The organism is Actinoplanes sp. NPDC051861 (assembly GCF_040681145.1).
In the GTDB taxonomy this organism is placed as follows: domain Bacteria; phylum Actinomycetota; class Actinomycetes; order Mycobacteriales; family Micromonosporaceae; genus Actinoplanes.
In genome coordinates, this window is record NZ_JBFAYE010000022.1 from 115344 (window position 1) to 171808 (window position 56465).

Sequence of the window (56465 nt, forward strand, 5' to 3'; positions counted from 1 at the left end):
AGCACGAGGTCCCCGCCGAACGGGCCAGCTTCCGGTTCTTCGTGCGGCGCTGCTACGCCGAGGGCCGCGGCAAGGTCCAGATGGCCGGCCTGCACGAGAACGACGCGCTCGGCGCCGAGCGCAGCTACCTGTGGTCGCTGCCGAAGGCGGTGGTCCGCCACGTCGGCGCGGCCGCCTCCGGCAAGGGCACCGACCACCTGCTCCGCGCCGGCGGCGTGATCGCCGGTGTCACCGCCGCGGGTGTGGGCGGCGTCGTCGAAACCGTCAGTTCCAAGCGGGGTGCGAAGCGATGACAACAACAGTCCGGCCCGCCGCGGTCCTCGACATCGAGCTCACCGAGCCGCTTCGCCGCGTCGAGGCCTACTCGGCCGACGGCCGCCGGGTGCTGCAGGCCTGGGCCCTGGTCCGCGTCTTCACCGAGCCGCTCGGCACCGTCCTGGTCGACGTGCCGGAGCGCGGCCTGGCTCCGGAGCAGCTCGCCGCCGCGATCGACGCCGAACTGGGCCCGGCCGTACGGTCCCGGCTCGGCAGCGTCCCGGTGCACGGCTACCTGCCGGCCACCGAGCCGGAGTTCCTGGCGTCGCGGCGCGCCGTGCTGGCCGCCGCACCCGAGATCACCGTCGTCATCTGCACGCGGGAGCGGCCGGGCGCGCTCGCCCGCTGCCTGGACAGCCTCCTCGCCCAGCAGTACCCGAACTTCCGTGTCCTGGTCGTCGACAACGCCCCGGCCACCGAGGCCACCGCCGAGGTGGTGCGCTCGGCCGCGCGCCGCGCCCCGGTCGAGTACCTGCGCGAGCCGAGGGCCGGCCTGTCGTTCGCCCGCAACGCGGCCGTCGCCGCAGCGCCGGGCGAGATCCTCGCCTGGATCGACGACGACGAGACGGCCGACCCGCACTGGCTGGCCGAGGTGGCCCGCGCGCTGGTGGACAACCCCGGCGCGGACGTGGTCTCCGGTGTGATCGTCCCGGCCGAGCTGGAGACTCGGGCGCAGCTGTGGTTCGAGCAGTTCGGCGGGCACAGCAAGGGCCGGGGGTTCACACCGGCCTCGTTCGGGCCGCACACCGCGCACCTGCAGAGCCCGCTCTACCCGCTGCCGCCGTTCGGCACGGGCGCGAACATGACGTTCCGGCCCGGCGTGATCGAGCGGATCGGCGGCTGGGACACGGCGCTGGGCGCGGGTACGCCGGCGATGGGCTCCGAGGACACGCTCGCCTTCACCCAGGTGCTGCTCAGCGGCGGGACGATCGTCTACCAGCCGACCGCGGTGACCCATCACTACCACCGGCCGGACTTCGAGGGCCTGCACAAGCAGATGGTCGGGTACGGAACCGGGCTGACCGCCGCGTACACAAGTCTTTTGATCCAACAGCCGGGACTGCTCTGGCGGTTGATGAAGCTGGCGCCGACCGCGCTGCGCGACCTGACCGGCTCGGACAGCCTGCGGGTGTCGACGCTCCAGGACGACTTCCCGCGCGAGCTGCTCTCGGCGAACCGGCGCGGCATGATCGCCGGTCCGCGCGCGTATCTGCGGGGCCGGCGTGCCGCCCGGGCCAAGCTGCGGGCTGCCGTGGGCTGATCATCCCGGCTTAGCGATACCGGGAGCGATGCTCCGCCTACTGTGAGTAGTAGGCGGAGCTCGTGAACTTGTGGAGGCTGTTTCATGGGGCCGGAGGAAGCGACCGCAGAGGCCGCGGAATCGGATGAGAAGGACGAATCCCCAGAAGAAGCAGAAAAGCCGGAGGAGGGGGAGGAGGAACCAGAGGAGGAAACGGTCATCATCCGCCTGCCGGCGGAGAAGACCGTCATCGTCCGGCCCCCCGAGGCGCCGGAGAGCACAGCAGACGACGAGAAACCCGGCCTGGGGCACTCCCCCTGGATTCTCGCACTCTCCAGCCTCGGCGTAGCGCTGGTCGCCCTCGCGTACAGCGGCGGCCGTCACGAGTCCTCCTGGGCCATCACCGCGTACTGGGCCGGCCAGGTCATCGTCTTCTCACCGGTCGTGTTCCGGCTGCTCAGCCGCCCGGCCGGGGTCGCCGAGCCGGTCCTGCTGGTCATCGGCCTCGCCGTCAACCAGTACATGCTCAAGTGGATGTACAGCCCGGACCAGTTCCGCTTCCCCGACGAGTTGCAGCACTGGACGGCCACCACGCTGATCAACGAGTCCGGCGAGCTGTTCCGCCCCAATCAGGCGCTGCCCCCGGCCGTACACTTCCCCGGTCTCGCCGAGATGGGCGCCGCGCTGTCCCAGCTCACCGGACTGCCGGTGACCGCCGCCGGCATCCTCGTCGCCGGAGTCGCGCACCTGATCTTTGTCGGGCTCCTGTTCGCCGCGGTGCTGCGCGCGAGCGACTCACCCGCGATCGCCGGCGTCGCCTGCGTGACGTACGCGACCGCCATGCACTACCTCTTCTTCAACTCCATGTACCTGTACCAGACCGCCGCGCTCCCCTTCTTCATGCTCACCGTCTGGGCGTACCGGCGCTGGCGCGCCACCACCGCCCACGTGTTCGCCGCCCTGGCCGTCCTCGGCATCGCGATGACCACCATCAGCCACCACGTCACCGCGTTCGCCCTGGTCGCCACGCTGGCCCTGCTCGCCGCCGCGGAGCTCGTGCTGGAGCGGCCGCGCCAGTGGATCACGCTGGTCGTCCCGGCCACGGCCCTCGCGGTCGCCGCCGCCTGGATCGGGTTCGTCGCGCAGGACGTCGTCGCGTACCTGGAGTCGCCGCTCGAGGGACTCACCGCCTCGCTGAACCAGTTCTTCGGCGGCGGCGCCGGCGCGGAGGCCACCGCCGCCAAACCCGTGCCTCTGACACAGCTCGCGGTGCAGGGACTCGGCCTGCTCGGTCTCCTGGCCCTCTTCCTGGCCGTCGGCCGGCACATGGTGGTGAGCAAGGACCGCGACACGTGGCGCTGGGCGGCCCTGATCGGCGCCGCGGTCTTCTTCGCCGGCAACGGGGCCCGCTTCCTCGGCTCGGGCGGCCCGGAGATCGCCGGACGGCTGTCGACGTTCACCTACATCCCCATGTCGATCATCGCGGCGGTCGCGATCGTGGACGCCGTACCGCTCCCCCGGCCGGTCTACCTGGGCACCGCCCTGATCACCGTCCTGATGATCGGCGCACGCACCGGCGGCTGGCCCCCGGTCGACGCGCTGCTTCCCGGCCCCTACCTCCCGGCTGCCTACGAGCGCTCGGTCGACGCGTACGGGGTGAACGCCGCCGGCTGGCAGGCCGGCACCCTGCCGCACGGCTCCCGGGTCGGCGGCGACATCACCGCCGTGGCGCTCTCCTCGACGTACGGGCGGATGGACCCGGTCCGGGAGGTCGGCGAGCTGTACTACGCCGAGCGCTGGTCCGGCACCGAGGAGGGGATAGTCCGGGAGCGCGGCGTGCAGTACCTCGTGGTCGACGAGCGCCTGAGCGAGGCTCTGCCGCCGGACGCGTACTTCCAGGGCGACCCGATGGCCGGCCGCCTGACCTCGCCGATACCGGTCGCGAACCTGCGCAAGTTCGACGCCCTCCCGGCCGTGTCGAAGCTCTACGACAACGGTCACGTCCGGATCTATCAGATGGGAGCGTCGTGAACACGGTCCGCGCCGGGGTGATCGCGGGGGTGACGGTCGCGGCCGGCGCCGCAGCCGTGTTCGGCCCGCTCGTCCTGTCGGTGCCGGGCGGCCTGCTGCTGGCCGTCGTGCTGCCCGGCCTGGCGATCACCGAGGCGGTCTTCCCGCCCGGCCGGCGCCGCGTCGAGCTCGTGGAGCGCCTCGTGCTGATCCCGGCGCTGAGCCTCGCCGCGCTGGTGCTCGGCGGCCTCGGACTGTGGGCCATCGGCGGCACGCTGAACCAGGCCGGGTGGTCCGCGCTCGCGGTGGCGACAACGCTCGTGGCGGTCGCTGCGGCGGTGGCGCGGGCCCGCCTGCTGCCCGAGCCCGAGACCGAACCACTGCCACTGCCGCGGCCGAATCTGCGGGCCGCGATCCCGCTGACACTGGCGGTGGTGCTGCTCGCCGGGGCCGGGTGGTGGTCGTTCTCGGACTCGGAACGCGTCTACGACATCACGGTGGCGACCCTGTCGGCGGCGCCGCCGGGACCGGTCGACGAGGACGGCAACCGGCAGGTGCGGGTCAGCGCCACCGGGCTGGCGCCGGGAGACGGGCCGTATCGCCTGGTCATGACCGGCACCGAGGGCGAGGAGCTGAGCCGGCAGGCGCTGATACCGGACACCGGCGGCGACTGGACGGGCCGGCTCCGGCTGCCGGGCGAGGAGCGGGTCACCGTCAGCCTCTTTCGCGGACAGGAGAGCTCGGTCTTCCGTACCGTAGTCATCTCCGCGGCGCAGTGAGCCGGCGCCATGTCACCCAAGCCCTGGCTTGCCGTCGCCCTGATCCTGAGCATCGCCGGATGTGCCGATAATGCCGAGCAACCGGACGAGCCGGCGACCGACCGGCGCTCGGCCCGGGCCCAGTTCGCCCTCCCCCGCGAAGCCGGCGCCTGGCCCGGCCCCGACGGCCTCTCCGGCGTCAACGGATACCCCACCCTGAACACCGCCTCCGTGACCGAATTCTGCACCGCCCGCGGCCGCCCCTGCGGCGTGGCCCAGACCTACACCGACCGCACCGACTACGAAAGTATGACCCGCGGCACCGCCTGGACATTCCAGTACTTCGCGGACTTCGACGGCGTCCTGGTGATCTCGCAGGGCCTGGTGCCCAACGGCGGCGAGGAACTGCTCGACGACTGCGCGGCAGGCACTTACGACCAGCACTGGCGCGACTTCGGCACGCTGATGACCACCGAGGGCCGCGCCGATTCCGTGGTCCGCCTCGGCTGGGAGATGAACGAGTCGACAATGGGCTGGCGCGGACTCGACACCGACGACTACATCGCGTGTTACCGCCATGCCGCCGACGCGATGCGTTCCACGAACCCGCTGGTGGTCCTCGACTGGACCATCAACGCGCACAACACGCCGTCGAATCTCTGCGGCGGGGTGAGCACCAATTGCTATCCCGGCGACGCGTATGTCGACATCATCGGCATCGACAACTACGACCATCACCCCTGGTCGCCGACGGAGAATGATTTCGCCGCCACCGCCGCGCGCGCCGAGGGCCTGGACTGGCTGTTCGATTTCGCCCGCGCCCACGGCAAACTCTTCTCCGTTGGCGAATGGGGCATCATGCCGACCGCCGACGCCGGCAAGGACAACCCGTCCTTCATTCGCTGGATGCACGCCTGGTTCGCCGCCCACGCTCCGTACCTGGCCTACGAGGCGTACTTCCAGCGCTGCGACGGCACCGTCTCCCAGTCGAGCATCCTGCGCCCCGACGACCCGGCCTGCCTGGGCAACGCCGGCTCCTCGGAGGTTTACCGCTCCCTTTACCAGACCTAAGAGCTATCCATTTTTACGCGCTACGCGTCCTGTTTCGGAATGATTCGCGAGCACCTGCACCCTCACCCCCTCTGCCCGGGTGTCGGGCAGACCCGGCCCGTCCCGGGACACCAGCGCGGCGGTTCGTGTCAGGCTGCGGCGACAGCCTCGATCTCCACAAGCCACGCCGGGTCGAAGATCCCCGTGATGATCACCGTGAGCGCCGGCTGGTGATCTCCCAGCACCTCGCGCCGCACGGCGGTGTTGACCTCAGCGAATTGTCGATCGCTGAGAAACGTCGTCACCTTCACCAGGTTCTGAACAGTCAAGCCGGCGGCATGCAATGCCGCAGTCACGTTGGCCCACACGAGCCGGCATTGCTGCTCGATGTCCGCAGGCACCCAACCGTCACGATCCTCAGGGATCTGACCGCTGACGAACAGCAACCGTGATGCGCCAACGACCTCCAAGGCGTTGACGTAGCCACCTGAGGGCTCAGGTGCTGATGACGGGTTCACGCCGTTGATCTCCACGGGTCCACAGTACAATTTCCCGGTAGTCCACCGATGCTGGAGTACTACCCGCTGAATCGGGGACTTGTCGCCATCGCCTTGTAGGCCGCGAGGGAAGCCGCGTCCGTATCCACGCGCCATTTCTCCGGGTAGCTGTAGTGGGTGTCCGTGTCGAACCACGCCACCGCGCCGATCGCGGGCCGCTCATCGACATACTTCGCGAAGTCGGCTATCCAATCGGACTTCGTGGACCCGCCCTTGTCCGTCGCGCCGGTCTCCGTGATCATGATCGGTTTCCGGGGTGACCACTGGTGATAAATCCCGTCGAACAGTGTCGCCGGCGCCTCGTCGTGCAGGTTGTACCCGGACACGCCCACCCAGTCGACATAGTCGTCGCCCGGGTAGTACTTCTCAGCGCGATTCCACGCCTCCAACGGGCTGGAGTTCCAGTTCGGACTCCACACCCACGCGACGTTGTCCGCGCCCTCCTCGCCGAAGATCCGGTGCAGGCGGCGGAAGCACTCGACGTACCCGTCCGGGTCCCTGCCGTTCTTGGCGCCACCCCAGTCGTACCAGCTGCCGTTCATCTCCCAGCCCCAGCGCAGCAGCAGCGGCCGCCCGAGCTCCCGGAGACGCCGGGCGGCGCGGGCGATCAGCTCGTCCGACTTCCCGCCCACGATCTCCTTGTACTTCGGTCCCCGCCAGGAGATCAGCGGGTAAGCCTGCTTCGGCAGGTACGGGATCGAATCCGGCAGCTGATCGCCCCACCCGTAGAACACGTGCACGATCCGGTGCTTGCGCCCCAGTTGCGAGTTCCGCAGCTCGAGCGCCTCCTTGTAGGACATCCCGTCGAACCCCAGGTACGCGCCGAACAGCGCCTTGCCCGGCACGAACGGCACCGCCCCGCCCAGCGCCCCGGACGCCGACGCGAACGGCGCCGGGGTGGCACTGGGCGACGGCGAAGGCTGCACCGGCGCGACCGTGGCGTTGACCGGCGACGGCTGTGACGCCGACGCGGTGGCCCGGTGATATCCGAAAGCGCCGACCGGCACGGTGGCCAGCGCCGCAAGACTGAGAAACCCGCGCCGGCCGAGGCTGCCCGGCTGCGGCGGGCGACGATGCGAATGAGTCACGTCAGGTTCCGGCCTGCCTTGCGCGCCGCCCCGCGCACCATCCGCCACCCCGGCTGGGCAAGCTGCTTCAGCCGCGGCACCAGCGTGGATCCCGCCCCGCCGACCAGCGCGACCAGATCCGCACCGGACAGCGAGGGCGTCGGCTGGAAGCGCGGCACGGCGAGCCGTTTCTCCCCCGGCGTGTGCATCCGCCGGCCCACCTCGGTGGCGTTGTCGTGCCCCGCCGCGGCCACCACCTCGCGCACCCGACGGGAGTTGTATCCGTGCGGATAGGCGAACGACCGCACCTTCACCCGCAACCGCTGCTCCAGCTCGTCGTGGCTGCGCACCACCTGGTCGCGCAGCTCGGCGTGACCGAGAACGTCCAGCGGCTGGTGTATCAGGCTGTGATTGCCGATCTCCACCCCCGGCACGCTCGCCACCGAAGCCAGCTCGCTCCAGGTCAGCATCGGCCCGAACGCGGGCGCCCACTCGCCGAGCCACCGCGCGTGCCCGCCGCCGAGGTGACCGACCGAGGCGTACAGGGTGGCGCCGGCGCCCACCTCGCGCAGGACCGGAACGCCCGCCGTGAGGAAGTCCCGGTATCCGTCGTCGAAAGTGACCGCGACCATCCTCTCGGTACTCCCGGCGGCCAGCGCGTCGAGCGCCTCGCTCAGGCCGACCAGGCGGTACCCGGCGGTGGACAGCGCGGACAGCTGTTCCCGGAGGCGCTCGGGCGGTACGGCGAGATCGCGCAGCGGCCCACCCACGGCGGAGACCGAGTGATACATCAGCGCCGGCAGCGTGTAGGTCACAAATCCCCCCTTTTCACGACTAGTCAGCCTAGCCGCAAGGGAGATCACGACGGGTCGTCCGTCTGGCCAATTCAAACTACAACCAGTAACGTACGACCATCTCCAACTCTCCTAGCAGGGCTTTTGTAGTCACAAAGCAGTGACTCAGAGTTATGACTGAACCTTTGTCGCAACGGAGACGTACCGGAGGACGACACCGAAACCGCTCTACCCCGGGAGCGCGCACCATGTTCCGTCTCATCCAGCTGCACACCGACAGCGGTGTGCCTCGCATCGGCGTCGACCCAGACGGCTATGTCAGCGCCCGCGCTGCTCTGGCCCACTACCGCACCGCACCGGCGACCTATTTCGCGGTCGGCCGCTTCGACCACGAGGGCACCCTCACCGAGGTGATCCTCGACCCCATCTGCGGACTGGACGGCGCCTGCCAGCGGCCCGCCTCGGTCGTGCACGCGAAGACGTACGAACGGCTCTGCGAACGGTGCGCGTCCGGCCTCGACGTGCTGACCGTTCCCCAGCTCGCGCGCCGCCTCGGCATCGCCTGCCGCCTCGCGCCGACCGTCAGCCGGTTCCGCCAGTCCTCCCTGGGCGGCCTGCGCGCCCCGGCCGGCAACCGGATCGCCCGCGAGTTCGCCGACCACGTCCACGACCCGTACTGGCGGCGCGAGCTCTGCGCCGAGCTGGTGAAGAGCCCGACCGCGCTGAACGGCCTGCTGATCGGCACCGGGGCGCTCAGCCACCGGCAGGTGCTCGACCTCTATCCGGCGCTGTGCGCGCTGGGCGACGAACTCCCCGACGGGATCCGCTCCGACCTGGGGCGGGCCACGGCACGGCCACTGTCACCGGCCGGGGTGGCCGGGCTACGTCTCGGGCTGCGCCCGTAACGGGATCCGGACGACCGCGCCGGTGCCCTGGCAGACGCCGCAGACGGTGACGTAGGCGTACCGGCCGCGGATCGCCAGGCCGCCCGGGGCGGTCAGTCCGGTGGTGACCTGTAGGGAGCCGGTGCGGGTCAGTCGCCGGAGCGCACCACTGGACTGCACGACATGGAGGACACCCTCGCCGGACCAGGCGAGATCGACCACTCCGGGCAGGCCGGAGGCGTACACCTGCGGGGTCCGGCCCGGCTCGGCCCGCCAGATCCGGTCGCGGCCGGCGACGTAGTAGGCGCCGTCCGGGCCGAGGGCCACCGCCGTCGCGTCCGCGATCCTCGCGACGGTCCAGGTTCTGCCGCGCGGCCCGACCCGTCGCAGGCCGCGCTCATCCAGGATCAAAAGACCTCTTCGGTACGGGATGAGCACCCGCGCCTCCCCCATGACATGGGTGAGGGTCCCGTCCGGGCCCACCGCCACATCCGACGGCCCGACCGCCCCGCCGCCCTGCGGGAACGCCATCGACGGCAGGTTCCGCCTGATCCGCCGCTGCCCGCCCGCGCCGATCTCGGCGATCGCACCCGTCCGGCCGAAGCACCGCAGCCGGCCGTCGGGCCCCGGCCGGCACGGTCCCCGCCCGCCCCGGCCCGCCTCGGCGACGTACAACCGCCCGTCCGGCCCGAACGCCAGCCCGCGTGGATTGTCCAGACCGGACGCGAACGTGCGCCTCGATGGTCGCTCCGGATCGTCCGCCGCCTGCACGGGTGCCGCCGTCAGCAGGACCGCCACCGCGATCAGGGCAGCGAGCAGCGCACTGCGAGTGATCATCTACTTCCCCCGTGTAGTCGACACCTCCCGACCAGGCTCCCGGCAACAACCGCCCGGCGGCCCGGAACGTCCTTGATCCGACCGGTACGGTCACCCGCATGGCACGTACGCTCCCCGAACTGGTGATCCGCGCCCGCAGCCTGGTCACCGGCGGGCGCCGCGCGATTCTCGGCATCGCGGGCCCGCCCGGCGCCGGCAAGACGACCCTCGCGGAATACCTGGTCGCCACGCTCGGCTCGCACGGCGCGGGCTGGGTCGCGCACGTCCCGATGGACGGGTTCCACCTCGCCGACGTGGAGCTGGAACGGCTCGGCCTGCGCGACGTGAAGGGCGCACCGGACACGTTCGACGCGTACGGGTACGCCGCCCTGCTGCGCCGCTTGCACGAGGACCGGGACGAAATGGTCTACGCGCCGGGGTTCGAGCGTGTCCTGGAGCAGCCGATCGCGGGGACGATCGGGGTTCCGCGTACCGCCCGGCTGATCATCACCGAGGGCAACTACCTTCTCCTCGAAGAGCCCCGCTGGCGCGCGGTCCGCGGCCTGCTCACCGAGGTCTGGTACGCCGACCTCGACCGCCGCGAACGCCTGAGCCGCCTCATCGACCGGCACGTCCGCTTCGGCAAGACCCACGAGCAGGCGGTCGCCTGGTCCACCGGCACCGACGAGCGCAACGCCGAGCTCATCGAGACCACCCGTGACCACGCCGACTTGATCGTGGACACTTCCTCGCGTTAGCGCGGGTTTCTGTCGCACCCGAGTGGCATGCTTGCCGTCATGTCAGTGGGTGAGGCGGTCGAGGCGAAACCTCGGCGACGTGGGTCACGCGCGATCTTCGGCGGCGTGATCGCCGCGGTCGTGCTGCTGTTGTTCGGCGTGCCGTGGGCGACGCTGATCTGGTCCGGCAACGCCTGGCCGACACCGGTGTTCATCGCGGGCACCGCAGTGTTCGTGCTGGCCGCCGCCGGTTTCCCGGTCCTCATGCTGCGCGGGCACACCGGCCACAGCGACCGCGCCTCCGTCATCGCCGACACCACACTCGGCGTCGTCTGGGTGCTCTTCACCTGGTCCGTGCTCGGCCAGGCCCTCGGCCTGGCCCTCGCCCTCTCCGGCGTCGCCGATCCGTTGCGCTCCCGGGTGGTCACCGCGGTGGTCCTTCTGATCTCCCCGGTCCTGCTCCTTTGGGGGTACGTGGAAGCGATGCGCGTCTCCCGCGTCCGCGAGGTCGAGGTCACGCTGCCCCGGCTCGGCCCCGGCCTCGACGGGCTCCGAGTCGTGCTGATCACCGACACCCACTACGGCCCGATCGACCGCTCCCGCTGGTCCCGGGGCGTCGTCGACCGCATCAACTCGCTGGACGCCGACATCGTCGCCCACACCGGCGACATCGCCGACGGCCAGGTCGCCCAGCGCCTCTCCCAGTCCACCCCGCTCCGAGACGTCAAGGCGCGCTATGCACGGGTGTACGTGACCGGCAACCATGAGTACTTCTCCGGCGCCCTCGGCTGGGTCGAGCACATGACCGAGCTCGGCTGGGACGCCCTCCACAACCGCCACCTGCTCGTGACCCGCAACGGCGACTCCCTGGTCGTCGCCGGCGTCGACGACCGCACCGCCGCCGGCTCAGGCCTACCGGGCCACCACGCCGACCACGACGCGGCGCTCTCCGGCACCGACCCGTCCCTGCCGGTCCTCCTCCTGGCCCACCAGCCCCAGCAGATCACCGGCGCCGTCGCCCACGGCATCGACCTCCAACTCTCCGGCCACACCCACGGCGGCCAGATGTGGCCCTTCCACTACCTGGTCCGCATCGACCAGCCAGTCCTCCAGGGCCTCTCCCGCCACTCCACCCGCACCCAGCTCTACACAAGCCGCGGCACCGGCTTCTGGGGCCCCCCGTTCCGAATCTTCGCCCCCAGCGAAATCACCCTCTTGGTCCTACGCTCCTCGGGAACACAACGAGATCTTGGCGAGTTCGGCCCGAATTCGCACCCGAACTCTCCATGATCTGAGCCGGGCCAGGCGCAACCGATGAACGGAAACCGGTTGCAACGCGGCGGTCATGTCGCGACAGAATGTCGCGGTGATCGAAGCGCAACGTCTCCCCGGCGGAAACGACGGTGGCGCGGTAAGGATCGGTGACACTGTCCGCCGCGCTCCCGGGCCCTGGACACCGGCGGTGCACGACCTGCTACGCCATCTGCACGATGTCGGCTTCGGCCGGGTTCCCCGGGCGCTGGGTTTCGACGATCAGGGCCGTGAGGTGCTCTCCTTTCTGCCCGGCACCGTGGTCGGATCGGTCCGGCCGTGGCCCAACTGGGTCCACAGCGACGACGCGTTGCGGCAAGTCGCGCATTGGCTGCGTGACTTTCACACGGCTGTCGCCAGTTTCGTTCCGTCGGCCGGCGCGATCTGGCGGGAGGGGACGCGGTGGCGGCCCGGCCTGATCATCGGCCATAACGATGCGGCACCGTACAACGCGGTCTGGACCGGCGAGCGCCTGGTCGGGTTCTTCGACTGGGATTTCGCGGGACCCGTCACAGTCGAGTGGGATCTGGCGTTCACCGCCTTCGGATGGGTGCCTTTGCATGCGCGCCACGTTGTGGCCGCGGAGGGTTTCACTGCTTTCGCGGAGCGACCGCGTCGGCTTCGGTTGTTCCTGGAGTCCTATGGCTGGGGCGGTTCGACTACCGAGTTCATCGACATCGTCCGGCGGCGAGCGAGTGCCTCCGCCGAGGGCATCCGACGGGCAGCCGCAGCCGGCGACTCCACCTTCGCACGGATGATCGCGAATGGCGTCGACGCGAGTCTTGAGACCGCCGTGGCGGAGCTTGCTGACTTCCCCGAGGTCTGACGTCGGAGTCCTCCGCTGTCCGGCACCGTCGGAGAACTCCGCCAGATACGGAATGCAGTTGACGACGGCCTGGGAGTCGGCCATGCGAGGCGGTACCGAGAAATGCCCACGGTGCCGACAGTGCTTTGGTGCCAGATGGCACGCCTGCGTGCCCTGTCACGGCACGACCCCTGTCACAGCACGACGCGGGTGACTCCCTCGGCTGCGACGCGGGCGTCCAGGCGGGCGGGGTCCAGGTTCGCACAGAGGACGATGGAGGCGCCGGCGGTCAGCGGGGCCATCAGCCAGATCAGGGGTTCCTCCTGGCCGGCCACGTCGAACAGGACTCGGTCGCCGGCGCTGATGCCGCGGGAGCGGGCGATCTCCGCGGCCACCGCGCCGTACTCGCCGAAGGTGGTGCCGTCGGCGGTGGCGGTTTCGGCGAAGCCGACACCTCCGGACGGGGGTGGTGCGCCCAGGTGGGGGCGGGTGGCCTCGGCGAAGTCGCGGTAGCCGGGTGGTACGTCGGGGACCGGGGCGCCGGGGCCGAGCACGAACTGGTGGCGGGCCGGCGGCACGTCCTCGAGCCAGGAACCCACGCGCCGGCGTTCCACGAACGTGGCGTCCAGTGACGGGCCGGTGTCGGGTCCCAGGCCTGCTGTGGACCAGCCGCGGAACGACACCTCGATTCCCGCGGCCCAGGCGCCGAGCAGCACCGCGGCCGTCTGCCAGTGCGGGGGCAGCAGGACCCCGGCGCGGCTGCCCCGGGGCAGTTCGCACTCGGTGGTCAGGAGGTCGGCCGTCGCGGCTGCCCAGATGCCCAGGTCGGTGGGGCTGAGCCCGACTCTCTCACCGGTGGCGTCGTCGAAGTAGGTGATCAGATCGTTGCTCATCGCGGCCACCATAACGGGCGCCCGTGCGCCGCGTAATCACCCTCCGGGCGACGCTCAAGCCGCCTCGAACCAGGTTGATTCGCGCGCTTCGGACGCGTACCTCGAAAGAAGATGGACCGTCCGCGGCCCGGCCTCGCCGTCGGTGACCAGGCCGGTCCTGGCCTGGAAGTAGCGGACCGCCTGCTCGAGTTCCGCGTCGTCCGGGCCGATCCGCACGCCCAGGTCGGCGAAGAGGGCGCGCACCGTTGCCGGATCGGCCGGCGGCGACGGCTCGGACCAGCCGATCAGGCCGCCGACGGCGGTACCTACCACGCTGAGCATTCCTCGTGCGGACATCTGACCTCCCGGGCTGGACGCTGTACCTCCAGGGTCCCGGGAAGATCTGTGCCGGACATCTGCCTAACGTCTCCGGTTGCTGTGCCGACTGTGACTTTCGGCGGAGGGCCGAAAGTCAGGACGGGCAGAGGAACCGGCGGGCGAGACGGACCACTTCGCGGGCGTCGGGGCTGCTCACTCCGTACCCGATGACGGAATCGACGGCCGTGCCTCGCCGCTCCCCGCCGGTCATCTCCGCGCAGGCCGCGTCACCCAGCTCGGTGATCTCCTCGGGCCGCCGATCCAGCGCGACCATCGGCAGCCGCCCGCGCACCGCCGCGGCGAACGCGTCCGCCGCAGCCGGCGACGCGGCCTCACTGCCACGAGGGCTGGGTGCCACGCGCACAGCACGGCCTTCTTTCCATTGGGGTACGGGCGGAGCACCGCAACCCCCGAGCAGAGGCACCGCGACAGCCGCCGTGACCAGGAGACCGCACCGGATGCGGGCCGCGGAGTCGCGCAGCGCGGCCGCCGGCTCGGAGATCGTGGGGCCGAACGGCCGGCGCTCGACCGGCACCCGGTTGCGCGGTGTGATGTCGGTGGGTAGCACGCGGGGAACCCTAGACGCCGCCGCGCGCCGTTCGCGGTGCCGCGCCGCAGCCACCCGGACGGGGGACCGCCGCGCACAGCGAAGTCACAGTGGGCTCACCACTTCGAGACAACCTCCGGGGGCACTGTTGCCCTCATCCCGCGGACACCAGCCGGCGGGACCTTTCCGAGGAGGCTCTCGCATGACCGACCTGCTGACCCGACCGGAACCCGCCTACGACGTCCCGCCGGTGCCGCCGACCCACATCCCGCCGGTGATGACGCGGGAACCACGCGATCCGCGCTGGCGGCGGAGGGTGGCCGGCGGCGCCGCACTGCTCGTGCTGATCGCGGGTGGCGGCACCACCGGCGCGGTGCTCACCGAGCGCTACCTGGACAGCCGCCCCGCAGCCGCCGTTGCCGGCACCCCCACCACCGTCACCGAGGGCACCGACATGGCGCCGATCGTCAAGAAGGTGCAGCCCAGCGTCGTCACCGTGCTGGTCGACAGCGCCCGCTCGTCGTCGCTCGGCTCCGGTGTCGTGCTCTCCTCGGACGGCCTGATCCTGACCAACAACCACGTCATCTCCGGGAGCGGGAACGGGACGGTCAGCGTACGGCTGTCGACCGGCGAAACCGTCCCGGCGAAGGTGGTGGCCGCCGACGCCACCCACGACCTGGCGCTCGTGCAGGCGACCGGGCTCTCCGGCCTGACGCCGGTCACGTTCGCCACCGACGACAGCGTCGCGGTCGGCGACACGGTGCTGGCGTTCGGCGCCCCGCTCGGCCTGGAGGGCACCGTGACCTCGGGCATCGTCTCCGCGCTCGACCGCAGCCTGGACACCGGCGACGAGAAGCTGACCGGCCTGCTGCAGACCGACGCCGCGATCAACCAGGGCAACTCCGGCGGCGCGCTCGTCGACATGTCCGGCCGGGTGGTCGGCATCAACGTCGCCATCGCCACGGCCGGCGACAGCAGCGGCAGCGTCGGCCTCGGCTTCGCCATCCCGGCCGGGACCGTCACCACGGTCGTGAACCAGCTGAAGTCCCGGATCAACTGACCTTCGGCCCCTGTGCTCCGGTCCGCGCCGGAGCACTGTGGAGTCATGGAAGTGCTCAAGGGTGTCACCGGCGCCGCCCTGCTGGTCGCGGCGGCCTACTCGCCACCGGCGCGGCAGTGGTACCTGAACCACGGCGCGACGCCCGAGGAGGCGGCCGCCACGCTGCCCGGGGACGAGCTGCTGGCGGAGCCGTCGCTGCAGACGACGCGGGCGATCACCGTCGAGGCGGCGCCCGAGTCGGTCTGGCCGTGGCTGGTGCAGATGGGCAGCGGGCGTGGTGGGGCCTACACGTACGACTGGATCGAGAACCTGTTCGGGCTGAACATGCACAGCGCGAACGAGATCCTCCCGGAGTTCCAGGATCTGGCGGCCGGTGACCTGCTGCCGATGGGCGAGGGGGCGCCGCCGATGCGGGTGGAGATCTGCGACGCGGCCCGGACCCTCGCTTTCCGGTCCACCGACGGGAACTGGATGTGGTCGTTCAACCTGCGGCGGCACTACCTGTGCACGCGGCTGCTGAGCCGCAACCGGATCCTCCTGCGTGACGCGTCGCGGATCCAGCGACTCGGATTCCGCGCGGTGATGGAACCCGGCAGCCTGATCATGGAGCGCCGGATGCTCCTCGGGATCAAGCGCCGGGCGGAGTCGCCGGTGACCGTCCGCTGAATCCGGACAGTCACCGGCTTCGACCGGCGCTCAACCCGCCAGGTGGCCCCAGCGGTCGGCCAGTTCGTCCCAGGTGCCCTGGTCCTCGGCCCGGCCGCCGATCAGCACGACCACCTTGTCCGCCTGGGCCAGCGCGGCCCGTTTGGACGTCGAGCCGACCACGGTCACCCCGTGCGACCGCAGCGCCCGCCACAGCTCCAGCTCCGTCGTCACGTCCAGTGCGGACGAGACGTCGTCGGCGATCAGCAGCTCGGTCCGCGGGGCGAGCGCCCGGGCCAGAGCCAGCCGCTGCAGCTGACCGCCCGAGAGCCGTGTCCCCTTGTGCCCGATCAGCAGCTGCAGACCGCCACCGGCCGTGGACAGGTCGTGCTCCAGCTGGGCCACCGACACCGCGTCCGCCGCGTCCACCTCGTGGCCGAGCTGGATGTTGTCGGCGACCGTCCCGGACAGCACCCGGGGCAGCTGAGCCACGTACCCGACCTGGTTCGGCCGCAGGAACATCTCCGGTTCGCGTACCGGCTCGTCGTTCCAGCGCAGTTCGCCGGTGTGGTGCACGATCCCGGCCAGAGCGCGGAGCAGGGACGACTTGCCGGAGCCGACCGGGCCGACGACCAGGACCAGTTGTCCTCGGTCGACGGTGAGGTCGATGTCCCGTACGCCCAAAGCTCCGTTCTCGTGCACCGCGCTGAAACCGGCCAACTCAAGCGTGCGCAGCGACTGCCTCGGCGCCGTAGGCGGCGCCGGAGCCGTGCCCTCGGAGAGATCCACTCCCGGGACCTCCGACGAGTACTCGGCGACACCGGTCATCGCCACCGTCCGCTTCGTCCACACCTTCGCCGACGGGTAGTGCGACACCAGCGACGCCGTGCACCACGCGAACCAGCGGGCCGACCCGAGGGTCGCCACCGCGATCAGCGTGGCCGCGGCGCTGAGAGTGCCCGACAGGTACATCCCCCAGGCCGCGATCGGCAGCAGGCCGCTGGCGATCGACGGTGTGGACCGCGCCCACACCTGGATGGCGATCTCCCGCCGCTGCAACTCGCTGCGCGTGGTGTCGAGCGCCGCCAGGTGCGTCAGCACCGGCTCGGTCGCGCCGGCCAGTTTCACCGTGCGCGCCGCCGACAGCGACGACACCAGCGACGTGGCGAACGCCGCCCGCGCCGCGACGGTCCGCCGAGCCGCCCGCTCCAGCCGCGGCCCGAACAGGGTCGCCGCCAGCCCGGACGCCAGCATCGCGCCGACGAAGAACAGCGCCGGCACCACCGACTGCGAGGCCGCCGTCATCGCGATCACGGTGACGATGGCGACGCAGTTGTCGATCAGGTTGTCGGCGAGCATCACCACGCGTTCGGTGTCGCCGCCCTGCGCGACCACCTCGGCCGGGGTGTACTTGCTGACCCGCCGCGGGCCGATCTGGCCGTGCACCAGCCGCAGGCTGATCCGCAGCATCTGCCGCACCCACCACTCCGGGAACCAGGCGCCGGTGTAGTACAGCGTCGGGATCAGCAGCAGCAGTGCGGCGGCGATGCCGGCCGCCGGGTACATCGGGTTGCCTGCGCCGTCGACGACGTCCGCCCAGAGCAGCGGCAGGATCGCCCCGTCCAGGCCGAACAGCACCAGGAGCAGGAACAGGCTCACCGCGCCCAGACCGTACCGCTTGTCGTTGGTGGCAAGCCGGGCGATCTCCCGCATGGTGCGGGTCCTGGGTGGCGCCGGCAGCGGCGGCGGTTCCACTGTGGGCAGCGGGTTCGCCAGCGCGTCCGGGCCGAGCTCGACCTGGACGGCGGTGTCCCAGTCGTGCTCCTCGACCAGCACCCCGCCGGACGACGCCGAAGCGACCGGCAGGTTCAGTTTGCTGCTGGCCATCAGCTCGGCGAACCGCTGCGACTCGCGCAGCGGGCCCGACTCGAGCAGCACGCCGTCGGCGAGCACGACGACCTCGTCGCACCGCTGCACCGAGGAGAGCCGGTGCGCCACGATCACGCCGATCCGGCCCTGGAGCAGCCGGTCGGTGGCGCGCTGCACCCACGACTCGGTCACCGGGTCCATCCGGGCGGTGGCCTCGTCGAGGATCACCACTTGCGGATCGCGTACCAGGATGCGGGCGAACGCCACCAGCTGTTCCTGCCCCGCGGAGAGCTTGTAGCCGCCCTCGCCGAGCTTGGTGTCGATGCCGTCCGGCAGCCCGGCCACCCACGCCGAGAGCCCCAGCTCCTCGACCGCCGTGGCGGCCTTGTGGAGCAGGTTCCCGTCGAAGAGCGCGATGTTCTCCGCCAGGGTGCCGGCCAGGATCTCGGTGCGCTGCGGGACGATCGCGGTCCACCGGCGCAGACCCTCCACGCCGATGTCGTTGATGTCGATCCCGCCGAGGAAGACGGCGCCGCGCGGCACGTCGACGGCACGCGTGAGGATCTTGGCCAGGGTGGACTTGCCGGATCCGGTCCGCCCGATCAGCGCATAGGACCGGCCACGTGCGAACGTGACGCTGACATCCCTCAGCGCCGGCGGCCTCTTCGACTCGGACTCGCCGTACCGGAAGGTCAGGTTGCGGACCTCCAGGTCACCGTTGACCGGCGGCACACCCTCGATCGGTTCCTGCGGCACGCTGCTGAGCATCTGCACACGGCTCCAGGCACCGAGCGCGTTCTGCAACTCGGGCACCTGCCGCGTGACGTGCTCCAGCGTGCCGCCGAATCCGAGCGCCAGGAGCCAGACCGCGGTGAGCCGGGCGCCGTCGATCTGTCCGGCCACGAGGGCGGCAGCGCCCCCGACAACCAAAACCGCGATCAGCGTACGGGTGATCGCGCCGGCGTTCATCGTGATCCGTGACGACGCGCGCCAGACTCTCCGGCCCCGCGCCAGCACCTCGGCGGCGCGGATCGCGTAGAGCCGCCGCACATAGGGCGCGGCCAGACTGGTGCGCACGTCGTCCTGCCCGTGCACGGCCTCCTCCATCACCGCGGCCAGGTCCGACCAGGCCTCCTCCTCCGCGATCCGGATGGGGGAGATCCGCTGGACCGGCTTGTTCATGGTGACGAAGAGCAGCAGACAGACCACGACCATGGCGATCGCGGCCGGCCACCACACCGCGAACGTGGTGACGATCGACAGCGTGGCGACGGCCAGCGACTGCACGAGCCGCACTCCACCGTTCCGCAACTCGGCGCCCACCTGGTAGACATCCGAGTCGATCCGGTCCAGCAGCTCACCGACCGGCGTGTTCTCCAGCGTCGGAATGTCCTGCCCGAACGCCACCCGGTTGAGCCGCCGCCGCGCCCGCGCCGCCCAGTCGGCGGTCAGGCTGGCCGCGACCAGACCGAGCACGAGGTCACTGAAGACCGCCGCCACCAGCGCGACGGCCAGCAGCACGAACAGCGGAACCGACCGGTCGACCAGCACCGGCCCGGCCAGCGCGAGCGATATCGCCGAACCGGACGCGCCTATGACAATCAAGAAAGCGACGAGAGCGGTGCGACTGCGGCTTGTGGCCCATAGGTCGCGGAGCAGGCGCATTGAACAGTCCTCTGGCCGGTGGGGTAAGGGGCGGTGCACCCATCCTGCGCGGAATTCGCAGGCCCGCTCAACCGGTTTATTTCGGACACTCGCCCCTGAGAGCACCGGACCGGGGAAACCCCCTACACCCCGCTTCCGACACGGGTGGAATACCGGAGGCGATCAATGGCACCGGAGGTTCACGCTGAAGGCCACACAGAAACCACACAGGAGCTGATCCCGATGCGAAGCCAGTTGCTCACCGCCCGCGCCGCCGCCCTCTTCGCCGGCGACCTCCCCACCGACTCAAACCCCAGCGCCCTGGCCGTCGACAACGCCATCACCATCGCCGTCCGCCGCTACGGCGGAACCCGAGGCTGCGTAGCCCGAATGGCCGCCGCCTACGGCGACTACCCCGAAACCGCCTGCCACCGCATGCGCTGGGCCCGCCGAGTCGTCGAAGCCGCCTACCAGCCCCACCCCGCCACCCAGGAACTAATCGCAGCCTGACCCCTCACGTCACCTCGCCGAACCCAGCCGGCGCCGCCTCCCGAACCCGCCCACGCCTCCCGAACCCGGGTCGCGCCTCACAAACCCCGCCCACGCCTCACGAACCGCGCCCACGCCTCACGAACGCGGCGCCTCCCGGTCCCGGCCGCGGGTCCCGGTCGCGGCGCCTCCCGGTCCCGGCCGCGGGTCCCGGTCGCGGCGCCTCCCGGTCCCGGCCGCGGGTCCCGGTCGCAGCGCCTCACGAACCCCGGTCCCGCCTCGCGAACCCCGGTCCCGCCTCGCGAACCCCGGTCGCACCTCACGAACCCGGCGCCTCCCGGTCGCGGCGCCTCGCCGAGCTAGCAGCCCCGACGGACCCAGCGCTCTCACTGGTCGAAGTCGACCACCACCTTCTCCGACGTCGCCGTCGCCTGGCAGGTCAGGATGAAGCCGGCGGCCAACTCCCCCGGCTCCAGCGCGAAGTTGCGCCTCATGACCGCCTCCCCGTCCACCAACCGCGCCCGGCACGTCCCGCACACCCCGCCCTTGCACGCGAACGGCAGATCAGGCCGCGACTTCTGCACCCCGTCGAGCAGCGCCACACCCTCTCCCACGGTCACCGTCGTAGAGCGGCCGTCCAGGATCACCGTCACCTCGCTGCTCGGGCCGGCCGGTCCCGACTCGTCCGCGCGGACCGGGGCGGGTGGTGCCTCGTCCACCCAGAACAGCTCGCGGTGGATCTGCTCCGGGGCGACCCCGGACTCGCCGAGCACCTCGGTCGCCGCCGTGACCATGCCGAACGGCCCGCACAGCCACCAGTGGTCCACCGCCGGCACGTCGATCAGCAGCGGCAGCAGGGTGCGCAGCCGGGCGGCGTCGAGGCGGCCGCTGAAAAGCTCGGTCTCGCGGGGTTCGCGGGAGAGGACGTGGACGAGTTCGAGCCGGTCGGGGTACCGGTCCTTCAGGTCGGCCAGCTCCTCGGCGAACATGACCGTGTCCGCCCGCCGGTTGCCGTAGAGCAGGCTCACCTGCGCACCGGACTCCTCCAGCAGCGACGTCACGATCGACAGCACCGGCGTGATCCCGGAGCCGGCCGCGATCAGCACGTGCCGCCCACCGCCGGCGATGTCGGGCGTGAACGTGCCCGACGGCGGCGCCACCTCGACGACGTCGCCGGGTCGCAGGTCCCGCACGATCCAGCTGGAGATCTGCCCGCCCGGCACCTCACGCACCCCGATCCGCGGCGCGGCCCCGGCCGGCGCGCAGATCGAGTAGGTCCGTCGCTCGTCAGCGCGGCGCACCGTCACCGACTGCCCGGGCCGGAACGCAAACGGCGAGGTCAGCTCGTCAGGCACCGCGAACGTGACCGCAACCGCGTCGTCACAGAGCCGGTCGACCGCCGCAACCCGCAGACCGTGAAACCCCGAACGCGCCACTCAGCACCCCTCCACCCGCACTGCCGAAAACCGCACCGCCGAAAACCGAACCGCCGCCACCTCAGATCTCCTTGACCCGCTCGAACGGCTCCCTGCACGCCGGGCATCGCCGCAACTCCCGGCAGGCGGTGGCTCCGAACGCCGTCAGCACCTCGGTCTCCCCGTGCCCACACCGGGGACACGCGACCGCCGGCGGGCGAACGCCGAGCGACAGCGGCACCGGCCCGGCCACGCGGCGTAGTGCCGGACCGGGCGGCGCGATGCCCGCGTCGGCGAGCTTGCGGCGGCCCGACTCGCTGATCCAGTCGGTGGTCCAGGCGGGCGCCAGCACCGTCCGCACAACCACCCGCCCATAACCCGCACCCACCAGAGCCGAGCGGATGTCAGCCCGGATCGCGTCCATGGCCGGGCACCCCGAGTAGGTCGGCGTGATGGTCACCGTCACCTCCTCACCGTCCTGCCGCACGTCGCGCACCACCCCCAGCTCGGCGAGGGTGAGCATCGGGAGTTCCGGATCGACGACCGACTCGACGACCGTGGCCGCGCCGTTCACCACACACCGCCCGGGTTGGCGCGGGCCACGCCCTGCATCTCGCTGAGGATCTCCGCCAGCGCCGGGGTGTGCTCACCCTTGCGACCGGAGGGCACGACGTCACCCACCACGAACACGTCGAGAGTCGCCGCACGCAGAACCTGCCCGAGCACCGAGTCGAACTCCTCGCGCAGCGTCCCCGGCTCCACGGCCGCCCCCTGCTCGGACAGCCTGCTCTCCACCTCGTCGGCGTGGAACAGCTCCCCGGCCAGCGGCCCGATCGCCGCCACCGCCGCCGCCATCCGCTCGTGGGAGACCTCGGTGCCGTCGCCGAGCCGCACCACCCACTGGGCCGCGTAGTCCCGGTGATAGGTCATCTCCTTGACGCCCTTGCCCGCGATCGCCGCCAGCATCGGGTCACGGGAGGCGGTCAACCTGTCGAAGGCCGCCAGCCGCCACGTGGAGAAGACCAGCAGACGGGCCACGAGGTGCGCGAAGTCGGCGTCCGCCCGCTCCGCCAGGCACACGTTGCGGAACTCGGCCGCCTCCCGGTGGAACGCGAGGTCGTCCTCGTCGCAGGCCGCGCTCTCCGCCTGGCACGCCCGTGTCAGCAGCAGCCGCGCCTGACCCAGCAGGTCCAGCCCGATGTTCGCCAGCGCGAGCTCGTCCTCCAGCTCCGGCGCGCGGGTGACCCACTCCTGCAGCCGATGCGACATGATCAGTGCGTCGTCGCCGAGCATCAGGCAATACGCCATCAGGTCGGCCGGATCCACCCCCGGCGGCACGTCGGTCGGCACGCCCGCGAGCGGGTCCGCGAACCCCGTCCCGTACGCCCACCGGGCGTCGTCGTCATGATCAGTGAGCGCCGAGTAGGCGTCGTCGAATGCCATCGTGACCCTCAGATGTGCGGAACCGAGTCGGGGATCGCGTAGTGCGTCGGATGCCGATAGACCTTGTCACCGCTCGGCTCGAAGAACGCCGGCTTCTCCGACGGGTCGGTGGCCGCGATGTGGTCCGACCGCACCACCCAGATGCTCACCCCTTCGTTGCGCCGGGTGTAGAGGTCCCGCGCGTGATGGATCGCCATCTCGTGGTCCGCGGCACGCAGCGACCCGACGTGCACGTGGTTGAGCCCGCGCTTGGCCCGCACGAACACCTCGAACAGCGGCCACTCGTGCCGGATCTCCTCGCTCATGCCGCCGCCCCCGCCTGCTCCGCTCGTTTCGCCGCGTGTGCCGCGGCCGCCTCGCGCACCCAGGCGCCGTCCTCGTCGGCCTGGCGGCGCCGCGCCAGCCGCTGCCTGTTCATCACGCCGTCGCCCGAGATCACCCGGCGCAGCTCGTCCCAGTCGGGGCTGCCGAAGTCGTAGTGGTCCCGCTCCGCGTTCCACCGCAGCTCCGGATCGGGCAGCGTCACGCCGAGCGCCTCGGCCTGCGGCACGCTCATGTCGACGAAGCGCTGCCGCAGCTCGTCGTTGGTGTGCCGCTTGATCTTCCAGGCCATCGACTGTGCCGTGTTCGGCGACGCGGCGTCGGGCGGGCCGAACATCATGAGCGACGGCCACCACCACCGGTTGACCGCGTCCTGGACCATCTCCCGCTGCGCCGGGGTGCCGGACATCATGGTCATCAGCAACTCGTAACCCTGCCGCTGGTGGAACGACTCCTCCTTGCAGATCCGGATCATGGCCCGCGCGTAGGGCCCGAAGGAGCTGCGGCAGAGCGGGACCTGGTTGCAGATCGCGGCGCCGTCGACCAGCCAGCCGATCACCCCGACGTCGGCGAACGACATCGTCGGATAGTTGAAGATCGACGAATACTTCTGGCGGCCCTCGATGAGCCGCCGCGTCAGGTCACCCCGGTCGGCGCCGAGCGTCTCCGCCGCCGAGTAGAGGTAGAGCCCGTGACCCGCCTCGTCCTGCACCTTGGCGAGCAGGATCGCCTTGCGCCGCAGCGTCGGCGCCCGTGTGATCCACTCCCCCTCCGGCTGCATCCCGATGATCTCGGAGTGGGCGTGCTGCGCGATCTGCCGGATCATCGTGCGGCGGTAACCGTCCGGCATCCAGTCGGCCGGCTCGATCCGCTGATCCCGCTCGATCGCCTCCTCGAAGGCCTGCTCGGCCGGGCCGGTGCCCGGCGACGGCGTTGTCATGCCGGCTCCACGTGACGACGGGACTGAAGGGTGAAGAACCGGCCTGCCACAAACCAGTCGTCGGTCAGCGCCGCGGTCGCCGCCGGGTTGGCGCCGGTGCCGTGCAGGTCGCTGAAGGCCGCGGTCTGGTTGACGAAGACGCCGCCGGTCAGGTTCTCCGAGAGGTGCACGCCGGCGTCGAGCGCCGCCTCGCGAGCGGCCTGCAGGACCTCGGGCGACGTGGAGTGCACGAGGGCACTCAGGGCGCCGTGTGCCCGCACGGTCTCGGTGAAGATCTCCAAGCTGTGCGCGGTGGAGTCGGTCGTGATCACGAACGAGATGGGACCGAACCACTCCCGGGTGTAGGTCTTCTCGTCGGCGGCGTCCAGCGAGGCGACCAGCGGCGTGCGGATCACGGCCGACGGGAACTGCTCGTCGGCCACGGAGGTGGACGGATGAACCGCGCTCGTGGACGAGGCAGCCTCGTTGAGGCGACCCAGAACGCCGTCGTTGACGATCGCACCCAGCGTCCCGGCCGCGCGCCGAGGGTCGCCGAGGAGCTTGTCGAGCGCCCCCGCCAGATCGGCGCCGAACTCGGAGGGGCTGCGGTGACCGGCGTCGGTCGAGATGCCGTCGCGGGGCACCAGGATGTTCTGCGGGGTGGTGCACATCTGCCCGCTGTAGAGCGAAAGCGAGAACGAGAGGTTGCGCAGCAGTCCCTTGTAGTCGGCGGTGGAGTCGACGACCACGGTGTTGAGGCCGGACTTCTCCGTGTAGACGACGGCCTGCCGCGCGTTGGCCTCCAGCCAGTCGCCGAACTCGCTCGACCCGGTGAAGTCGACGATCCGCACGTCCGGGTGGGTGGCCAGGGTGGCCGCGATGCCCTCGCCCGGCTCCTCGACGGCGAGGGTCACGACGTCCGGGTTGAGACCGGCCTCGGCCAGCACCTCGCGGCAGATCCGGACCGTGATGGCGAGCGGCAGGACCGCGCCCGGGTGCGGCTTGACGATCACCGGGTTGCCGGTGACCAGGCTGGCGAAGATGCCGGGATAGCTGTTCCACGTGGGGAAGGTGGTGCAGCCGATGACAACGGAGACGCCCCGGCCGACGACCGTCGCGTTCTTCTCCAGGTGCAGCGGGTCGGCGCCGCGCTGCGGCTTGGCCCACGTCGCGCGCGACGGGGTCCGGGTGGTGGCGGCCAGCGCATAGGCCACCGCCTCGAGCCCTCGGTCCTGCGCGTGGGTGCCACCCGCCTGGAACGCCATGACGAACGCCTGCCCGGTGGTGTGCTGCACCGCGTGCGCGATCTCGAAGCTGCTCGCGTTGATCCGCTTCAGGATCTCGGCGGCGACACCGGCACGGCCCTCCGGACCGACGGCACGCCAGCCCGGCGTGGCGGCGCGCGCCGCGGCGATCAGCGCGAGCGGGTCGGCGTGGGGATAGCTGACGCCCAGCTCCAGCCCGAAGGGCGAGCGCTCGCCGGCGACGCTGCCGGAGGCGCCGGGCACCTCGATCGGGAACGGCTTGCCGAGCAGGGCGGTGAAGGCACGCTCGCCGGCGGGCGCCGCATCCTCGCCGTAGACGGATTTGCTGGGCGACTCGGGATAGGCCGACCAGTAGTCCCGGGCGGCCGTCGCCTCGATCGCGCGCGCCAGCAGGTCGCGGTGTGCCTGATACAGCTCAGCGGGGTTGGACATCCTTCGCTCCGTTGCGACTAGGGCCGGTCGACCTCTCTTATTTACCGTCCGAGCGGTCGGTAAATCAACCCCGGGCCGTCAGGATGGCACGAGGAAGTAGATTTCCGACCATGCAGCCACGCCGCCGTGGGCGCCCCGGCCATGACCAGGATGCCGTGCTCGCCGCCGCGGTGCGGCTGTTCAACGCGCACGGGTACGACGCGACCAGCATGTTCGACATCGCCGAGTCGCTCGGCATCACCAAGTCGACCCTCTATCACCACGTCAGCAGCAAGGAACAGCTCCTCGGCATGGCCGTCGACCGAGCCCTGGACGGACTTTTCGCAGCAGCCAACGACATTTCCGGAAATAATGCGACACAACGCCTCGAAACCCTCATCCGAGCCAGCGTCCTGGTACTCGCCGAACGCCTCGAATTCGTCACCCTGCTCCTCAGGGTCCACGGCAACAGCGAGGTCGAACAGCACGCCCTCACCCGCCGCCGCGAATTCGACAGGATCGTCACCGACCTGGTGAAACAGGCTCAGAAGGAGGGCGGCGTCCGCGACGACGTCGACCCCGCCACCGCCGCCCGCCTCATCTTCGGCATGGTCAACTCACTGATCGAGTGGTACCGCCCCGATCGGGGCAATCCGGAGACCATCGCCGATACGGTGACAGCCCTGTCATTCCACGGCTTGAAGACAGCCTAACTGTCCGTGATCCGGCACCTTCCGAAAGTAACCGAGGCCTAGGGTTCGGCAAAAGCGGAGGGAGCTCACCATGCCGCGACTCGGTCACGGACGCCCCATCACCGAACAAGACGTCACCGCCGCACGAGACGAAGTCGGCAGGGCCTCCACCCGGGCCCGCCTAGGGTTCGCCTACACCCCGCCGACCCGGTCGCACCACTACGACCTGCTCTTCCCGACCCTGCAGGAGGACGAGGTCAACCTGCTGCCGACCTCCCGGGACACCCTGGTCAAGCTGAAGGCGCTGGGCGCGAGCATGGAGGACGCCGACCGCCCCGGCGAGGACAGCCCGATCCCGGCCGCGTACACGTACCTCGGGCAGTTCATCGACCACGACGTGACCCTCGAGGAGGGCTCGGCGACCACGGCCGAGCTGCTGAACCCGAACATGACACCGCTGCCGTTGCCGGAGATCCGCGACGCGCTGCGCAACCTGCGCACCGCCACGCTGGACCTGGACAGCGTCTACGGCCTGCCTGCGCCGCGCAACGGCGAGCGCCTGAGAGTCGGCCGGGTCGCCGACCTCGGCAACGAGCCGCCGCCGCTGGCCCGCCCGCCCGGCAAGGCCGACGAGAACGACGTACCCCGGGAACCCCCGAGCAACGACGTCGACCACGACCGCGCCGCCCTGATCGGCGATCCCCGCAACGACGAGAACCTGATCGTCTCGCAGCTGCACGTCGCCTTCCTGAAGGCGCACAACGAGCTGATCGACCGCGGCCTGTCGTTCGCGGCCGCCCGTCGCGCGCTGCGCCGCCACTACCAGCACATCGTGGTCTTCGACTTCCTCAAGCGCATCGCCGAGCCGGCCGTGGTCGACGACATCGTCAAGGACGGCAACCGCTGGTTCGACCCGCACGGCGACGCCTTCTACATGCCCCTCGAGTTCGCCGTCGCCGCGTACCGTTTCGGTCACTCGATGGTCCGCGGCACCTACGACTTCAACCTGAACTTCACCGACGCCACACTGGAGCAACTGTTCACCTTCACCGCGCTCAGCGGCGACCTGGGCGGCCTCGACACCCTCCCGGAGAACTGGATCATCCAGTGGGAGCGGATCACCGGCGACCGCGGCATGAAGGCTCGCCGCATCGACACGAACCTGGCCCGCTCGGGCGGCCGCGCGCTGTTCAACCTGCGCAAGAAGGACGGCACCGACGAGACGCCCCGCGACGCCGGCCGTCTCGCCGTACGCAATCTTCTCCGGGGTTATCGCCTGCGCATGCCCACCGGCCAGGCCGTCGCCGAACTGCTCGAGGTCCGCGTCCTCTCCAAGGACGACGTCCTCGCCGCCGCCGGCAGCCAGGCGCAACGCCGGGCTCTGCAGGCCGGTGACTTCCAGTCGCGCACCCCACTCTGGTACTACATCCTCGCCGAGTCGCAGCACGTCCACAAAGGCGCCCGCCTCGGCCCGGTCGGCAGCACGATCGTCGCCGAGGTCCTGATCGGCCTGGTCCGCCGCAGCGAGGACTCCATCCTCAAACTTCCGCACTGGCGCCCCACCCTGCCGTCCGCCAGACCGGGCACCTTCGAACTCACCGACCTGCTACGCCTCGCCGACGTCCTCCCCGGACGCCAGACTCCCCGCACCTACACCGTCCGCAACGGCGACACCCTCTTCAAGATCGCCCAGTCCCAACTCGGAAAGGGCGAACGCTGGCCCGAGATCTACCTGCTCAACCGCGCCCTCATCCGCAACCCCAGCAAGATCTTCCCCGGCCAGGTCTTCCTCCTCCCTCCCCAACAGCCCACCGGCCCCACCCCACGCCTCCACGTGGTCCGCCGCGGCGACACCCTCTTCGCCATAGCCCGCACCCTCCTCGGCGACGGCAACCGCTGGCCCGAGATCCACACCCTCAACCGCGACACAATCCCCAACCCGCGCCGCATCATTCCAGGACAAATCCTGGCAATCCCAGCAACTTAAATCAAACCGCAATATCGTACGCGCATTCGCGCTCTACCCCCTCCAGACCCGCGACCACCTGCCACCCCATTCCGCAGCGCGCCTCACGCGCCACGGACCAGCCCAGCGTGTGGATTTCGGCCCCCCTCCACACCCCAACTCCACACACCAAGCCCCGCCACGCCACGCCCCTCACCCCACATTGCGTGTGGAGTTCGGCCCCGCTCCGCACCCAAACTCCACACGCCACGCCACGCCACGCCCCTCACCCCACCCCACATTGCGTGTGGAGTTCGGCCCCCCTCCGCACCCCAACTCCACACGGAAGTCAGTGGGCGTCGTACAGCGGTGGCCGGGGGGAAGTCAGCCGGACCTCGACGCGCCGGCCTGTCGACAGCGCCTCCCGGGCCGCCGCCGAGACCGCCGACGCCGCGTAGCCGTCCCACGCGCTCGGCCCCGACGGCGGCGACCCCGACCGGACCGCCGAGACCCAGTCGCGCAGTTCGGCGTCGTAGGCGGGGCCGAACCGCAGACGCCAGTCCGCCGGGATCGGCCGCGTCAAGCCACCCTGACGGCGCAGCACCACCAGGCCCGGGTCGCCGAGGGCCGCCGTGCCGTTCTCGCCGAGGATCTCGCCGCGGATGTCGTAGCCGTAGCGGGCGTTCACGGAGATCTCGACGTCGACCAGGACACCCGTGGACAGCTCCAGGATCAGCAGCATCGGGTCGGGCAGGCCGCCGGCGTTGCCGCTCGCGCGGGGACACAGCACGCGGACCGCCACCACCTCGGCGCCGAACATCCAGCGGGACATGTCGACCTCGTGCACCGCGGTGTCGTTGATCATGTCGTCGGCCTGGTAGAAGGCGGGTACGCCGGCGTTGCGGTGCGCGCAGTGCATCATCAGCGGCGCCCCGATCACGCCGCGGTCAAGCGTGTCCTTGAGCGCCTGATACGCCGCGTCGTAGCGGCGCATGTAGCCGACCTGGACGAGCCGCGCGCCAAACCCCACCTCCGCCGAGACGATCCGCAGGCACGCCGAAGGGGACGTGGCCAGGGGTTTCTCGCAGAAGACCGGTTTGCCCGCCGCGATGGCCGCCAGGACGTACTCCTCGTGGGTGCCGCCCCACGAGCAGACCAGCACCGCCTCCACGCCCGGGTCCTCGATGAGCCGCTCGCCGGGCAGGACAGCGGCTCCAACCGTGGCGGCGACCTCGGACGCGACGGAGGAGTCGACGTCCGCCACCGCCACGACGGAGACCCCGGACAGGACCGTGGTGAGCCGCCGGATGTGGTCCCGGCCGATCATCCCGGTGCCGATGACGCCCACCCGCAGGCTCATGGCCGGTCCAGGTCCCGGGAGAGTTCGCGCAGCTCGTCGCCGCCGGCCATCTGTTCGGTGAGCTGTTCCAGGGTCACCGAACCGCGCTGGGCGTCCAGGACCGTGGCGCCTAGCTTGAGGATGACGAAGTGGTCGCCGACCAGGTACGCGTGATGCGGATTGTGCGTGATGAAGACGACCCCGAGTCCCGCGTCCCGTGCCGCCGCCACGTACTTCAGCACCACGCCGGACTGTTTGACGCCGAGCGCCGCCGTCGGCTCGTCCAGGATCAGCACCCGCGCGCCGAAGTAGACGGCCCGCGCGATCGCCACGCACTGCCGCTGACCGCCGGAGAGCGTACCGATGGGCTGGTTGATGTCGGCAACCGCGATGCCCATCTTGCGCAGCTCGGTGTCCGCGATCTCCCTCATCTCCCGGATCCGCATCCCCGCAAAAGACGAAGTCAGCTCCGAGCCGAGGAAGAAGTTGCGCCACACCTCCATGAGCGGCACCACGGCCAGGTCCTGATAGACCGTCGCGATGCCCAGGTCGAGCGCTTCCCGGGGCGAGCCGAACACAGTCTCCCGGTCGTCCACGAAGAACTGGCCGGAGGTGTGCGGATGCAATCCAGACATGATCTTGATGAGGGTGGACTTGCCGGCGCCGTTGTCGCCGAGGACGCAGGTCACCGAGCCGGCCGCGACGTCGAGGGAGATGTCGTGCAGGGCGCGGATCGGCCCGTAGTTCTTGCCGACACCCACCAACCGGATCACCGCGATCCCCACTTCCGGACGTAGAGGTTGACTCCGACTGCGAGCAGGAGCATCACGCCGAGGAAGGCGCGGAACCAGTTCGGATCCCAGCCCGCGTAGACGATGCCGAGGCTGGTCATGCCGAAGATGAAGGCGCCGACGGCCACCCCGATGGCGTTGCCGAAGCCGCCGGTCAGCAGGGTGCCGCCGACCACCGCGGCGATGATGTAGAGGAACTCGTTGCCGACACCGTTGCCCGCCTGCAGCGTGTTGAAGCGATAGAGCGTGTGCATGCCGACGAACCAGCCGAGGAACGACACAGATAAGAACAGAGCGATTTTCGTACGGACGACCGGCACACCCACGGCCCGCGCGCTCTCGGCCGCCCCGCCCACCGCGTAGATCCAGTTGCCCGCACGGGATCGCTGGAGTGTCCACGCCGCGATCCCCACGAACAGGATCCACCACAGCACCGTGATCCAGACGGTCGCAGCGCCCAGCGAGAAAGATGACGCAAAGACAGCCTGAAGTGCCGAAAATCCATCTATATCGGAAATGTTGGGCGACGACACGGACCCGGTGACCAGTTTCGTGATACCGAGGTTCGCGCCCTGCAGCACGAAGAACGTCCCGAGCGTGATCAGAAAGGACGGGATCCCGGTCCGCATCACGAGCCAGCCGTTGAGAAAGCCGATACTCAAGCAGACCAGGAGGGACAGCAGAGCGCCCACCCACAGGTTCACCCCGAAGTACCAGCAGAACAGCGAGTTGATCAGGCCCGCCGACGTCACGATCACACCCGCCGACAGGTCGAACTCCCCGCCGATCATCAGCAGCCCGACCGCCACCGCGACGATCCCGATCGTCGACGACTGGTAGAGGACCGTGAAGAACGAACCCGCCGACCGGAACGCCGGCGCCACCGCCAGGAAGAACACGAAGATGACGGCGGCCGCCACCAGCGCGCCCAGCTCCGGGCGCGCCAGCAGCCGTTTCGTACGGATCACCGGGTGTTCTTCTCGGTGAACGGCAGGATCTTGTCGATGTTCGAGCTGTCCACGAACGACGGGCCGGTCAGCACGGGACCGCCGCCACCGAGGTCGTTGCCGTTCTTGATGTACAGGTAGAGCGAGGTCACCGCCATGTAGCCCTGCGCGTACGGTTGCTGGTCGATGGCGAATTCGACCTTGCCGTCCTTGACGGCCTTGGCCATCTCCTGGTTGAGGTCGAACGTGACCAGCTTCGCCGCGCTGCCCGCCTGCTCCTTCGCCTGGATCGCGTCGAGCGCGACCGGCGCACCCAGCGTGACCACGTAATCAATCGTCTTGTCCTGCGACAGCTTGGCCTGCAGCGAGGACGTGACCGCCGCGTCGTCGGCACCGTTGACCTGCAGGTTCTCGGTTCCCGGAACCTTGCTGCGGACACCGTCGCAACGCGCTTCGAGGGCGACCGACCCCTGCTGGTGGATGACGCAGACCGGGTGCTTGGCACCGGCCGCGGCGATCCGCTCGCCGATGCTCTCGCCGGCCAGGGTCTCGTCGGAGCCGAAGTACATCAGCGCGCCGAGCTCCTTGTACTGCTCGATGCCGGCGTTGAGGCCGACCACCGGGATGCCCGCGCCGGTCGCCGCCTTCACCGCGCCGGCCAGCGCGTCCGGTGTGACCAGCGTGGTGGCGATGCCCTGCACCTTGGAGTCGACCGCGCCCTGGATCAGCACGGCCTGCTTGCCGGCGTCCGGGTCGTTGGAGTACTTCAGGTCCACCCCGGTGTCCGCCGCGGCCTGTTCGGCACCGGCACGCACCTTGTCCCAGAACGTGTCACCCGGCGTCTCGTGGGTGACGAACGCGATCGTGTAACCGGCGCCCTGAGACTCCTCCGGCTCCTCCCGGCCGCCTTCACTGCAGGCGGCCAGTGTCAGAACACCGGCCGCCAGGAGAACTACGAGACGACGTCCTCTCATGCGAACACTCCCAACGAGGTCAGATAGGTGTGGGTGCGCTGGGCGATCGGGAGCGGGACGTCGAACGGCACGGGGTACATGTCCTGCTCCACGACGACGTTCAGGTCGGTGCCGAGGTCGCTGAGAGCGCGCAGGATCGGCGGCAGCAACGGCTCGCCGGCCGGTGCGGCGACGCTCACGCCCATGGCGACCGCCTGGGCGAAGGCGAGATCCTCGGCGGCGGCGCGAGCCGCGAGGTCGGGGTCCATCTGCTTGAGATGCACATATCCCACGCGATCAGGGTATTTCCGAATGATCGACAGCGCATCCGCACGGCGATAGGCCAGGTGGCCGGTGTCCAGGCAGAGCGACACGTACGCCGGATCCGTCTCGTCCAGGAACGCCTCGACCTGCTCCTGGAACTCCACCTGGTAGTCCGCGTGCGGGTGGAAGTGGAACCGCAGGCCGTACTCCTCGGCGACCATCCGGCCCAGCTCGTTGCTGTTGGAGACGAGCGAGCGCCACTGCACCGGGCTGAGCCGGGAACCCTCCACATAGCCGCCGGTGGCGTCGTCGCGATAACCCGGCACCGGCACGAAGACGAGATCGGTGGCGCCGAGGGCGGCGGTCAGCGCGGCGACCCGGCGGGTCTCGGCGAGGACTCCGGGCAGGCGCCGGTGCGGTCCGCCCGCCCCGCCGACCGTGCCGCCGGCGCAGGTGAGACCGCGGGCGGCCAGTTCGTCGGCGAGGCGGGACGGGTCGGTGGGCAGGTAGCCGTACGGGCCGAGTTCGAGGCGGCGGAATCCGGCGGCGGCGAGTTCGTCGAGGAACCGGGGCCACGGGGTCTGGCGGGGGTCGTCGGCGTACCAGACGCCCCACGAGTCGGGGCAGCTGCCCAGGTGCAGCATCGCGGTCACCTGGCCGTCGGGAAGTGCAGCGAGGCGTCCGAGGCACCGGTCGACGGCCACCGCTGGGTGACGACCTTGCCACGGGTGTAGAAGTCCACGCCGTCTGGTCCGTAGATGTGGCTCTGCCCGAACAGCGAGTCCTTCCAGCCGCCGAACGAGTAGTACGCCATCGGCACCGGGATCGGCACGTTGACGCCGATCATGCCGACCCGTACGCCACGCTGGAACCGGCGGGCCGCCGCGCCACTGGACGTGAACACGGCGGTGCCGTTCCCGTACGGGTTGCTGTTGATCAGCGCGATGGCCTCGTCGACGTCACCGGCGCGGACCACCGACAGCACCGGGCCGAAGATCTCCTCGCGATACACGTCCATCTCCGGTGTCACGCCGTCGAGCACCGTCGGGCCGGTGAAGAAGCCTTCCTCGTACCCCGGGATCTTGAGATTGCGGCCGTCGGCCGCGACCCTCGCGCCCTGCCGCTCACCCACCGAGATCAGGTTCTCGATCCGGTCCCGGGCGGCCGCCGTGATCACCGGGCCCATCTCGCTGGCCGGGTCGTCGCCCGGGCCGACGCGGACCTCGGCGGCCCGCGACGCCACCTCCTCGACCAGCCGGTCACCCGCGCCGACCAGCACCGCCGCGGAGACTGCCATGCATCGCTCCCCCGCCGAGCCGAAAGCGGACGCGACGAGGTGCTCGGCGACAAAGTCAGGATCCGCGTCGGGCAGCACCACGGCATGGTTCTTGGCGCCGCCGAGCGCTTGGACCCGCTTACCCGATTTGACACCTTCAAAGTAGATATATCGCGCTATAGGGGTGGAACCCACGAACGAGACCGCCGCGATCCCCGGATGCTTCAAAATCGCATCGACCGCGTCATGATCCCCGTGGACCACGTTGAAGACGCCGTCCGGCAGACCGGCCTCACGCCACAGCGACGCCACGAAATTGGACACCGACGGATCGCGCTCGCTCGGCTTGAGCACGAAGGTGTTCCCGCAGGCGATCGCGATCGGGTGCATCCACATCGGCACCATGGCCGGGAAGTTGAACGGCGTGATCCCGGCGACCACACCGAGCGGCTCCCGGAAGCCGAAGACGTCCACGCCCGCCGACGCCTGGTCCGAATACGATCCCTTCAGCAGCTGCGGGATGCCGCACGCGAACTCGATCACCTCCAGCCCGCGCTGCACCTCCCCGGCCGCGTCCGACAGCACCTTCCCATGCTCATTCGAAACGATTTTTCCTATTTTTTCGGCGTTTCTGCTGACCAGCTCGCGGAAGGCGAACAACACCTTGGTCCGCCGGCTCAGCGACTCCTGACCCCACCCCTCGAAAGCCACCCGCGCGGCGCTGACGGCCGCGTCGACATCGGCCGCCCCGGCCAGCACGACCTCGTGCGCCACCTGCCCGGTCGCGGGCTGATAAACCGGCGCCCGCCGCGACGACACACCGGCGGTAACGGATCCGCCGATCCAGTGCTCGATCGTTCCCATCTCAGAGCCCTCCCGGTCGCAGGTGGTGGCGCTGGTCGCGCTTGCCGGCGAGATACTCGGCACGGGCGTCCCCGGTGCTGTGCAGCGTCGACACCTCGGCCACCGGCACGTCCCACCAGGACTCCGACGACGGCCCGGCGGCGAGTGGATCGGTCTCGATGTGCAGCACGGTCAGCCGGTCCGAGTCCCGCGCGTGCTTCAGCCCCTCGGACAGGTCGGCGACGCTGCGGCAACGGATCACCGCGGCCCCCAGGCTCTCCGCGTTGGCGGCGAGATCCACCGGCAGACGCGCGCCGTCGTAGTCGCCGGTCTTCGGGTTCCGGTAGCGGTAGCTGGTGCCGAACCGCTGCGAGCCGACCGATTCCGACAGGCTGCCGATCGAGGCGAACCCGCCGTTGTCGACCAGCACCACGATCAGCTTCACGCCCTCGGCCACGGCGGTGACGATCTCCTGCGACATCATCAGGTAGGAGCCGTCGCCGACCAGCGCGTACACCTCACGGGACGGGTCGGCCAGCTTGATCCCGAGCGCTCCGGCGATCTCGAAACCCATGCACGAGTACCCGTACTCGACGTGGTACTGCTTCGGATGCCGCGCCCGCCACAGCCTCTGCAGATCACCCGGGAGGCTGCCGGCCGCCTGCACCACGACGTCGCGCGCTCCGCACGCTTCGTTCACCACCCCGATCACCTCGGCCTGGGTGGGCAGGTCACTCTCTTTTCTTCGGTACGCGGAATCGACCGTCGCCTGCCACCGTGCGACATCCGCCGCGAAGTCCCCGGTGAACCGCCGCCCGTGCAGAGCGGGCAGCAACGCGTTGAGGCCGGCCCGCGCGTCACCGACCAGCGACAGCGCGGCGAGCTTGCCGGCGTCGAAGGCGGTCACGTTGAGGTTCACGAACTTGACGTCCGGGTGCTGGAAGGCGCTGCGCGACGCGGTGGTGAAGTCGCTGTACCGGGTGCCGATGCCGATCACAACGTCGGCGTGCCGGGCGAGCTTGTTGGCGACCGGGTTGCCGGTCGCGCCGACCCCGCCGACCGCGTTCGGGTGGTCCCAGCTCAGCGCGCCCTTTCCGGCCTGGGTGTCGGCGACCGGGATGCCGGTCTGACGGGCGAACCGGTCCAGGGCGGCGGACGCCTCGGCGTAGATCACCCCGCCACCGGCCACGATCAGGGGACGGTGTGCGCCGCGGATGGTGGCGGCGGCCCGTTCGACAGCGAGGGGGTCCGGCACCTGACGGGGCACGTGCCAGACTCTTTTCACGAACAGTTCGTCCGGGTACTCGTACGCCTCCGCTTGAACGTCCTGGGGAAGGCAGAGGGTGACCGCACCGGTCTCGGCCGGGTCCGTCAGAACCCGCATCGCGGAGAGCAGGGCCGACGGCAGTTGCTCCGGCCGCGTCACCCGGTCGAAGAAGCTCGACAGTGGACGGAACGCGTCGTTGACCGACACGTCACCCGCCCGCGGGTCCTCCAGTTCCTGCAGCACCGGCGTGGCCACCCGGGTCGCGAACACGTCCGACGGCAGCAGCAGCACCGGCAGCCGGTTGACCGTCGCGAGCGCCGCGCCGGTCAGCATGTTCGTCGAACCCGGGCCGATCGACGCGGTGCAGGCCAGCGTCGACAGCCGGTTGCTCATCCGGGCGAACCCGGCCGCCGTGTGCACCATCGCCTGCTCGTTGCGAGCCAGCCGGTACGGCAGCTCCGGCGAGCCGGTGCGCTGCGCCTGCAGCAGGGCCTGCCCGATGCCCGCGACGTTGCCATGACCGAAGATGCCCAGGCAGCCGGCGACCGTACGCTGCTCGATGCCGTCCCGTTCGGTCCACTGGTTCGCCAGAAACCGCACCACGGCCTGCGCGACGGTGAGCCGGTGCTTCACATCCGCCTCTTTTCCTTCACTGAAGTCAGCGGCAGCCTGGGGTCGATCTCCTGACCCGCCCAGCGGCCCCGGACCCAGCCGTGTGCCGGGTCGTCGCGGACCAGCCACCGCCGCTCGCCGGGACCGGCCATCACGTTGAGGTAGTAGAGGTCGTATCCGGGAGCGGCCATCGACGGGCCGTGCCATCCGTAGGGGATCAGCACCACGTCACCGGTGCGCACCTCGGCGCAGACGTCGATCGGGCGGTCCTCGTGGCCGTACACCCGCTGGAAACCACAGCCCGGCCCGCCGCCCGGCGACGTCGACACCTCGTAGTAGTAGATCTCCTCGAGGCAGCTCTCCTCGAGACCGTCCTCGTCATGCTTGTGCGGCGGGTACGACGACCAGTTGCCACCCGGCGTGAGCACCTCGCACGCGATCAGCCGGTCCGTCTCGAACGTCTCCGGCGTGCAGAAGTTGTTGACCTGCCGGCTGGCCTGCCCGGCGCCGCGCAACTCGACGTGAACGTCCTCGGCCGGCCCGTACCGGAACGGCAACGTCCGCGTCGCCCGCGCCGCCGGCAGCGCGAACCGCCCGCCGTTGGGCGCCCGGAGACTCACCGCGGTTCCCCGCGGCAGATAGGCGAAGTCGGTCACCCGCGAGAACACCGACCGCCGCCCGGTCAGCGTGAGCCGCTCGTCGTCGCAGGCCACATCACACCCACCGGCCAGCGGCAGCACGAGCATCTCGTCCGGCCCGGTCAGGAACCGCACCCGCCCACCCACCGGCAGATGCACCGTCCGCAGCCCGCTGAAGTGCCACCCGGCATTCTCCGGGCTCACACACACGTCAAACGGCCGCTCCGCCGAACTCCCGTGCGGCACCAGCGGATTGACCCTTCGGTGACCGTCACTCATACACGGCCCCCACGTCCCAGCCGCCCCCACCGCGCGGCGCGCCCGGCGCCCCGTGCCCAGGGCCGTAGTCCCGCACCCCCGGCGCTCCCGGCGCCTCCACGCCCGGGCCGTCGTCCCGCACCCCCGGCGCCCCCGGCGCCGCCGGCGCCCTCGTGTTCTCGTTTTCTCCCGCCGCTCCACCACGCCGCCGGCCGTCCATCGCGGCCTGCCCGGCCTCGCTTGTGTCTCCGCCCGCAATGCACGCCGCGCGGACCTCGGCCTCCGTGGGCATGGCGTCCGAGCAGGAGAGCCGCGAGGCGACGATGGCTCCGGCAACGCTGGCGAAGCGCATCGCCGCCTCGAGGGTCCATCCGGCCAGCAGGCCGTGACACAGTGCGCCGCCGAAGGCGTCTCCGGCGCCGAGTCCGTTGACCACCTCGACCGGGTGCGGCGGCACGCTCACCGTCTCACCGGCGCGGGACCCGAGGGTCCCGGCCGGACCCTGCTTGATCACCGCGAGCTCGGCGCCGGCTTCGTGCAGGGCCTCGGCCGCTTCGCGGGGATCGCGTACGCCCACCGCCGTCTCGACCTCGTCAAGGTTCCCCACGGCCACCGTGGACAGCGCGAGCGCCTCGGCGTACCACCGGCGGGCCTCGTCGCGCGACCTCCAGAACATCGGCCGGAAGTCCAGGTCGAAGATCGTGATGCCCGCCCGGTTGCGCGCCGCCAGAGCCGCGAGCGTCGCCGTCCGCGAGGGTTCCGCGCTGAGCCCCGTGCCGGTGACCCAGAAGACCCCAGCGCCCTTGACCGCCCCCAAGTCCAGTTCCGACGGATATATCTCCATATCTGGCGCTTTAGGGTACCGGTAGAACCAGAGCGGAAAGTGATCAGGCGGAAAGATCTCACAGAACGTCACCGGCGTGGGCAGCCCCGCCACCGCCGTCACATACCTGTCGTCGACCCCGAACTCCCCGAGCCGCTCATGCAGGAAGTCCCCGAACGGATCGTCCCCGGTACGCGTGATGATCGCCGTCCGCCGCCCGTACCGAGCCGCCGCCACCGCCACATTGGCCGCGCTCCCACCGAGAAACTTCGCGAACGTCCGCACTTCCGCCAGCGACACCCCCACCTGCTCCGGGTAGAGGTCCACACCGATCCGCCCCATCGTCAGCACCTCGTCCAGGGGCATGCGCGGTCCTTCCGCCGTTGTCACCCAGCGGTAACGGCCCGGCGACGCTGGGTTCGGACCTGGTTCCGATGTAATTACGCAGCCGCCTCCACGTCAATACCCGTGCGGCGAGCCGCGGCGCTGGAGCCGCCCTCCTGCTGCGTGGATTTCGCGATCATCTCATCGATGAAGCGCGCGAAACTGGCCGTGTAGAGCAGACGGCACTCGGCCCAGTAGCCTTTGAACCCCGGCATCGCCAGATCACCGGCGATGACGTTGCGCCAGGCGGCCCAACGCTCGTCACCCGCCACACCGGACCGCCAGCTCAGAAACATCCCCTCGTGAGTGTTGAGGCGCATCAGCACATAGAGCGCCCGCTTGGCCTCGGCCTCGTCGCGCACCCGGAAACCCCGGCCCTCGACGTGCCAGCAGAGCATCTCCGGATCATCCCTGAGCAGCACCGCGGTGACCTCGCGCTGGTTACTCACGAGAGCGTGATACGCGCCGCGTTCGAGGGCGGTGGCGGCGATCCGCGACTGACGCGAAACATGCCTCACCTGGAGATAGCTCAGAACGAGCGCGGCAAGGACGGCGAGGAACGTCAGGATCTGCAGGATGTCGGCGAGACGCAAGGCAACCTCCTCCTTACTTACAGCAACGTTGAGTCGACTGTAGAGGAGACAGAAAAGGGGTGCGGGCGTCAGCCCGCACCCCTTTTCCTGCTGTCAGGTCAGCTCTTGCGCCACATGCGGTAGAACGGTGTGCCGTCCGGGAGGTAGATCTCGAACGGGGTCATGGGCTCGTAGCCGTACCGGCGGTAGAGCCGCACGTTGTTCTCGTTCGTCGCCTCCAGGTAGGAGGGGACGCCGGCGGCCGCCAGCTCGTCGTGGGTGCGCTTCATCAGCGCGCCGCCGAGGCCGTTGCCCTGCTCGGAGGGGCGGACCGCGAGGAACTGGAGGTGCCAGTGCGGCTCGGTCGGGTGGTTCTTCTCGAAGAGCTCGCCCAGGGCGCCGAAGCGCTCCAGGTGCTCGCCCGCGAGAGCCGTGAGCCGGTCCATGTAGTCGTCCGGCGTGGGCAGCTCGTTGACCCGGTCGAACCAGACCGCGGCGGCCGCGTAGCCGCCGTCCGGGTGGTCGATGACCTCGACCTTGCCGTACCGGTGGGCGGTCTCAGACTCCAGCGTGAAGAAGTCGGCCATCACCCGCTCGCGGTCCTCGGGCACCGGCACCAGGTACGCGTCGGCAGCGAGGGCGTCGAAGGAGTTGGAGATCAGCGCGCCGATGGCGGGCAGCTCCTCCTCGCGAGCCGGCCGGATCACGGGGCCGGTCATCGGGGCTGGTCCGTCTCGTTCAGCGCCGCGGCGAAGCCACCGGTCGTGGTGGTGGCGCGGGCACCGAGGCCGATGCCGGCGTACACCTGCGGGCGGGAGCCGCGCAGGATGAGCGCCCAGATGATGCCGCCCGCCATGAGCACGAAGAACGACGCCGGTACGACGATCGCGGGCGTGCTGCCCGGCTCGACACCGAGCAGGCCGGCGATGTTGTCGATGGCCAGGTACGTCATCACCAGCAGCAGGACCGAGCTGATCACCGGCGCGATGATCCGGTGCAGCACGTCCTCGCCCTGCGGGTTGCGGGCGAAGTAGCCGATGACCGCGAACGAGGTCAGCGTGACCAGCAGCAGGACGCCGAGGCCACCGCCGGTGCCGCCCCAGAAGAAGAGCTGGACCAGCGGGTCCCACTCGAAGACCGCGTAGGCGACGATCACGATGAGGCCGAGCGCGGACTGGGCGAGCGAGCCGTTCTTCGGCGCGCCGGTGCCCGGGACGGTACGGCCGAAGGTGCGCGGGATGACGCCCTCGCGGCCGAGCGAGAACATGTACCGCGAGATGATGTTGTGGAACGAGATCATCGCGGCGACCAGCGAGGTCAGGAACAGGATGTGGCCCAGGTGCAGGGCGACGTCACCGAGCTGGACGGCGGCCAGGTTGAAGAAGAGCTCGGGGCCCTCCTCGGTCGCGCGAGCCACGACGTCGTCGCCGGCCGCGGAGATCATCGCCCAGGAGGCGAAAGCGTAGACCACGGCGATCAGGGCGATGGCGATGTAGGTGGCCCGCGGAACGGTACGGCGGGGGTCGCGGGACTCCTCGCTGAACACCACGGACTGTTCGAAGCCGACGAAGCCGGTGACCGCCATGACGAGCAGCGCGCCGGAGCCCGCGCCGACCAGAGTGCCCGGGTCGACGGCGGCGGTGGAGGCCTCGAAGCCGTCCGAGAAGATCTCGGCGAACGCGAAGACCAGGGTCACCACGATCTCGGCGATCAGCAGGGTCGCCAGGACCTTGCCGTTGACGGCGACGTCACGGACACCGAGGACCGCGACCATGGCCCACGCCACCAGCGCGATGATCCACCACTGGAGGTCCACACCGAACCAGTCGAGGAACAGCGGCTGGGCGATCGCGCCGAAACCACCGTACGAGGCGACCTGGAACATGTTGTAGGACAGCAGCGCGACCCAGGAGGCGCCGACGCCGACCGGGCGGCCGAGGCCCTGCGAGATGTACGCGTAGAACGCGCCCGCGTTGGCGATGTGCCGCGCCATAGCGACGTAGCCGACCGAGAAGATGGCCAGGACCAGGGCGACGGCGAGGAAGGCGATCGCGATGCCGGTGAGGCCGGTGACCGCGAGACCGGTGGGCACCACGCCGGCGACCACGGTCAGCGGTGCGGCCGCCGACATCATGAAGAAGACGATCGCCGCCACGCCGAGGCGGTCACGGGCCAGCGCGTCGGAGAGCTGACTTCCGGGGGGTTTGGTTGCGGTCGAGGACACGCGGACTCCAGATATTCAAGGGGTGGGTGAAATTGTCAGCTCAGGCGCGGCGGGCCATGACGGCGTCTCCGACGGCCGCCTCGGCGTGTGCGACGAGCTGCTGCAACATGACTGGGAAGAGCCGGCGGAACTGATCGAACAGTCCGGCCCGGTCGCGGGCGTTGAGCGTGGCCAGCACATGCTGGTCGAGCCCGGTGGCGAGGATCAGACCGGCGAGCAGCAGGTCGGCCACGTCGAGGTGCTCGTCGCGGGAGACCTTGGTACGGATACGGGTGGCCGGCCAGCCGGCCGTCATCGAGTCGGCCGGCACGAACGAGACCTTCGTGCTGAGCAGTCCTCGTTTCTCCACCCGCTTGATCAGCCCGGCGCGGGCGAGGCGGCGCTCGACCAGGTCGGTGGCGATACCGGTGGAGAGGTACGCGAGCCAGTTGCGCACGCCGTGTTGCCCGGCCTCGCGGCGCAGCTGCTCCAGCACGGCCGTGGTGGCGGCGTCGCCGGTCGGACGTTCGTCGATGATTATCAACTCGGTCTCGACCAGGTCGACGCGGCGCCACAACATCAGCTCTCCGAGGAGTGCCGCGCCGAGACCCAGGCCGAGAGTGGCGGGTGACAGCAACGACTTGCCCCGAATCGTGTCGTGAGCAGTGAGGTATAGATCATCCGCGGGCGGTAGCTGCGGCGGCGACGCCACTGCCGGTTCTCCTCTCGACGCCTTGGGAAAATGCCCGCGAGTTCACCGAAAGTAACGACGGTGACGATCCACGAAGCAATTACGTAGCGCTCCCCCCGGCGCGACCGGCAGTAGCCTGCCAGGTCGCGCCCCGTCGCGCAACGTCCGGATGCGACAAAAGTCGGTTCCACAGTGGGCGTTGTTGATCACATTCCTGGTCAGCAAGTTTGAGCGTCGATCGATAAAGCTGATGACAATATCAGCCAGTCACGATATTCAACCATTTCCAATTGTCGAAGTTTTGTAAACACCTGCTCAACACGGGAGCGGAGCGTTACTTCACCGCTGAAATCATCACGCTCCGTTATTACTTGCCGGATCAACTAAACCGGCGTACCGTTGGCGGCAAATAGTTGAAGCTTCAACGGAGGTCACCCGTGCGGATGCCTGCTCTGTTCCTCAGCCACGGCGCCCCGCCGCTCGTCGACGACCCCACATGGGTCTCTCAGCTGCGCGATCTCGCCGCCGGACTCCCCCGCCCGCGCGCCATCCTGATCGCCTCGGCCCACTGGGAGTCGGCCCCGCTGATGCTCGGCGCGACCGAGACAGTGCCGCTGGTCTACGACTTCGGCGGCTTCGCACCGCACTACTACCAGGTGCAATACCGTGCGCCGGGCGCGCCGGTCCTCGCCGACCGGGTCGCCGCGCTGATGCCGGACAGCGAGACCGTCGCCCGCACCGACCGCGGTCTTGATCACGGAGCGTATGTGCCGCTCACCGTGATGTACCCCGAAGCCGACATCCCGGTGCTGCAGATGTCACTGCCGACGCTCGAGCCGGACCGGCTGCTCGACCTCGGCGCCCGGCTCGCCCCGCTGCGCGACGAGGGCGTCCTGATCATCGGATCCGGCTTCACGACGCACGGGCTCCCGTTCCTGCGCGACTGGCGCCCCGAGGCCGCCGCGCCCGGCTGGTCGCGCGAGTTCGACGCCTGGGCCGCCGAGACTCTGGCCCGCGGCGCGGTCGACGAACTCGCCGACTTCCGCGACCGCGCGCCCGGCATGCCCTACGCCCATCCGACGATCGAGCACTTCGCACCGATGTTCCTCACCCTCGGCGCCTCCGGCACCCCGGACGCCGCCCCCGACCAGTCCATCGACGGCTTCTGGATGGGCCTGGCAAAGCGCTCCTTCACCACACCCTGACCCCGCGTGTGGATTTCGTCCCCGCTCCGCACCCCAACTCCACACGCAACACCCACCAACCCACCAACCCACCAACCCACCACCCCACCAACCCACCAACCCACCAGCCCACCACCCGCGTGTGGAGTACGGCCCACCCACACACCCCAACCCCACACGCAACACCCACCCACCACCAGCGTGTGGAGTACGGCCCGCCCACGCACCCCAACTCCACACGCAACGCACGCCCACCACCCGCGTGTGGAGTACAGCCCACCCACACACCCCAACTCCACACGCAACATCGGCCGCCTCGGCCGGCGGCGGGGGACGGCCGGGAGTGGGCAGTCAGCCGGTCGCCCGGTTTTCGGGGACTTGCCAATGCGCGTACATTTAAGAAAAACCGCCCAGAATGACCCGACTCGCCCGGATTGCCCACCCACTTAGGCCGTTGTTCAGCATGTTCGCAGCTTCTTCCGAGATCCTGTGAAGCATGCTTGAGGTCTCCGCGCTCGGGTGGACCGTGACCATCGGTGTCATCGTCGCCCTGCTCGCCCTCGATTTGACGCTCGGGGTGCTCCGTCCACATGTCGTCGGCTTCCGGGAAGCCGCCGCCTGGTCAATCTTCTACATCGCCGTCGCGATCGCGTTCGGCGTCGTCTTCGCGAGCATCTCCGGTTGGGGATACGGCACCGAGTACTTTGCCGGCTACATCGTCGAGAAGAGTCTGTCGGTCGACAACCTCTTCGTCTTCGTGATCATCATGAGCACGTTCGCGGTACCGGAGCGGTATCAGCAGGAGGTTCTGACCTTCGGCATCATCATCGCTCTGATTCTGCGGGTCATCTTCATCGCGCTGGGCGCCGCGCTGCTGAGCGCGTTCTCGTTCATGTTCCTGATCTTCGGGTTGATCCTGCTCTACACGGCGGTGCAGCTGTTCCGGCACCGCGACGAGGATCCCGACGTCGGGGAGAACGGGCTGGTCAAGGCCGGTCGGCGGTTCCTGCCGATCACCGATGACTACGTCGAGGGCAAGATGGTCACCAAGATCGACGGGAAGCGGATGTTCACGCCGCTGTTCCTGGTGCTCCTGGCGATCGGCGGGACCGACCTGCTGTTCGCCCTCGACTCGATCCCGGCGGTCTTCGGAGTCACCGAAGAGGCATATATCGTATTTGTCGCAAATGCGTTCGCGCTGCTCGGGCTCAGAGCGCTGTTCTTCCTGGTCAAGGGACTGCTGGACCGCCTGGTCTACCTGTCGACCGGCCTGTCGATCATTCTGGCCTTCATCGGCATCAAGCTGGTGCTCCACTGGGCCCACAAGGACATCAGCGAGTCGGTCCCGGAGGTCAGCACCCCGGTCTCGCTCGCGGTGATCATCGGCATCCTGATCGTCACGACGGTGGCCAGCCTGATCAAGTCGGGGAAGGACCCGTCACTCAAGGCACACGCGGGGAGTCTGCGGGCGCGCAGCGACAAACAACAACACGTCGAGAAGTGAGAGAGAACGCCCCCGGCGCGTCGTCGCGCCGGGGGCGTTTCACTGGGCCAACGGCCCAGCGGCTTCATGCCCGATGCCAGGTTGAAAGTTGCCGCCGGTGTGGTCAGGAGCCCAGCCGGTTCAGGATGGCGTGGATCTCCCGGGTCTCGTCGGCGGTGTGCCGGCCGAGAATCGCGTCGAGTTCGGCACGTTCGGCCGCGGTCCGGAACGCCGCCAGCTCCTCGCTCAGCTGACGGTGAGCGCGGCGTGCGGCACGGCGGTCGGCGAGAAGAGCGCGGAAAGACTGCATTTCAAACTCCCCCTACGGAAGGTGACGATCCAAGTCTCGTCTCCGCCTGTTACAACGCTCAGACGCCGGAGTAACACGTCACTCTGCGTGTGTGAGCTCAGCCACGAGAGCCAGCTGAGTCCGGGACCGGACGCCCAGCTTCCGATAGACCCGCGTCAGCGTCGCCTCCACGGTCTTCACACTCAGATAGAGGCGGTTGGCGATCTCCCGGTTGCTCGCGCCGTCACGGACCATCTGCGCGATCCGCAACTCGGTCGAGGTCAGCCCCCGATCCGGCGCGACACTCCCCTCGGTCCGGGCCAGCGCCCTCTCCGTCTCCTCCGTCCACGGCCGCGCGTCCGCCGCCATGAACAGCGCAAGGGCCGCGCCGATCGCCATCCGGGCCGCCGCGTACCGCCGGCGGCGCCGCTCCGCCCCGCCGATCACCAGCAGCGCGTGCGCCTGCTCCACCGGCTGCCGCAGCGTCTCGAAGAGCCGCGCCGCCGCCGTGGACAGCTCGACCGCCGAGTCCGCCTGTCCCGACTCGGAGTGCACGATCGCCGCCGCACGGTCCAGATAGCCCGCGAGCGCCGGCGTGCTGCCCAGCCGCGCCGCTGCCGCACGGGCGCGTACCAGCGTCTCCGCCGCCTCGGCGTGCTCTCCCAGGGCGGCCAGTCCGGTGGCCAGGTCCGCGTGCCAGCGCACGATCATCGGGTCGGCGCTGCCCGAGGAGACCTCCAGGTCGCGCAGCCGGCGCAGGGCGGCCACCCCGGCGCGTGTGTCGCCCGAGCGCAGCGAGGCCTGGCCCAGCGCGTGCAGGTTGCGCCGCAGATAGAGGCCGTCACCCTCCTGCTCGGACGCCCGGATGCCGCGCCGGGCGATGGCCGCGGCGGCGCTCAGGCTGCCACCAGCGAGTTCGGCGACCGCGGCGGTGTACCAGGTGGGCCCCGGACTGAGACCGGCGTCCTGCGCGGCCCTGACGGCCCGGTGGGCGTATCGCAGTGCCTCCTGGCAGCGTCCCGCCCGGGTGGCGACCTCGGAGAGGCTGCGCAGCACCTCCACGCGGGCCTCGCCGATCCGGTCGTGCTCGGCGACGGCGAGCAGGCCCAGCAGGTCGGCGCGGGCCTCGTCGAGGCGGTCGTCGAACAGGGCGAACCGGGCCGCCATGTACTGCGGTCCGTAGTGCAGCCAGTCCGGCGCGGGTGCGGCGGGCAGGGCGAGTGCGCGGTCGAGGGTGTCGCGCCACTCCGGCTCGCCGCGCATCCGCTGGATCTGGGCGAGGACGCTGAGGGCCATCGCCTCGGTGGTCGGGTCGCCGGCGCGGCGGGCGGCCTGCTCGGAGCGGCGGGCCTCGTCGGCGGCGCGGTCGGCGTCCCCGGTGAGGAACGCCTGCCAGGTGAGACGCAGGCGTACCGGTGCGAGCAGGGCGGGGTCGTCACCCGCCTCGGCCAGGGCGGCGGCGAACGTCTCGCCCATCTCGGCGAGACCCTGTCCGGCGAGGTCGAGCAGGACGACGCGGGCGCGGACACGGTGCCCGGCCGGGGCGTCTGCCGCGATGACGGCTTCGGCGGCACGCCCGGCGAGCGCCGGGGCACCTCCGGTGAGTGCGAGCCGGGCCGCGGTGACGAGCCAGTCGAGGCGATCGGCGGCGAGGCCGTGCGGGCAGCGGTCAGCGGCGAGAAGGAAGAGCTCGGCGGCGGTGCGGTCATTGCCGCGGGTCGCGCACCGTTGTGCCGCTCCGGCCAGGTGGGTGGCCACGGCCGCGTCGGCTTTGATCGTACGCAACGCGCGCTGGCGAATCGACTCGACCGGGTCGAAAGCCGCCTCGGCCAGAGCGGCGTGCACCCCCGAGCGCGCCGCAGCCGGAGTCTCGTCCGCGAGCACCTGCGCGAGCAGCGGCGGGGTGAACCGGATCGCCTCCCCGCTGACTCGCACCACTCCGGCCGCCACGGCAAGTCGCAGGTCCCGGACGGCGTCCGCACGCCCGGCCCGCAGCAGCAGGGTGACCGTCGGTTCGGTGGCCAGCGCGGCGACGAGCAGCGTCTGTGTCACCTCGGCGTCCAGGCAGCTCAGCAACTCACGGGTCAGTGCCAGCGCGTCCGGCGGGAGCGGCGCGGGCCGCCAGGCGGGTCCGGCGGCGACGGCACCGCCCAGGGCCAGCGCGAGGAACGGGTTGCCGGCGCTCGCCTCGTGAAGCCGGCTGGCGGTGCGGCAGGGCAGGCCGCGGGCCTCCAGGAGGGCGGTCAGGTCGTCGGGTTCCAGTGGCGGCACCGGCAGCTCGGTGACGGGCGCGGGGCAGAGACGCGCGGCCCGCCGCGCCCGGTGATCAGGGAGCTCAGCGCGACGGCGGTCGCGGAGATCCGGGCGGCGCTCCGCGGCGATCATCCGGATGCGGTGGTCCCGGTGGCGGCGCATCGCGTACCCGATCAGCTCGGCCGACTCGGGGTCGAGCCACTGCGCGTCGTCGAGGACGATCAGGACCGGTGCCGGGCGCGCGCAGTGCGCCAGCAACTCGGACAGGACCTGGCGCCGGGCCAGGGCCGGCACGCCGGTACGCGACGGCCGGCCCTGGCGCAGCGCGGCGAGCGCGTGCCGGGTCGCGGGCGCCAGAGCGGCGACCGCGTCCGGCGGGACCTGACGGACGAGGTCGGCGACTCCGGCGTACGCGAGACCGCGCTCGCCCCGCGCCGGGCGCAGGCGCAGGACCCGCTCCCGGCGCGCGACGGCGTTGTCGGCCACGGCGTCGAGCAGCGCGCTGCGTCCGATGCCGGGCGGCCCGTGCAGGGCGATCCCGCCTCCGGACAGCAACCGGTCTTCGATGGCCGTGAGCAGCGCGTCCCGGCCGAACAGGGTGGGCACGAGCCGCAGCCTAGGTAGCCGCGCTCACGCTCATCAATGGTTGGGACGGGTACGTCACATGTGTTACTTCTTGGTTACCGAGGTGGCCGTGACCGATCCGTCCTCCGCGGTGGCGCCCTCGACGGTGATCGAGTCGCCCGCCTTGACGTCGCTCAGCTTGCCTTTCTTCGCCGTGGCGACGCTCGTGTCCCCGTCCGTCTTGACCGTGACGACCGTGCCGTCCTCGGTCTCGACGTAGATCGTCTTGCCGTTGACGAGCTTGACCTTCCCGGTGGTTCCGGCCGCCGCCGCTGCCGTCGTGGCCGGCGTCGGGGCGTTCTGCCCGAAGCCTCCGCTCGGGAAGCCACCGCCGCCGCTGCCACGGGTGAACCCGCCGGGCGCCGCCGCGGTCGTGGTCGCCCCCCACTGCTTCTGCGCCTGCACACCGCCGAGGAAGCCGCCCATCAGCAGCACGGCCACACCCAGCCCGACCGTGCCCCGGTTCCACCATCGCCTGGGTGCCGCGGCCGCCAGCTCGGCGGAGAGGCTGTCGTGGTCCGGCTCGTCCACCCGGGCCAGGATCGCGGTCTCGTCGTTCGTCGTGGTCACCGTGGAGTCCTCACTCGTATCGCAACGCGTCGATGGGCCGCAGCCGGGCGGCGCGGGCGGCGGGCAGGCCGCCGAAGAACAGCCCGATCGCGATGGACACGCCGACGGCGAGTCCGATCGAACTGGGCACGATCACCGGTTTCACGCCGACGATCTCGAACTGGCTGCCGATCAGCGCGGCGGCCACCCCGAGGGCGCCGCCTATCACGCTGAGCAGCGTCGCCTCGATCAGGAACTGGGTCAGGATCACCCGGCGGGGCGCGCCGAGGGCCTTGCGGATGCCGATCTCGCGGGTCCGCTCGGTGACCGTCACCAGCATGATGTTGGTGATCCCGATACCGCCGACCAGCAGGCTGATCGCGGCCACCGCACCGAGCAGCGTGGTGAACGTGTCGGCCGTCTCGGTCTGCGTCTCCAGCAGCGACGACGCGTTCTGGATCCGGTACGGCGTACTCGTCGAGTTCGCCGCCACGTCCAGCTTCTGGTTGAGGATCGTGGAGACCTGCCCCTGCACCGCGTCCACCTTGTCCGGGTCGGACGCCTCCACGATGATCGAGGTGAGCGCGCCGTACCCGGTGAGCACCTGCTGCACCGCCGTGAGCGGGGCGACCGCGGTGTCGTTGGAGTCCTGGAAGCCGGTCGAGCTCTTGGTCTCCAGCACGCCCACGATGGTGAACAGCGCGCCGCCCACGGTGACCTGCTTGTCGATCGGGTCCACGCCGGGGAACAGCTCCTCGGCGACGGTCTGCCCGATCACCACGACCCGGCGGCCCGAGTCCACGTCGGCCTGGGTGAACGCCGCTCCCCTGCCGACCGGTGTGCTGGAGGCCGCGAACCAGGCCGGCGTGGTGCCGACGAACGTGGCCACCGAGTGGTCGCTGCCCTCGTACGCCATCGTCGCCGAGTTCGAACTCACCACCGGCGACACCGTCCTGACGTCCGGCGCGAGGACCGGGTCGACCAGCGCGTCGGCCATGTCCTTGGTGAGCGAGGTGCTGCTCGACCCGCCCCGGCCGGTGCTCATCACCGTGATCGTGTTGGTGCCCAGCGCCTCGATCCGGTCGCTGACCGCCTTGGCCGAGCCGTTGCCGACCGCGACCAGCAGGATCACCGCCGCCACACCGATCAGGATGCCGAGCATGGTCAGCGACGAGCGCAGCTTGTTCGCCGAGAGCCCGCGCAGCGAGAACCGGACGACTTCGAAGAAGCTCATACCGAGTGCCGCCCCCCGGACCAGGACAGAACCGGGTGCACCGGCTTCTGGCGTACGTCGGTGACGATCGCGCCGTCGACCAGGCGGACCAGCCGCTTGGCGCGGGCGCCGACCTCGTCCTCGTGCGTGATGATCACGATGGACCGGCCGGACGCGCTCAGGTTGTCGAACACCTGCAGCACGTCCTCGGTCGACTTGCTGTCAAGGTTGCCGGTTGGCTCGTCGGCGAGCAGCAGTGCGGGCTCGGTGACCAGCGCACGGGCCACCGCGACCCGCTGCTGCTGACCGCCGGAGAGCTGGTTCGGCTCGTGCCCCGCCCGGTCCGCGAGGCCGACGACGTCCAGGGCCTCCATCGCGCGCCTGCGGCGCTCTTTCGGTTTCACCCCGGCGTACGCCAGAGGCAGCTCCACGTTGGCCACCGCCGTCGTCCGCGGGATCAGGTTGAACGCCTGGAAGATGAAGCCGATCAACCGGTTCCGGGCGAGCGCGAGCTGCGCGTCGGAGAGCCGGCTGACGTCCACGCCGTCGAGGTGGTACGACCCCGCGGTGGGGATGTCGAGCGCGCCCAGGATGTTCATCAGCGTCGACTTACCCGACCCGGACGAGCCCATGATCGCCACGTAGTCGCCACGCTCGACGGTCATCGAGACGCCGCGCAGCGCGTGGACGGTGGCCTCACCCGTACCGTAGATCTTCGTCAGGTCCGTGACCTGGATGACCGCCCGGCTCATCGGCCGCCACCGCCGCCCGGTCCGCCGCCGCCGCTGAAGCCGCCGCCACCCGGTCCGCCTCCACCGCCGGTCAGGCCACCGAACCCGCCGCCCGGGAAACCGCCCTGGGTGCCGCTCGTGCTGCTCGACGTGGTCTTCACGACGACCTGCTCGCCGGCGGTCAGACCGGACGTGATCTCGGTGGCCGAGTCGCCCTCCAGGCCGATCTCCACCGAGCGGGTCTCCTGGACCCCGTTCGCGACCACGGTGACCGTGTGCCGGTTGCCGACCGTGGTGAGCGCGGCCGCGTTCACCAGGACGACGTTCTCCTTCGAACCGGTGGTCACCGACACCGAGACGGTCTGGCCGACCTTCGCCCCGGCCGGGACCTTGTCCAGGGTCAGCGTGACCCCGTACGTGACAACGCTGTTCGACGTGGTGGCCGACGGGTCGACCGCCGCGACCTTGGCGCTCTGCTCGACGCCGCTCAGCGCGTTCCAGGTGACCGTGGCGACCTGCTTCTCCTTGAGACTGGTCGCGTCCGCCTCGGCGAAGGCCGCGGAGACCTGCATCTTCGTGAGGTCCGCGATGTCGACGAAGCCGCTGCTGGTGCTCGTGCTTTCCGTGCCGCCGCTCTGCTGTTGGCCCCCACTGCTGGAGGAGCCGGACGCTGAGCTGCCGAGCGTGCCGTTCACCGCGGTCACTGTGCCGGCCATCGGCGCCTTCAGCGTGGTGCCCGCGACACCGGCCTCGGCCTCGTCGACGGCGAGCTCGGCCGAGTCCACCTGGTTCTCCGCGTCGGAGGTGTCCGAGCCGGCGTCCTCGGCGCGGTCCAGGGCGTCCTGCGCGGCGTCCAGGTCGGCCTCGGCGGCGTCCAGCGCCCGGTTCGCGGCGGCCGGGTCGACCTTCGCCAGCACCTGGCCCTTCTTGACCTTGTCGCCGACCTTCACCCGGATCTCGGTGACCGTGCCGCTCGTCTCGAAGCTGGCACTGGCCGTGCTGGCGCTCTCCAGGGTGCCGTCCGCGGTCGCGGTCTTGGTGACCGTGCCCTGCTGGACGGCGACGGTGCGCTCGGAGGCCACCGCGGCCGTTCCGTCGTCGGAGCCGGCAAAGGCCTCGTACACCGTCCAGGCGCCGGCGACGAGCAGGACGCCGAGAACGGCGTTCACCACCAGGGACGGGTGGCGGCTCCCTTTTCGGAGGCTCGGTAGCTTCATGCCGGAGACTCTGTCCGGCAGGGCTAGGAGGAGCTTCGGGGGAACCTGGGAACAAGCTCGGAAAACTCACGCGGAGTCACCGGTGGGTGGGGAGCAGCACCCGGAAGGTGGCGCCACCGCCGGGCGTGGAGTGCAGCTCCACCCAGCCGCCGTGCTGGTGCACGATGGCCGCCACGATCGCCAGGCCCAGCCCGGATCCGCCGCCCTTCATGCGGGAACGACTGGAGTCGGCGCGGTAGAGGCGCTCGAAGACTCGGGCCGCGTGCTCTTCCGGCACTCCCGGGCCGTCGTCGGAGACTTCGAGGACGGCGGCATGGTCACCTGCACTCAGGGTGACTGGCCCAGAGCGGGCTGCCGCCGCTTCGTCCATCACAAATCGTATATTTACGATTTGTGCCGTGACCATGGTGCCCGGCGGCGTGTGATTCAGCGCGTTGGCCACCAGGTTCGTGGCGACCTGGCGCAGGCCGTGGTCATCACCGAGCACGGTGGCCGGCTCGAACTCGTCGGCCAGCCGCACGGCACGCTCCGGCGCGCGGGCGTGCGCGTCCCGGATGGTGTCCGCGACGATCTCCAGCAGGTCCACCGGGCGCAGGTCGAGGGTGCGCTGCCGATCCAGCCGGGCCAGCATGAGCAGGTCCTCGACCAGCACGCCCATCCGGCCCGCCTCGCCCTCGATCCGGGCCATCGTCTCGTCCAGCACCGGACCCGGTGGCGCGCCGCCCCGCCGGTACAGCTCGGCGAACCCGCGGATCGAGGTCAGCGGCGTGCGCAGTTCGTGCGACGCGTCCGCCACGAACTGCCGCAACCGCTGGTCCGCCGCCGTACGCGCACCGACCTCGTTCTCGATCCGGGTCAGCATCGCGTTCAGCGCCAGACCGAGGCGCCCCGGCTCGGTGTGCGGGTCGGACGCCGGGATGCGGTGCGACAGGTTGCCGGCCGAGATGTCCGCGGCGGCCTTCCCCATCTCGGTCAGCGGACGCAGCCCGAGCCGCACCACGAACGCCGCACCGGCCCCCAGCAGTCCCAGGACCAGCACCATCACACCGGCGTCGATGAGCAGCAGCCGCTCGGTGGTCTGCTCCACCTCGACCAGCGACGAGCCGATCAGCAGGTATCCCCCGCTGGTGCCGAGCGGCGCCGCCATCATCCGCCAGTCGGTGCCCTGCGGGGTGGACACCGTGTACGGCCGCCCGGTGGCGGCGCGCTCGACCACCTCGGCAAGGGGCGCGACGACCGGGCGGGCGTCGTCGGCGGCGGAGCTGCGGTCGGTGTCGAGGGTGCCGTCCGCGTGGTAGAGGTACATGACCTGGTCGGGGCCGATCCGGAACCGGCCGCGCGGCACGAAACCGTTGGGCGGCGGCGTGTTGTCGGTCATCGGGCGGCTGATCCCGACGAGTTGCTCGTCGATCCGGTCCTGCAAATAGGTGCGGATCAGGATGAGCCCCGCCACGTTCGCGACCACAAGGGCGATCGCGGAGAGGACAGCAACGATCAGGACGAGCCGAGTCCGTAAGGTCATTCGTCGCGAGGCAAACGCAGCGCGTACCCGACGCCGCGAACCGTGTGGATCAGCGGCGTCCCCGTCACGTCGATCTTCCGGCGAAGGTAGTAGACGTACGACTCGACGATCCTTCCGTCGCCACCGAAGTCGTACTTCCACACCCGGTCCAGGATCTGCGCCTTGCTGACCACCCGGCCCGCGTTGATCATCAGATAGCGCAGCAGGTTGAACTCGGTCGGGGACAGCTCGATCAGCCGGCCGGCCCGCCGCACCTCGTGGGCGTGCTCGTCCAGCTCCAGGTCCGCGTAGCGCAGCACCCCGGTCTCCGGCTGGGGTTCGTCCGGCTGGCTGCGCCGCAGGATCGCGCGGATACGTAGCACGACCTCCTCGAGACTGAACGGCTTGGTCACGTAGTCGTCGGCACCGGCCGACAGGCCCTGGATCCGGTCCTCGACCGCGTCGCGGGCCGTCAGGAACAGGACCGGCACGCGGTGCCCGGCCGCGCGCAGCCGCCGGGCCACCTCGAAGCCGTCCACGTCCGGCAGCATCACGTCGAGCACGATCAGGTCCGGCTCGAAGTCGCTCACCGCGATCAGGGCCGCGTGCCCGGACTCGGCGACCCGGACGTCGAACGCGACCAGCCGAAGCGTCGCGCTGAGCAGCGCGGAGATGTTCGGCTCGTCGTCGACGACGAGGACGCGGGCGGGACGCGCCGCGGGGTCGATCAGGGCCACGGAACCACTGTTTTCGGAGAGCACCGCACAGAGGTATCAAGGCATTCTTTGAATTACCTATGAGCGGCACGGGAGCGCGCTGTCAGGTTCGGTTCACGACGTCCCCCTCCGCCAGCCCGGCCGTGATCTCGGTGTACTGGTCGCCGCGCAGCCCGAGCGTCACTTCGGTCGCCACGCCGTTCTTCAGCACGGTGCCGCGGTCACCGGAGACGTCGTGCACGGCGGTGCTGGGAACTCGGAGCACGTCCTGCTTGCTGCCGGTGGTGACGCGTACCGACGCGCTCTGCCCGACCAGCAGCTCCTCGGGCGCCTCGTCGAAGGAGAGCACCACCCCGAAGCGGGTGAGCGTGCCGTCGCTGGTGCCGACCGGGTCGACCTGGACGACCGTGGCGTCGAACGTCTGACCCGGCCGGTCGGCGAGCGTGATCACGGCCTCCTGGCGTACCTGCAGGTGGTCGGCGTCGGCCTCCGGGAAGTCGGCGCTGATCTGCATGTCGTAGATGTCGGCCAGCGTGATGAAGGTGGACCCGGCGCTGACCTGGCTGCCGACCTTGCCGCCGACGGTGAGGATCCGGCCGGCGATCGGCGCGGTGATGGTCGCGCCGTCGAGGGCCTCCTCGGCCTCCTCGAGCGTCACCCGGGCCTGGTTGACCCGCTGCTGGGCGGTCAGGATGGCGTCGCCGCTGCTTGCACCGGTGCGCCCGCCGCCGCCGGCGGCCGCGGTGCACGTTGCCGCCGGCTGGGGAACAGCGCCGGCCGTCCTGGTCGGCTTCTTCGTCGGCGTCGCCGACGAAGCGGGGCTTTTAGTAGGATTTGTCGCGGTCGGACTCGCCGAAGCCGAAGCCGAAGCCGACGGCGACGCCGACGCCGACGGGGATTCGGTGTACGCCGCCGCCACATTCGCGCCCGTGCACGAGGAAGACGCCGAATCCGCGCTGTCCTCCGCGTCGTCCAGGGACTCCTCGGCCTCGTTCAGCGCGTCCTGCGCGTCCTCGACCTTCTCCGCGGCGTCCGCGTCGTCGACCGCCGCGAGCACGTCACCGGCCGCAACCGTCGTACCCGCCCGCACCTTGACGCTCTCCACCGTGCCCTCGACCGCGAACGACAGGCTCCGCGTCTGCGCCGCCTGCAGCGTCCCGGTGGTGGCCACCTCGGTGGTCACCGCACCCTTGTCGGCCGTCGCGGTCTCGGCCGCTCTCGTGCTCTCCTGCGACGCGCCCGCCGTCACCGCACGCACCACGCCGAAGGCGATCAACGCGAGCACGACGACCGCCACGGCGAGCCAGATCAGACGCCGGCGACCGGCCAGTGCAACACCCATGGGCGACGAGTCTGCCCAGGTGTCCTCGCCGCGGGCTCGGTCCCACCTGGGAGTTCGCTCGGAGAGACCGGCGGGTGTTCTTAGGTAACTCCTAGGGTCGTCCGACCTTCCGCACAGGTGCGCCAGCTTTTCTTTCGTGCGTTCCCGCTGGACGAATAAGGAGACTCTGGTGCCGGTTGTCAGTTCGAAGGCGCACCGCCGCGCCGCGGCTCTGCTCGTCGCCTCCGTGGCGATCCTGTTCACCGCGGCGTGCGGAGGATCGGACGATTCCTCCGGCCAGAACGGCGACGGCCAGAACGGCGGTGGTGGTAACTCGGCATTCGCCGCCTACATCAGCTGCCTGAACGAGAACGGCGTGACCATCACGATGCCCTCCGGCGGCCCCGGCGGCGGCGCCCGCCCGTCGGGTGCTCCCGACGGCGTGCGACCTTCCGGTGAGCCCGGCGCCTTTCCCTCCGGCCAGCCCCGCCCCGAAGGCAGCGCCGGCCCGCGCGGTGGCGGCGGCTTCCCGGGCGGCGGCGGCTTCACCAAGCCCGACGGCGTCGACGACGCCACCTGGGAGAAGGCCCAGACCGCCTGCGCCTCGGTCCGCCCGAGCATGGGCGCCGGGCGGGGCAACCGCAACGGCGGCGGCAACGGCGCGGACGCGGCCTACACCAACTGCCTGAAGGAGAACGGCGTCACCGACACGTCCAACCTGGACACGTCCGACGCGACCGTCCAGAAGGCCGTGGAGACCTGCAAGGTCCTCAAGCCCACCGCCACCGCCACCTCGTAACACCCGAACTCCCGTGCCGGCGCGGCCCGTCCCCCCGTAATAGGCCGCGCCGGCACGGGCCGCACAGGGCCGGGCCGGCGGAACGAATCCGCCGGCCCGGTGATGCGTTGTGCCGCGGTCAGCTCAGGGGGCAGCTGCTGCGGTAGTCCGAGATGCTCACGCCGGTACCCGGACCCGGGCAGATGAACTGGTCATACCGGGTGTCGTTGTCGACGAAGCGCTTCAGCCAGGCGACGAACTGGACGGCCATCGGCGTGTTCGTGGACTGCGGGAAGAAGTGGCTGGCGCCGTTGAGCTCCAGGTAGGACTTCTCCGCCGAGGACGGGATCGAGTTGTAGAACGGGATCGAGTGCGACGAGACCGGCGCGATGGTGTCCGACTCGCCGCCGATGATCAGGGTCGGTACGCGGAGTTCGGACCAGGTCTTGTCCGAGTTCCACGGCGCGATCGGGACCGCGGCCTGCA

General features: G+C 70.4%; 54 protein-coding genes (2 of these 54 cut by a window edge). 17 read left to right on the top strand and 37 right to left on the bottom strand.

The features are described from left to right. From AB0M02_RS37980 to AB0M02_RS38000, 5 genes are all read left to right on the top strand, one after another. Nucleotides 1–293, top strand: partial view of a glycosyltransferase family 2 protein gene (locus AB0M02_RS37980; protein ID WP_364236214.1) — the 3' end only. The gene continues 631 nt to the left of window position 1, outside the view; only the last 293 of its 924 coding nucleotides appear in the window; its start codon lies off the left edge, out of view; the stop codon is at nt 291–293. After that, nucleotides 290–1576: a glycosyltransferase gene (locus AB0M02_RS37985; protein WP_364236217.1), complete on the top strand. Its 1287-nt coding sequence runs from the start codon at nt 290–292 to the stop codon at nt 1574–1576. The genes AB0M02_RS37980 and AB0M02_RS37985 overlap by 4 nt, the downstream gene beginning before the upstream one ends. 84 nt (nt 1577–1660) lie before the next feature. Next, nucleotides 1661–3586, top strand: coding sequence for a hypothetical protein (locus AB0M02_RS37990; protein WP_364236219.1), 1926 nt, complete (start codon nt 1661–1663; stop codon nt 3584–3586). Next, entirely contained in the window at nt 3583–4344 is a 762-nt protein-coding gene (locus AB0M02_RS37995) for a hypothetical protein (protein WP_364236221.1), read from the top strand. The genes AB0M02_RS37990 and AB0M02_RS37995 overlap by 4 nt, the downstream gene beginning before the upstream one ends. Nucleotides 4345–4353: 9 nt before the next feature. Then, nucleotides 4354–5394 (top strand): glycosyl hydrolase, encoded by a 1041-nt coding sequence (locus tag AB0M02_RS38000; protein WP_364236223.1) that lies wholly within the window; start codon nt 4354–4356, stop codon nt 5392–5394. A 128-nt stretch (nt 5395–5522) separates the two neighbouring features. On the opposite strand, the gene AB0M02_RS38005 is transcribed toward AB0M02_RS38000, so the two are convergent. The 3 genes from AB0M02_RS38005 to AB0M02_RS38015 are packed head-to-tail and all read right to left on the bottom strand — an operon-like array spanning nt 5523 to nt 7812. Continuing rightward, nucleotides 5523–5906 carry a RidA family protein gene (locus AB0M02_RS38005; protein ID WP_364236224.1) on the bottom strand — a complete coding sequence of 128 codons (384 nt, stop codon included), beginning with the start codon at nt 5904–5906 and terminating at the stop codon, nt 5523–5525. Nucleotides 5907–5950: 44 nt separating this feature from the next. Continuing rightward, entirely contained in the window at nt 5951–7018 is a 1068-nt protein-coding gene (locus AB0M02_RS38010; protein ID WP_364236226.1) for a glycosyl hydrolase, read from the bottom strand. Beyond that, nucleotides 7015–7812, bottom strand: coding sequence for a polysaccharide deacetylase family protein (locus AB0M02_RS38015; protein WP_364236228.1), 798 nt, complete (start codon nt 7810–7812; stop codon nt 7015–7017). The genes AB0M02_RS38010 and AB0M02_RS38015 overlap by 4 nt, the downstream gene beginning before the upstream one ends. A 227-nt stretch (nt 7813–8039) precedes the next feature. Here AB0M02_RS38015 and AB0M02_RS38020 point away from each other — a divergent pair, with 227 nt between their 5' ends. After that, on the top strand, nt 8040–8696 hold the full coding sequence (locus AB0M02_RS38020; protein WP_364236230.1) for a hypothetical protein: 657 nt from the start codon (nt 8040–8042) through the stop codon (nt 8694–8696). On the opposite strand, the gene AB0M02_RS38025 is transcribed toward AB0M02_RS38020, so the two are convergent. After that, the gene (locus AB0M02_RS38025) at nt 8673–9512 is read right to left on the bottom strand and encodes a ScyD/ScyE family protein (protein WP_364236232.1); all 840 of its coding nucleotides are present in this window, start codon (nt 9510–9512) and stop codon (nt 8673–8675) included. The genes AB0M02_RS38020 and AB0M02_RS38025 overlap by 24 nt on opposite strands. Nucleotides 9513–9610: 98 nt before the next feature. On the opposite strand from AB0M02_RS38025, the gene AB0M02_RS38030 reads away from it, so the two are divergent. The 3 genes from AB0M02_RS38030 to AB0M02_RS38040 all read left to right on the top strand — a co-directional run bounded on the left by AB0M02_RS38030 (nt 9611) and on the right by AB0M02_RS38040 (nt 12365). Then, a complete protein-coding gene (locus tag AB0M02_RS38030) occupies nt 9611–10249 on the top strand; it encodes a nucleoside/nucleotide kinase family protein (protein ID WP_364236233.1) in 639 nt (212 codons plus the stop codon). Between the two features lie 39 nt (nt 10250–10288). Then, nucleotides 10289–11518 carry a metallophosphoesterase gene (locus AB0M02_RS38035; protein WP_364236235.1) on the top strand — a complete coding sequence of 410 codons (1230 nt, stop codon included), beginning with the start codon at nt 10289–10291 and terminating at the stop codon, nt 11516–11518. A 76-nt stretch (nt 11519–11594) separates the two neighbouring features. After that, on the top strand, nt 11595–12365 hold the full coding sequence (locus AB0M02_RS38040) for a phosphotransferase (protein WP_364236237.1): 771 nt from the start codon (nt 11595–11597) through the stop codon (nt 12363–12365). Nucleotides 12366–12538: 173 nt separating this feature from the next. Here AB0M02_RS38040 and AB0M02_RS38045 read toward each other — a convergent pair whose 3' ends face one another. From AB0M02_RS38045 to AB0M02_RS38055, 3 genes are all read right to left on the bottom strand, one after another. Next, nucleotides 12539–13237, bottom strand: a complete 699-nt coding sequence (locus AB0M02_RS38045; protein WP_364236240.1) for a TIGR03089 family protein — start codon at nt 13235–13237, stop codon at nt 12539–12541. Between the two features lie 54 nt (nt 13238–13291). Further along, nucleotides 13292–13573, bottom strand: coding sequence for a peptidoglycan-binding domain-containing protein (locus tag AB0M02_RS38050; protein ID WP_364236241.1), 282 nt, complete (start codon nt 13571–13573; stop codon nt 13292–13294). Nucleotides 13574–13688: 115 nt separating this feature from the next. Continuing rightward, entirely contained in the window at nt 13689–14162 is a 474-nt protein-coding gene (locus tag AB0M02_RS38055; protein ID WP_364236243.1) for a DUF732 domain-containing protein, read from the bottom strand. Nucleotides 14163–14343: 181 nt separating this feature from the next. On the opposite strand from AB0M02_RS38055, the gene AB0M02_RS38060 reads away from it, so the two are divergent. Further along, nucleotides 14344–15201, top strand: coding sequence for a trypsin-like peptidase domain-containing protein (locus AB0M02_RS38060; RefSeq protein ID WP_364236244.1), 858 nt, complete (start codon nt 14344–14346; stop codon nt 15199–15201). A gap of 45 nt (nt 15202–15246) precedes the next feature. Further along, the gene (locus AB0M02_RS38065; RefSeq protein ID WP_364236247.1) at nt 15247–15867 is read left to right on the top strand and encodes an SRPBCC family protein; all 621 of its coding nucleotides are present in this window, start codon (nt 15247–15249) and stop codon (nt 15865–15867) included. 30 nt (nt 15868–15897) lie between these two features. Here the strand turns inward: AB0M02_RS38065 and AB0M02_RS38070 are convergent, their stop codons facing one another. Further along, nucleotides 15898–19380: an ABC transporter ATP-binding protein/permease gene (locus tag AB0M02_RS38070; RefSeq protein ID WP_364236248.1), complete on the bottom strand. Its 3483-nt coding sequence runs from the start codon at nt 19378–19380 to the stop codon at nt 15898–15900. Between the two features lie 222 nt (nt 19381–19602). Between AB0M02_RS38070 and AB0M02_RS38075 the strand changes: the two genes are divergently transcribed. Then, nucleotides 19603–19869, top strand: a complete 267-nt coding sequence (locus AB0M02_RS38075) for a hypothetical protein (protein WP_364236251.1) — start codon at nt 19603–19605, stop codon at nt 19867–19869. A gap of 365 nt (nt 19870–20234) precedes the next feature. On the opposite strand, the gene paaE is transcribed toward AB0M02_RS38075, so the two are convergent. The 6 genes from paaE to paaN all read right to left on the bottom strand — a co-directional run bounded on the left by paaE (nt 20235) and on the right by paaN (nt 25643). Continuing rightward, entirely contained in the window at nt 20235–21284 is a 1050-nt protein-coding gene (paaE, locus tag AB0M02_RS38080) for a 1,2-phenylacetyl-CoA epoxidase subunit PaaE (protein WP_364236253.1), read from the bottom strand. 61 nt (nt 21285–21345) lie between these two features. After that, on the bottom strand, nt 21346–21837 hold the full coding sequence (gene paaD / locus AB0M02_RS38085) for a 1,2-phenylacetyl-CoA epoxidase subunit PaaD (RefSeq protein WP_364236256.1): 492 nt from the start codon (nt 21835–21837) through the stop codon (nt 21346–21348). After that, nucleotides 21834–22706, bottom strand: a complete 873-nt coding sequence (gene paaC, locus AB0M02_RS38090; RefSeq protein WP_364236258.1) for a 1,2-phenylacetyl-CoA epoxidase subunit PaaC — start codon at nt 22704–22706, stop codon at nt 21834–21836. Before paaC ends, paaD begins: the two co-directional genes overlap by 4 nt. A gap of 8 nt (nt 22707–22714) precedes the next feature. Continuing rightward, entirely contained in the window at nt 22715–23011 is a 297-nt protein-coding gene (gene paaB / locus AB0M02_RS38095) for a 1,2-phenylacetyl-CoA epoxidase subunit PaaB (protein ID WP_364236260.1), read from the bottom strand. Then, a complete protein-coding gene (paaA, locus tag AB0M02_RS38100; RefSeq protein WP_364236263.1) occupies nt 23008–23967 on the bottom strand; it encodes a 1,2-phenylacetyl-CoA epoxidase subunit PaaA in 960 nt (319 codons plus the stop codon). Before paaA ends, paaB begins: the two co-directional genes overlap by 4 nt. Continuing rightward, entirely contained in the window at nt 23964–25643 is a 1680-nt protein-coding gene (gene paaN / locus AB0M02_RS38105) for a phenylacetic acid degradation protein PaaN (protein WP_364236265.1), read from the bottom strand. Before paaN ends, paaA begins: the two co-directional genes overlap by 4 nt. Before the next feature lie 110 nt (nt 25644–25753). Between paaN and AB0M02_RS38110 the strand changes: the two genes are divergently transcribed. Continuing rightward, entirely contained in the window at nt 25754–26335 is a 582-nt protein-coding gene (locus AB0M02_RS38110) for a TetR/AcrR family transcriptional regulator (RefSeq protein ID WP_364236268.1), read from the top strand. Between the two features lie 70 nt (nt 26336–26405). Beyond that, nucleotides 26406–28301: a LysM peptidoglycan-binding domain-containing protein gene (locus tag AB0M02_RS38115; RefSeq protein ID WP_364236269.1), complete on the top strand. Its 1896-nt coding sequence runs from the start codon at nt 26406–26408 to the stop codon at nt 28299–28301. Nucleotides 28302–28608: 307 nt separating this feature from the next. Here the strand turns inward: AB0M02_RS38115 and AB0M02_RS38120 are convergent, their stop codons facing one another. The 13 genes from AB0M02_RS38120 to AB0M02_RS38180 all read right to left on the bottom strand — a co-directional run bounded on the left by AB0M02_RS38120 (nt 28609) and on the right by AB0M02_RS38180 (nt 42141). Beyond that, nucleotides 28609–29619: a Gfo/Idh/MocA family oxidoreductase gene (locus AB0M02_RS38120; RefSeq protein WP_364236271.1), complete on the bottom strand. Its 1011-nt coding sequence runs from the start codon at nt 29617–29619 to the stop codon at nt 28609–28611. Then, nucleotides 29616–30371, bottom strand: a complete 756-nt coding sequence (locus AB0M02_RS38125; protein ID WP_364236274.1) for an ATP-binding cassette domain-containing protein — start codon at nt 30369–30371, stop codon at nt 29616–29618. The genes AB0M02_RS38120 and AB0M02_RS38125 overlap by 4 nt, the downstream gene beginning before the upstream one ends. Beyond that, the gene (locus AB0M02_RS38130) at nt 30368–31357 is read right to left on the bottom strand and encodes an ABC transporter permease (RefSeq protein WP_364236276.1); all 990 of its coding nucleotides are present in this window, start codon (nt 31355–31357) and stop codon (nt 30368–30370) included. Before AB0M02_RS38130 ends, AB0M02_RS38125 begins: the two co-directional genes overlap by 4 nt. Beyond that, nucleotides 31354–32310: a sugar ABC transporter substrate-binding protein gene (locus tag AB0M02_RS38135; RefSeq protein ID WP_364236277.1), complete on the bottom strand. Its 957-nt coding sequence runs from the start codon at nt 32308–32310 to the stop codon at nt 31354–31356. The genes AB0M02_RS38130 and AB0M02_RS38135 overlap by 4 nt, the downstream gene beginning before the upstream one ends. After that, nucleotides 32307–33197: a TIM barrel protein gene (locus tag AB0M02_RS38140; protein WP_364236279.1), complete on the bottom strand. Its 891-nt coding sequence runs from the start codon at nt 33195–33197 to the stop codon at nt 32307–32309. The genes AB0M02_RS38135 and AB0M02_RS38140 overlap by 4 nt, the downstream gene beginning before the upstream one ends. 5 nt (nt 33198–33202) lie before the next feature. Beyond that, nucleotides 33203–34693 (bottom strand): CoA-acylating methylmalonate-semialdehyde dehydrogenase, encoded by a 1491-nt coding sequence (locus AB0M02_RS38145; RefSeq protein WP_364236281.1) that lies wholly within the window; start codon nt 34691–34693, stop codon nt 33203–33205. A 1-nt stretch (nt 34694) separates the two neighbouring features. Continuing rightward, entirely contained in the window at nt 34695–36572 is a 1878-nt protein-coding gene (gene iolD, locus AB0M02_RS38150; RefSeq protein ID WP_364236282.1) for a 3D-(3,5/4)-trihydroxycyclohexane-1,2-dione acylhydrolase (decyclizing), read from the bottom strand. After that, entirely contained in the window at nt 36569–37468 is a 900-nt protein-coding gene (iolB, locus tag AB0M02_RS38155) for a 5-deoxy-glucuronate isomerase (protein ID WP_364236284.1), read from the bottom strand. The genes iolD and iolB overlap by 4 nt, the downstream gene beginning before the upstream one ends. Beyond that, the gene (gene iolC / locus AB0M02_RS38160) at nt 37461–38636 is read right to left on the bottom strand and encodes a 5-dehydro-2-deoxygluconokinase (RefSeq protein ID WP_364236286.1); all 1176 of its coding nucleotides are present in this window, start codon (nt 38634–38636) and stop codon (nt 37461–37463) included. The genes iolB and iolC overlap by 8 nt, the downstream gene beginning before the upstream one ends. 74 nt (nt 38637–38710) lie before the next feature. Next, nucleotides 38711–39247, bottom strand: a complete 537-nt coding sequence (locus AB0M02_RS38165; RefSeq protein ID WP_364236287.1) for a hypothetical protein — start codon at nt 39245–39247, stop codon at nt 38711–38713. A gap of 98 nt (nt 39248–39345) precedes the next feature. Then, nucleotides 39346–39945 (bottom strand): GNAT family N-acetyltransferase, encoded by a 600-nt coding sequence (locus tag AB0M02_RS38170; protein ID WP_364236290.1) that lies wholly within the window; start codon nt 39943–39945, stop codon nt 39346–39348. Next, nucleotides 39942–41450, bottom strand: coding sequence for an APC family permease (locus AB0M02_RS38175; protein ID WP_364236291.1), 1509 nt, complete (start codon nt 41448–41450; stop codon nt 39942–39944). The genes AB0M02_RS38170 and AB0M02_RS38175 overlap by 4 nt, the downstream gene beginning before the upstream one ends. A 40-nt stretch (nt 41451–41490) precedes the next feature. Continuing rightward, on the bottom strand, nt 41491–42141 hold the full coding sequence (locus tag AB0M02_RS38180) for a GPP34 family phosphoprotein (RefSeq protein WP_364236293.1): 651 nt from the start codon (nt 42139–42141) through the stop codon (nt 41491–41493). Between the two features lie 422 nt (nt 42142–42563). Between AB0M02_RS38180 and AB0M02_RS38185 the strand changes: the two genes are divergently transcribed. Together AB0M02_RS38185 and AB0M02_RS38190 are read left to right on the top strand one after the other, a co-directional pair. Continuing rightward, nucleotides 42564–43325, top strand: a complete 762-nt coding sequence (locus AB0M02_RS38185; RefSeq protein WP_364236357.1) for a class III extradiol ring-cleavage dioxygenase — start codon at nt 42564–42566, stop codon at nt 43323–43325. Between the two features lie 475 nt (nt 43326–43800). Then, nucleotides 43801–44808, top strand: coding sequence for a TerC family protein (locus tag AB0M02_RS38190; protein ID WP_364236295.1), 1008 nt, complete (start codon nt 43801–43803; stop codon nt 44806–44808). 103 nt (nt 44809–44911) lie between these two features. Here AB0M02_RS38190 and AB0M02_RS38195 read toward each other — a convergent pair whose 3' ends face one another. The 9 genes from AB0M02_RS38195 to AB0M02_RS38235 form a co-directional block, all read right to left on the bottom strand. Further along, nucleotides 44912–45097, bottom strand: a complete 186-nt coding sequence (locus AB0M02_RS38195) for a hypothetical protein (RefSeq protein WP_364236296.1) — start codon at nt 45095–45097, stop codon at nt 44912–44914. 78 nt (nt 45098–45175) lie between these two features. Beyond that, nucleotides 45176–47935 carry an AAA family ATPase gene (locus tag AB0M02_RS38200; protein WP_364236298.1) on the bottom strand — a complete coding sequence of 920 codons (2760 nt, stop codon included), beginning with the start codon at nt 47933–47935 and terminating at the stop codon, nt 45176–45178. A gap of 63 nt (nt 47936–47998) precedes the next feature. Further along, nucleotides 47999–48523: a hypothetical protein gene (locus AB0M02_RS38205; RefSeq protein WP_364236299.1), complete on the bottom strand. Its 525-nt coding sequence runs from the start codon at nt 48521–48523 to the stop codon at nt 47999–48001. A 10-nt stretch (nt 48524–48533) separates the two neighbouring features. Further along, a complete protein-coding gene (locus tag AB0M02_RS38210; RefSeq protein ID WP_364236302.1) occupies nt 48534–49736 on the bottom strand; it encodes an ABC transporter permease in 1203 nt (400 codons plus the stop codon). Continuing rightward, nucleotides 49733–50467 carry an ABC transporter ATP-binding protein gene (locus AB0M02_RS38215; protein ID WP_364236303.1) on the bottom strand — a complete coding sequence of 245 codons (735 nt, stop codon included), beginning with the start codon at nt 50465–50467 and terminating at the stop codon, nt 49733–49735. Before AB0M02_RS38215 ends, AB0M02_RS38210 begins: the two co-directional genes overlap by 4 nt. Next, complete coding sequence (locus AB0M02_RS38220) at nt 50464–51663, bottom strand: biotin/lipoyl-binding protein (RefSeq protein WP_364236305.1); 1200 nt, start codon at nt 51661–51663, stop codon at nt 50464–50466. Before AB0M02_RS38220 ends, AB0M02_RS38215 begins: the two co-directional genes overlap by 4 nt. A 76-nt stretch (nt 51664–51739) precedes the next feature. Continuing rightward, nucleotides 51740–53185, bottom strand: coding sequence for a HAMP domain-containing sensor histidine kinase (locus tag AB0M02_RS38225; protein ID WP_364236306.1), 1446 nt, complete (start codon nt 53183–53185; stop codon nt 51740–51742). After that, nucleotides 53182–53901, bottom strand: a complete 720-nt coding sequence (locus tag AB0M02_RS38230; RefSeq protein WP_364236308.1) for a response regulator transcription factor — start codon at nt 53899–53901, stop codon at nt 53182–53184. Before AB0M02_RS38230 ends, AB0M02_RS38225 begins: the two co-directional genes overlap by 4 nt. An 82-nt stretch (nt 53902–53983) precedes the next feature. Beyond that, entirely contained in the window at nt 53984–55222 is a 1239-nt protein-coding gene (locus AB0M02_RS38235) for an efflux RND transporter periplasmic adaptor subunit (RefSeq protein ID WP_364236310.1), read from the bottom strand. 169 nt (nt 55223–55391) lie between these two features. Here AB0M02_RS38235 and AB0M02_RS38240 point away from each other — a divergent pair, with 169 nt between their 5' ends. Then, on the top strand, nt 55392–56000 hold the full coding sequence (locus tag AB0M02_RS38240; RefSeq protein WP_364236312.1) for a hypothetical protein: 609 nt from the start codon (nt 55392–55394) through the stop codon (nt 55998–56000). Nucleotides 56001–56118: 118 nt separating this feature from the next. Here the strand turns inward: AB0M02_RS38240 and AB0M02_RS38245 are convergent, their stop codons facing one another. After that, a protein-coding gene (locus tag AB0M02_RS38245; protein WP_364236360.1) for an alpha/beta hydrolase crosses the window boundary here: on the bottom strand, nt 56119–56465 show its 3' end. 469 nt of this gene lie beyond the right edge of the window; 347 of the gene's 816 nt are visible here — the last part of the coding sequence; its start codon lies off the right edge, out of view; the stop codon is at nt 56119–56121.

What these genes read in the sequence shown, in the direction of transcription:
- AB0M02_RS37985 (WP_364236217.1), top strand. Translation starts at nt 290, where the DNA reads ATGACAACAACAGTCCGGCCCGCCGCGGTCCTCGACATCGAGCTCACC.
- AB0M02_RS37990 (WP_364236219.1), top strand. Translation starts at nt 1,661, where the DNA reads ATGGGGCCGGAGGAAGCGACCGCAGAGGCCGCGGAATCGGATGAGAAG.
- AB0M02_RS38000 (WP_364236223.1), top strand. Translation starts at nt 4,354, where the DNA reads ATGTCACCCAAGCCCTGGCTTGCCGTCGCCCTGATCCTGAGCATCGCC.
- AB0M02_RS38020 (WP_364236230.1), top strand. Translation starts at nt 8,040, where the DNA reads ATGTTCCGTCTCATCCAGCTGCACACCGACAGCGGTGTGCCTCGCATC.
- AB0M02_RS38025 (WP_364236232.1), bottom strand. Translation starts at nt 9,512, where the DNA reads ATGATCACTCGCAGTGCGCTGCTCGCTGCCCTGATCGCGGTGGCGGTC.
- AB0M02_RS38030 (WP_364236233.1), top strand. Translation starts at nt 9,611, where the DNA reads ATGGCACGTACGCTCCCCGAACTGGTGATCCGCGCCCGCAGCCTGGTC.
- AB0M02_RS38035 (WP_364236235.1), top strand. Translation starts at nt 10,289, where the DNA reads ATGTCAGTGGGTGAGGCGGTCGAGGCGAAACCTCGGCGACGTGGGTCA.
- AB0M02_RS38045 (WP_364236240.1), bottom strand. Translation starts at nt 13,237, where the DNA reads ATGAGCAACGATCTGATCACCTACTTCGACGACGCCACCGGTGAGAGA.
- AB0M02_RS38050 (WP_364236241.1), bottom strand. Translation starts at nt 13,573, where the DNA reads ATGTCCGCACGAGGAATGCTCAGCGTGGTAGGTACCGCCGTCGGCGGC.
- AB0M02_RS38060 (WP_364236244.1), top strand. Translation starts at nt 14,344, where the DNA reads ATGACCGACCTGCTGACCCGACCGGAACCCGCCTACGACGTCCCGCCG.
- AB0M02_RS38065 (WP_364236247.1), top strand. Translation starts at nt 15,247, where the DNA reads ATGGAAGTGCTCAAGGGTGTCACCGGCGCCGCCCTGCTGGTCGCGGCG.
- AB0M02_RS38070 (WP_364236248.1), bottom strand. Translation starts at nt 19,380, where the DNA reads ATGCGCCTGCTCCGCGACCTATGGGCCACAAGCCGCAGTCGCACCGCT.
- AB0M02_RS38075 (WP_364236251.1), top strand. Translation starts at nt 19,603, where the DNA reads ATGCGAAGCCAGTTGCTCACCGCCCGCGCCGCCGCCCTCTTCGCCGGC.
- paaC (WP_364236258.1), bottom strand. Translation starts at nt 22,706, where the DNA reads ATGGCATTCGACGACGCCTACTCGGCGCTCACTGATCATGACGACGAC.
- paaB (WP_364236260.1), bottom strand. Translation starts at nt 23,011, where the DNA reads ATGAGCGAGGAGATCCGGCACGAGTGGCCGCTGTTCGAGGTGTTCGTG.
- paaA (WP_364236263.1), bottom strand. Translation starts at nt 23,967, where the DNA reads ATGACAACGCCGTCGCCGGGCACCGGCCCGGCCGAGCAGGCCTTCGAG.
- paaN (WP_364236265.1), bottom strand. Translation starts at nt 25,643, where the DNA reads ATGTCCAACCCCGCTGAGCTGTATCAGGCACACCGCGACCTGCTGGCG.
- AB0M02_RS38110 (WP_364236268.1), top strand. Translation starts at nt 25,754, where the DNA reads ATGCAGCCACGCCGCCGTGGGCGCCCCGGCCATGACCAGGATGCCGTG.
- AB0M02_RS38115 (WP_364236269.1), top strand. Translation starts at nt 26,406, where the DNA reads ATGCCGCGACTCGGTCACGGACGCCCCATCACCGAACAAGACGTCACC.
- AB0M02_RS38120 (WP_364236271.1), bottom strand. Translation starts at nt 29,619, where the DNA reads ATGAGCCTGCGGGTGGGCGTCATCGGCACCGGGATGATCGGCCGGGAC.
- AB0M02_RS38135 (WP_364236277.1), bottom strand. Translation starts at nt 32,310, where the DNA reads ATGAGAGGACGTCGTCTCGTAGTTCTCCTGGCGGCCGGTGTTCTGACA.
- AB0M02_RS38140 (WP_364236279.1), bottom strand. Translation starts at nt 33,197, where the DNA reads ATGCTGCACCTGGGCAGCTGCCCCGACTCGTGGGGCGTCTGGTACGCC.
- AB0M02_RS38145 (WP_364236281.1), bottom strand. Translation starts at nt 34,693, where the DNA reads ATGGGAACGATCGAGCACTGGATCGGCGGATCCGTTACCGCCGGTGTG.
- iolB (WP_364236284.1), bottom strand. Translation starts at nt 37,468, where the DNA reads ATGAGTGACGGTCACCGAAGGGTCAATCCGCTGGTGCCGCACGGGAGT.
- iolC (WP_364236286.1), bottom strand. Translation starts at nt 38,636, where the DNA reads ATGCCCCTGGACGAGGTGCTGACGATGGGGCGGATCGGTGTGGACCTC.
- AB0M02_RS38170 (WP_364236290.1), bottom strand. Translation starts at nt 39,945, where the DNA reads ATGACCGGCCCCGTGATCCGGCCGGCTCGCGAGGAGGAGCTGCCCGCC.
- AB0M02_RS38185 (WP_364236357.1), top strand. Translation starts at nt 42,564, where the DNA reads ATGCCTGCTCTGTTCCTCAGCCACGGCGCCCCGCCGCTCGTCGACGAC.
- AB0M02_RS38190 (WP_364236295.1), top strand. Translation starts at nt 43,801, where the DNA reads ATGCTTGAGGTCTCCGCGCTCGGGTGGACCGTGACCATCGGTGTCATC.
- AB0M02_RS38195 (WP_364236296.1), bottom strand. Translation starts at nt 45,097, where the DNA reads ATGCAGTCTTTCCGCGCTCTTCTCGCCGACCGCCGTGCCGCACGCCGC.
- AB0M02_RS38210 (WP_364236302.1), bottom strand. Translation starts at nt 49,736, where the DNA reads ATGAGCTTCTTCGAAGTCGTCCGGTTCTCGCTGCGCGGGCTCTCGGCG.
- AB0M02_RS38215 (WP_364236303.1), bottom strand. Translation starts at nt 50,467, where the DNA reads ATGAGCCGGGCGGTCATCCAGGTCACGGACCTGACGAAGATCTACGGT.
- AB0M02_RS38220 (WP_364236305.1), bottom strand. Translation starts at nt 51,663, where the DNA reads ATGAAGCTACCGAGCCTCCGAAAAGGGAGCCGCCACCCGTCCCTGGTG.
- AB0M02_RS38225 (WP_364236306.1), bottom strand. Translation starts at nt 53,185, where the DNA reads ATGACCTTACGGACTCGGCTCGTCCTGATCGTTGCTGTCCTCTCCGCG.
- AB0M02_RS38235 (WP_364236310.1), bottom strand. Translation starts at nt 55,222, where the DNA reads ATGGGTGTTGCACTGGCCGGTCGCCGGCGTCTGATCTGGCTCGCCGTG.